This is a genomic window from Clostridium cellulovorans 743B, from assembly GCF_000145275.1.
GTDB classification, from domain to species: Bacteria; Bacillota; Clostridia; order Clostridiales; family Clostridiaceae; genus Clostridium_K; species Clostridium_K cellulovorans.
On record NC_014393.1, the window covers coordinates 1,211,103 to 1,268,773 of the forward strand.

A 57,671-nucleotide genomic window follows, 5' to 3' on the forward strand; every position below is an offset into this window, starting at 1 on the left:
AAAGATGATTCATCTGAAAATAATGAATATATAAGTAATGAAGATACAAATAGTAATCACACTAACCAAGAATTTTCAGTTGATGAAACAAAGAAAATCTCAAGAAATGCAAATGACATGTTTCAATATTGCGTGGATAATAAATATGGGACAGGAATGACAAAATCTTCTTCAATAAAGAACTTTGAATTAATAGAAAACTCTCTGAATCCAGATGAAGAAGTATTATTGTGTTTTTGCGGACTTAATAATTTCGTAAGTATGACTAAACATGATGGTCATTTTGCTTATGTTGTTACTGATAAAAGATTTATTATGGCACAAAAGAAAATGATCGGACAAGTTGTTCAGGCTATTCCATTAAAAAATATAAGCGATTGCTTTTTATCTGCAGGAGCAGTAATGGCTACTATAGAGATACATACTTCAAAGAAAACTTTTAAAATTGAAATAGGTAGAAGTGTAGCTACAATTATTAATAATAAAATAAATGAAGCGATTAGCGGTGGACAAGTATCAAGTAATGCAACAACTTATCAAGGTTCTCCAGGAACAATTAATGATTCAGCAACTGAGATTTTAAAGCTTAAAGAATTATTAGACATGGGTGCAATTACCGAAGAAGAATTTGCTGCTAAGAAAAAGATAATTCTTGGTATTTAATTGATAAAAAATTAGATAAGCCTTAAAGGTAATTAAAAATATTAAGGAAGATAGAGTACTAAATCTAAAGAGATTGGGTGCTCTTTTTTTATTGCAAGTAATCATAATAGTGTATATAAGCCCTAATAATGTAAGAATAATAAATGCATATAATGGGTTTACATTAAATTCATATAACCTTTATGAGAGCAATGTAGGTTTTTAAGCGGAACTTATATATAGGAAAATGTTTATGCTTAGGTTAGCCTTTAGACACTTTGGGATAAATGTATAAATTTTTTACATTTTCATTGAAATGAATGTATAAAAGTTGGGTTAATTGGATTATTATAGTGAAGAAGATGGGGAACACAATAGCATAAAATGAATTAATGTAATTGAGGAAAGACGTTTTTTATTAGATATATTAGGGAGGTGAACTTTAGTGGGAGTTTGATATTTATATTTCTTTCTCTCATTGAAGGCAGTATATGAAAGATTTTAAAGGTAAAGTAGCGGTTATTACAGGAGGAGCAAATGGCATTGGCTTTGCAATAGCTGAGGAATGTGCAAAGAGAGAAATTAAGATAGTAATAGCCGATATCAATGAATTGGATTTAAAGAAAGCAGAAGAAAAGCTTAAAGCGCAAGGTGCTGAGGTATTAGCTTTGCAGACAGATGTGATAAAGTATGAGGATATGGAGAGGCTTGCGGATAAAACACTTGAAAGATTTGGACATGTAGATTTATTATTTAATAATGCTGGAGTTGTAGTTGCAGGACCAGCTTGGTCATTATCCTTAAGAGATTGGGAATGGATTATGAAAGTTAACGTATGGGGAATTATTCATGGGGAAAAAGCTTTTATTCCAATAATGTTGAAGCAAGATACAGAATGCCATATTATAAATACAGCTTCTGCAGCTGGACTTTTGAGCTTAGATGGGATGTCGGCATACCATACCTCAAAATTTGCAGCAGTTGCTCTTTCTGAATCTACTTATCTAGATCTTCAATGTGTAACAGATAAAATAAAAATGTCGGTATTTTGTCCAGGCTTTATACAAACAGATTTAAATAATTGTGAAAGGCATAGACCAAAGGATTATGATAATGATATGGAGGATGAATATTATCACAGTGATTCCTATAAGGCAAAAGAGGAACAGAAACATAAGGTTATCCAAAATGGTATTCCAGTAGATATGGTTGGAGCAACTATATTTGAAGCCATTGAGGAAGAGAAGTTTTATATTTTGACTCATCCAGAAATTAATCCATTAATCGGATTAAGAACAAGAAATATCCTTGAGGGTGGAAATCCATCTATAAAGGACATAGTAGGAGTCAAGTAGTTAATGTAAGGAATGAAAATTTTTTTACAAAGTTTTTATACAGTATAACTTGAAGAATGTTTAAATTATTACTGAAAAGGGATGTCTTAAAATGATTAAAAAATCATTTTAAGACATCCCTTTTTCTTTAGGTAACACTGAAAAATATCTATAATACCAATAAATACTGTTTCAGAATAGAAGTTATTTTCTACTCCTAGACAGCCTTTTGGTCAATTAAAGAATTATATTGGAATAGAAACTATATCGATAATATATATCAGTGAATAAAGGTGATACAATGATAGAGAAGTAATTATTTATTTAATAGGAAGTGATTGGTATGATTAAAGCAATTTTGTTTGATTTTGATGGTGTACTAACTACCGATGCAACTGGATCCCAATCCATATGAAATTATATTTGTAAAAAAACTGGGGTGGATTTAGAACTATTTAAAAAAGAATATTATAGATACAATAAAGATCTTCAGAAGGGAAAGATTAGGCATAAAGAGATTTGGGGCAAGCTATGTGAAGAGCTAGGTATGGAAATTGATATAGATATTTTGTATGAATCTTTTATAAATACTCCTATAGATAATCAGATGATGGAGATTGTAAATAAATTCAAAGAAGAAGGTTATAAGGTAGGAATAGTCACTGACAATAAAAAAGATCGTATGGATAGTATTATTAGATACTATGGTTGGAATAATATTTTTGATGCTATTACTGTCTCAGCTGAGGTTGGTTCTGGAAAAAGTCATAATGAAATTTTCTTAAAAACCATAGAGTCTTTGAAGATGGAGGCTGATCAATGTGTATTTATTGATAACCAAGAAAAAAATCTTATTGTCCCTGAAAGTATGGGAATGAAGGTTATATATTTTGACCATATAGAAAGAGAGCATGAGAAACTTTTAAATACACTTAGAAATTATATATAAACTTGCTACTATAAAGTTACAAGCAAACAAATATATAAGTTCCATTACTGAAACTTCATAAAATTTTATGGATATATTGAAAAATTAATATAACCTATAAATAGTATTTATCCAAACTTATATACATAGGAAATTATGATATAATTATAGAAGCCTACTGGTTTAGAACCGTTTTCAAATTATCTAAACTCTAGGAGGATTAACAAATGAACGCATATTTATTTGTGCATTTTAAGGAAAAGAGTACCCCTGATGGAGAGCAAGTATATTTTGCTGTTAGTACTGACGGATTTAATTGGGAACAAGTAAATGGTGGAGAGCCTGTTCTATGGAGTGTAAAAGGGGATAAGGGAGTACGTGATCATACTATTGTAAGAACAAAGAATGGTAAGTTCTATATTCTCGCTACAGATCTAAGCCTTGCTAATGGTTTTGATACTAAGTATAAGGGCAGTTGGATAAATGTTGGCACAGAGGGAAGTAAGCATCTTTCAATGTGGGAATCCGACGACCTTGTGAATTGGTCAGAGCAGAAGATGATAGAATTAGGTGATGAAGATTTTGGCTGTATTTGGGCACCAGATGTTATATATGAAAGCAAAAATGATGATTATGTAATTCATTGGTCTTCAAGTCATGCCTCTAATAATTATGGAAATAAGGCAATTTTTTATACTCGTACAAAGGATTTTCAGAGTTTTACTAAACCACAGATTCTTTGCAGAAAAGATGATAGTGGAATAATAGATTCTGCAATCTATGAGGAAGATGGTATGTTTTATCGTTTCTTAAAGAGTGAGGCAAATCCTACAGGTATCATATTAGAAAAGGGAAAAACTCTTACTGGAGCATATTCAAGAATCGAAGCTTTTGATGAGGAAATGGCTAAATTAGGTCATCCAGCCTATGAAGCGCCTACAGCCTTTAAGCTAGCTGATGGAAGATGGTGTTTGATGATAGACTTTTTCGGTGTACAAGGTGAAGGTCAAGGTTATGTTCCATTTATAGCGAATAGTATTGATAGTGGTAAGTTTATTCGCTCAGATGAGAGCTTTAGCTTTCCTTATCGTTTTAAACATGGCACTGTGCTTTCCATTACTATGGAGGAATATAGTAGAATTAAGCAAAAATAAAACAATTAAAACTAAGCAAGTAGACCATTTATTTTGTGGGAGTCTACTTGCTTTTTGATCTTATTTTCATTTTTAGAATATTTATGTACATAAGTAACTTAATTATCAAGACATATCATTAATTTATAGGACACTATAAAATCATAAAACAGAGAACTCTTGAAGATAATCTGCATAGATGTGTGGTTAAATTTGAATTTTAATCCAACATCCTATATAATTAATAAAAAATTCAATTAGAAAGCTTGGGAGGTTGTGAGATAAAGTGGAAGAACTTTGTTTAGTGATGCCTTCAACAAAATTAAAGAAATGGATGTAAAACTACTTGGACACCCAAAGTTGGTATAGTAATGGATAAGCATGTAAGAAGAACGATAAGTACAACTAAATAATATAATAATGGAATCCTTGAAGAGGCATTCCATTATTATATACTATATTATCAACAGCATTCATTAATATAGCCTAAAGTTTAAATTGAGAAACTTCAGCAGTTAACTTATCAGAGCTATCTTTTGACTTTATAACTTGGTCTAATACATAGTTAGTTTTAGTGCTTATGTCTGAAACTTTGTTTGTTATATCTATAGTTCCTATAGAACCTTCATTAGCTAAAGCTGCTACTAATTCTATGGTTTTTATTACATCCTGCACAGCTGCTAAAAGTTCTTCAGAGGTTGAACTTAAGTCCATAGAAAAATCTTTATAATATAAAGCATCGTTATTATATTCTTTGCTTGTTTGAACTAAGGTATCATAATCCTTTAACACCTTCGTCTCTATAAAGTTAAGCATTTTGCTAGAGTTATTTGTTAAATCTTCAACAGAATCTAGAATTATTGCTGTTGTATTTTGTATTTTAGTTATTGTTTCATTTGATTGTTCTGCTAGTTTTCTTATTTCATCTGCAACTACGCTAAAGCCTTTCCCAGCTTCTCCAGCTCTTGCTGCTTCAATGGCAGCGTTAAGTGCAAGAAGGTTTGTCTGTGAGGTAATCTGAAGTATAGATTCAGCTAAAATATTTATCTCCCTTACAGCCCCTGCTTTTTCAATTGATTGCTTTAAGTTAGTTTCTGTTTCTTTAAACATGTTTATTGTATCTCTTTGGTTGTCTTCTGAGATCTTCATTATATTTCTAGCTTTTTCACTTATATCTACAGACTTGCCTTCGCCTTCTTGAGATTTTTCTGCTATAGAATGAACAGCTTTTTCAATTTCATGAGAAGTTTCAGACATTTCATGTGCTGAAGCCACCGTTTCTTCCATCTTTCCAGATAATTGTTCTGTAGTTGCTTGTACTTCTTCTATATATTCAGTGAGGTTGGAAATGTTTACATTAATGCCTTCGACATTTGTTTCTATTACGTGTGCTTCATCTCTTGTAGAAGTAACAAGAAATTTTAATTGTTCAATTGAAGAATTTAAGTTATCTATGATTTCTTTTTGGCCTCTAGCTTTTGAAAAGTCTACACTGTAAGATAAATTTTTATTTTTAACATTATAAGATAGTTTGGAAATTATTGCCAAGGGTGCAATGAATTTCTTGTAATTTTTAAATGCGGCTAAAATTCCAAGAGCTAGTCCCGAGGCAATATATCCTAATGAACAAATTAATAATTGTTTTCCAGTGAGGTGCAGCGTAAAATATCCAAATAAAAGGCCTACTAATATACTGAGCGGAACAACTGTTACTAGAGTTTGTGCTACATATTTTGATTTTGAAATAACTTTTGGTTTATCATTAAAACTATTATCCATAGTGTTTTCCCCCTATAAGAACTTGTTAGCTAATTCTATCTTAATTACTTTCCTGTTACAATATCAAACCCTATATTGACATCTAGGGAATGTGAGGGAAAGAAAATATATATGTTATAGTGAAGGCTTCGAGTTTAAAAAGTTTTAATTACAGTTAAATATCACTAATTTCAGTGTGGCATTTAAAGGAGCATGAATATATAGATAAAGGCTTTAATGTAATTTTGATGTCGATTTTAAAATTACTCTTAATGTATTATTTCGACATTAATGGGATGTTTAAAATGATACAATATTCTTATGAAGTAAGGACTAGTTTAATAAATGTATCGAGATTAAAAGGATAGAAGAGATTTTGAAGTCCTAAAAAAGAAAATAGACAAGTTGCTTAGGAATTAAACTAGGAAACTAAATGTAATGTATTTAAAAAACTAGGGGGAACAATAATGAAAAGAAAATTGATAATAGCATTGCTTACTATATCCTTAGCAAGTGTTTTTGTTGGATGCAAAAACAATGAGAATACTCAAAAAACTACTTCTGATGAAAAGAGTCAAGTGGTGCTTGAGAAGCTTAATGCTGGTTATGATGATAGTGAGGGATATATTGAAAATCATGAAGAAGATAACTCATTAACATTATGGAACGCATTTAATCATTCATATAGAGTGTTAGCTGATGACGGAAAGGAACTTCCACACCGAGATGTTAAAACTGTTAAAGACAGTGAAGACTTTAAGTTTTCTATAGAATACTCATATAACACAGATCCTAAATCAGAAGAAGCATTGTCTTTTACTGCTACGGCTTATGTAAATTATAAACAAGTAGAATTTTTTTCAGGAGATACCACAAAGAAAATAAAAAAGTTAGATTTTAAAGCTAAAAAGGATGAGAAGGTAAATCTTCCGATAGTGTTACCAACAGAGGGGCTTCACGGAAGTAATAAGGTGATGATTGTAATCCAATGTAACGATTCTGCAGGTAGATTTGGCAGAAGTTTTGGAAATGGTAATGTTGCTTACATGGTTGATTTAAATGTTGGGCATAAAACTGGTTATGAGAAAAATGATGAAAAAGCTACCTATAAAACTATAACTTATCCTATTAATAATGATAATAGCCATTTTATTGTTAATCAAAATTTCAGAGTTGAAAATGAAGAAAGTAGAGGAATAGAATGGACAAAGCCAGTGATTAAAGTTAAAAGCGGTGAAGAATTTCCTTTAGCTTTTAGGTTTGGGCGAATTAAGGAAGATAGTTTGATTTTTCTTACACTTGATAATGAGCAGTATCAATTAGACGGAAAGGATTATCTTTATTTTGAACCATCAGAAAATATGCTTTACAAGAAGTGTATGATAAAAGCACCAAAAAAACCAGGTACATATTTACTTTCTGGCTATTATAAAAATAGTCCTTGGGAATATGGTGCAACAGCACAGTATGAATTTAGTGGTGTAATAAAACTTATAGTTGAATAATTAATAATTAAGGGGTTGCCTGAAAATGCAAAGGATTATGTTTTCATGTAGCCCCTTATTGCTATAATAATGATTTAATAATTATACCTGATAATAATTTTATGATTATATTTATATGTTGCAATAAGGTTGCTTCACAACTTATCAAGCTTTGAGGCTATAGCTAAGAATTAAAAATGTAGTTTTAGGAAACTTATATTTAAGATAAAAGTGTAATAAAACTATTGGAAGCCTTTATAACAATTAAAGGTTGAGAAGATTAGCTAAACATAGTACAATGTGGATACATATATAAATTAATCAAGCATAAAATTTTATATAAGTTTCATTATTAAAACCACAGGAAAAGTTTATAGATATATTTAGAAATTAATATACCTAATAAAGATTTTTTATTGAAATATATACATGTAAGACTTAAAGTGTGGAAATCTATACAAGTATTGATATAGATAGAGAAAGTGCATAATAAAATAAGGGTTTATAAGATAAAGGAGGAACGAAAATGAGTTTTTTTAAAAAGGTATTATCAAGCGTAGGTATTGGTGGAGCAAAGGTAGATACAGTACTTTCCCAGAAAAGTGTGAGAATTGGTGAAGATTTAGAAGGTGTTGTAAATATTGTAGGCGGAAATGTAGAACAAACTATTAGTAGAATAGAAGTAGAGCTTAAAACAGAATACTTAAAGGAAATTGATGATAGCAAAGTAAGATGTACAGCAAATCTTTTAAGGTTAGTAGTAGCTAGAGATTTGGTTATTGCACCTAATGAAAGAAAACAAATTCCTTTTGGGTTTACGGTACCAAAGCATACTCCAGTTAGTATGAGTAGAAGAAATGTTTGGGTAGAAACAGAATTAGAAATTCCGTTAGCACTTGATCCAGAAGATAGAGATTATATAGACGTGAGACCAAGCCGTGTAATGGATGTTGTTTTAGATGCAGTAATAAATGTGTTAGGCTTTAGATTAAGAGAAGTTGAGTGTGAAGCTGGACATCTTAGAGGTGGGCATGGTGAATTCACTCAAGAATTTGAATTTGTACCTCAATCAGCTTTTAGAGGAAAACTAGATGAATTAGAAATTACATTCCTACCAAGTGATGATGGAATTATGATTTATATGCAGGTTGATAGAAGAGTAAGAGGCTTAAAATCATTTTTGCAAGAAGCTGCAGGTCTAGATGAATCTTATTTAAGAGTTGGAATTAGTGAATATGATGCATCACAAGGAAGCAATCATGTAGCTAGAATGTTAGAAGATGTAATCAGTAGATATTGCTAAGAATCATATAGGTTCCGATTAGAAATCTACATTGCTTTCATAAACGGTATATGTATTTAATGTAGAAATATTATTGGAACTTATATATATCATTTTTAAAATAGAAAAGATCTCTAAATAGCAGTTGGAGCTGTTATTTAGAGGTCTTTATTTTAGTTAGTTACACATTTAATATAGCGAAATAATTATTCTGCATGGACTATGATGTTATCTTCTTCTATAAAGCCAATGTTGCTACCAGTAACATCTTTTATATTTATAAAGGAACAAGGCAACCCTTTACTTGATAAGAAATCTGGGCCGTCCATTAGTTGAAAGTGTAAGTGTGGACAGTTGGACAATCCTGTGTGACCAACTTTGCCAATAACTTCACCTTGCTTTACTTTATCACCTTTTTTTACAGTTAAACTATCTTTGATTAGATGACCATAAAAAGAATACTCGTCATTAGCATGTTTTATAACTACATAATTTCCACACTGTGCGGCAAGACCGTATTTCTCCATATAAGGTCTTCTTTCTTCCCAATCCCATGAAGAAGTCATGAAAAAGCTATGGTAGCAGTCTACTATTTCTCCATCAGCTATGGCAAGTATGTCCTTACCATATACTATATAATCTTCTTCCTTCATGTCCTCCTTGAAAGCGAGTTTTTGTTCAGAATTATATTGAGCCATATCAATAGCAAATTCCATAGAATAGTGCTGACGATGGTCTAATAAGCTATTGAAATTACCACAGGTACATATAGTACCTTTAAGTGGGAAAATGTATTGATTTTTGTTGTGGTATTCAGTTATTTCAAGTTGCCACTCTTGTGTAAATATTTCATCAGCCGTGGTGTAAGATATATTTACTAATAGCTTATCTATGGCAGTGTCATATACAATCGTGAAATATTCATTAAATATACCAGTTTCCTCATTAGGAGCAAGGGTTACAGTCTTTGCAAAGTGGGAAGGGGTAAAAAAGCCTTCTTTACCTAAAAAAAGCTTAGCTCCAAAGCCTTCACCAAGCCAAGTACACTTTTCTGCAAAATCTTTCAGGGCATTTTCAAGAGCTTTACCTTGATAACCTATTTGTTTCACTAACACATCAGCAGTGTATAAACCAAAGGTTATGTTCTTTATTACAATAGTTTCATCAGTATCATTTTTGATGCTTAAACCATGTAAGAGAAAGTTTGATATTACGTTTCCTCTTATTTCAACTGGTGCATTAATTATGAAGTCTTTTGGAACTGTACTTATATTCATTAAAATCATCCTCACCTTAAAAATTTGATTTGTTATTGCTTAGTTAGATTCAATGGCGATTTTTATGTTATTTCATGCTTTGATTTCCATGTTATACCAAGGAGCTGATTAAAGAATATCATTTAGTACAAGCCACCTCAACCTAAAATACTTTTATGAATCAAAAATGCTCTGAATAGAGCGTTATGTAATATTTTTATTATTAGGTTCTGTTTTAAATGAATGCTAATTCTATGATACTTTTACAAAAAAAATTGTACTCCATTGAAATTTAGGAGTACAATTCGAAAGCTCATATTTATTTTATTTTGTGTTTTAATTTATACTTTATACGTGATTTATCTTTCGGATTACTGGCTAAGGATTTTCTTTGTCATTAGTGCCAGGTCCAGTGCATTGGCTTTTCCATCATTATTCATGTCTGCTGATTTTAACTGTTCAGCTGTAAGGGTTGTTCCGCCTAAGATATATTTTTTTAGCCAAGCAAGGTCTAGAGCAGATAATTTTCCATCCTTATTAACATCACCTAATACAGTGACTTTAGTTGTTGGTGATAGTGTTACTACGCCTTTAGGAAAAGCGTTAATAGTAAGGTCATTAATATAATATTCTATGTTAGCGTATCCTTGTCCACAATAATCGCCGTTGGCTTCAGGTTTACCGTCAGCAGTAGTTTTGCTATTTGGGTTTAAACCTCTTGCAACTTCCCATTCATCGGCCATACCGTCTTTGTCTGTATCAACTTTTGCACCAGTTAAAACAGCTTTAGGATATTGATAAACAACTCCACATTGCATTTTGTATTTATCAATTGTTGCCTTCTGTTCAGCTGTAGCTTCAGCATATGGTCTTGCGCCTGTAAGGGTTCCAGTACCTGTTTTTGTTTCCGTTGCAACTTGTTGGTCGATTGCTGGCCTTTGTGTTGAAGTTATTCCTGCACCAGCGAATTCAAGTACATGATCATAAGATGCTTCTGAACTTTCTACCTTTGGAACTGTAGAAGCATCAAATCCATTTACAAGAAGTTTAAAAGGAGTATTTGATTTTGTGTTTGATTCATCCTTACCAGTACCATAACTAATACCGCTCCAATTGTTTTGAGTAAAGGTGCTGTAATTTGAGTTGTCAGAATTTAAAAATCTATTTCCAGTAAGATAAATAGAATAATTTTCAGGGGCTGTGCCACTGTCCGCTACACTTACATAATTATGCCCACCTACAGTAGAAACACCTTTCTTCAAAGTATTATTTACGTAATTAAGATGACCTAAAGTTCCATAGGCAGTTTGGGAAGCCCAGTTATAAATAATATTGTTTGTGAATTCAGCAGAGCTAGTTCCAACAACTTTACCTCTGAAGTTTCTTGAAACATTGTGAACTATAAGGTTATGATGCCAAGAAACATTTGAACGACCAAGCATAATCCCAAAGCCGTGAATTCCTTTTGAGTGATAGGAGAAGGAATTTGAAGGACCTACTATAGAATATTGGATTGTTGCATTATCATTAGCAGAGTAAAGTCCCCATTGTTCATCATTTGCCCAGCCCATTGAGCAATGATCTACAATTGAGTTACTTCCATCAGAACCTCCAAAGGCATCATAGTCTGCATTTGTGCCTCTTTCTCCAGGTCTCGAACTGATGAAACGCATTATAATGTTTGAGCCACCCATTCCGATTTTAAAATTTTTAAGTGTTATACCTGCACCACCAGGGGCAGTTTGTCCTGCAATAGTGACATTTGATTTTACAACCACATCACTTTTAAGTTCAATGGTTCCGCCTACTGCAAAGACTACAATTCTGTTTGAAGTCCCTACTGCATCACGGAAGGAACCGACACCGCTGTCGTTGAGATTTGTAACATATACAACTTCTCCGCCACGTCCTCCAGTAGCATATTTTCCACCGCCGTCTGCTCCTTGAAATGCGATAGTGGGTTCGGTTCCAGCATATACAGTACTACTATTATATGCGCAAACGTTCCCTAAGATTAAAGATAGGACACAAGATGTTGAAACAAGGTTTCTTTTGCTTTTAGAGTTAAAAGCATTTTTTTTAGTTTTTTTACGTAACATAATATACCTCCCATATTATATTTTAAATATTATGTCTATGTTACAATTAAACAAACTACTTATATCTTGGCAACCATAGGTGATGTTATGTAGAAATATATGTTATAACTTATATATATAGTAATCTAATATATATTATAGAATGAAATGAAGTAAGTTACTACATATAAATACATCATTATACTATTAGTTGAAATATTTTAATTGAATGTGTAGAGAATAAATGAAGTCAAATATATAGATTGCTACAAGTATATTTGAATAGCTTATAATTAAGGGTGAAAACTAAGAAAAAGTACGGTTATAGGTGGAGGGGATTGTGTAATGCTCAAGGAAGAAGAGTTAGAAATTTTCAAAGCAACTATTCATATAAAGGAAGATACTCTGAATTTGATTAAATCAAAGGGCGAAAAAAAAGCTGTATCCAAAGGGGAAATTGTATTTAATGAAAGGGACGAGGTTAATACTATCTACTTTGTCTTAAGTGGGAAAGTTACCATGTATAGGCTTAGTGAAGACGGGCAAAAAAGAGTTATATACATATTAGGTCCAGGGAAATTTATAAATGAGGTAATCTTTGATGGTTTACCAGCTTCTATAGGTTGTGAGGCTTTTGAGGATTGCCAGCTTGCATACTTTTATAAAGAGGATCTTCTTCAGATAATGTCAACAGATTTCGAACTTACGAAATTTATTATAAGTTCTATGGGTAAGAAGATAAGACGATTATATAGGCAATTAAAGAATACAGTCCCTATAAAAATAGATAAAAAGCTTGCTGCAAAGCTGTGGAAGCTTTCTAAGGACTATGGTATTGAAATTGAAGAAGGAACTTTGATTGATCTTGATATAAGTATTACGTATCTTGCTTCAATGCTTGGAAGTGCTAGAGAAACTATATCAAAATCTATGACACGGCTTGAAAAGGAAGGGTTAATAACATATAAGGGAAAACGGATTGTAGTACCAAAGAGAGAAGCTTTGTCGGTGTACTTTAGAGGTATATAAGTTGTAGAAGTTAAAATGTATCAGTTAAGTCTTTTCAATAGATAAGTGTTAAAGAGTGATTTTTATTGGTAGAAGATGATGAAAAAATAGCTATGACAATTGTACGTGAAATATGATAAGCATCATATTCCTGTGACAATGGTCACAGCTATTTATTTTTTTATATGATATCATTCTAGCATATAAAATTAGGGGGAAAGCATCATGTTTAGTGAAGAAATTAACAAACTTTCTAGTGCTGCTGAAAAAAAGGTAAACCTTTTAAAGGCAGGAAGAGGAAAGTATATTACAGCATCTGCTTTGGCTGGGATATACGTAGGTTTTGGGATTTTACTTATATTCACAATTGGTGGTCTTCTAGCAGCTGCTAATTCACCAGCAACTAAAATAGTTATGGGATTATCTTTTGGAATTGCCTTAAGCCTTGTGCTAATGGCTGGCTCTGAACTGTTTACAGGAAATAATATGATAATGACTGTAGGCGCTTTAGAGAAGAAAACTTCGTGGCTTGATCTAGCTAAAATCTGGATTTATAGTTATGTTGGTAATTTTATAGGCTCTATATTTTTATCATTTTTATTTGTTAAAGCTGGACTTGCTAAAGGTGCAACAGCAGAATTTATTCTTAAGACTGCAGGGGCAAAGATGAATGCTCCTTTTGATGAATTATTTTTCAAAGGAATACTTTGTAACATGTTAGTTTGTTTAGCAATTTGGTGTTTCTTTAAATTAAAAGAAGAAGTTGCAAAACTAATAATGGTATTTTGGTGTTTATTTGCATTCATAACAAGTGGATATGAGCATAGTATTGCTAATATGACTTTATTATCTACAGCACTAATGATTCCTCACGAAGCTACAGTATCCATAGCAGGACTTGTAAATAACTTGGCAGCAGCATCCTTAGGGAATATTGTAGGTGGAGCTTTATTTATTGGAACAGCATATTGGTATATTTCTAAACACAAATAAGGAGGTTAGGCAATGGGTTTCAGCATGGATAATGTAAAGTTTAACAGCATTTTACAAGAATTAAAGAAGGAATATAAGATTTACGCTCCTATACTTATGGAGGGGAAAGGTACTTTCTCTGATACAGACAGTATAAAGTATGGAGAAATCAGTAGCATTGAAGAAGTTGTTTTTGATAAAAAATCTAACTTTTCTCCAAAGGAAGTAATTCTTCCGATAACTCAAACCTTGTTCTATTTTACTGAGGACAAAGTTATTGAACCTGAGATTGATTCAAAGAAGATACTTGTATTTTTAAGAAGCTGTGATATCCACTCTGTAAAAAGATTGGATCAAATATATTTAAAAAATGGTGGGGTTGATCCTTACTATAAAGCTCTAAGAGAGAAAACTAAGTTCGTTTTGATGGAATGTGAAAATAGCTTTGAAAATTGTTTTTGTGTAAGTATGGGTACAAATAAAACTGAAGATTACGCATTTTTCGTAAGACACAAAGAAAATCAAGTATCAATTAAGCTTCAAGATGAAGAATTTGAAAATTTCTTTAAAGCTGAAGAAGTTTTAGAAGTTGAGCCAAGCTATGTTGATTCTAACGATACAGTAGTTAAGATACCAGAAAATTTAGATCAAAGAGTATTTAAAGCTACTATGTGGAAAGAATATTCAGCTAGATGTATTGCTTGTGGAAGATGTAACATGGTTTGTGGCACTTGTGCTTGTTTTACAATGCAGGATATATTCTATAAAGATAATCCAAAGAGTGGTGAGAGAAGAAGGGTTTGGGCTTCCTGTCATGTAGACGGTTTCACATCTATGGCTGGTGGACATTCCTTCAGACTTGATAAAGGTGAAAGAATGAGATTTAAGGTAATGCATAAGGTTTACGACTATAAAAAACGCTTTGGTTACCATATGTGTACAGGTTGTGGAAGATGTGATGATGTCTGTCCAGAATATATATCCTTTGCAAATTCTGTGAATAAACTTAATGATGCAATGAAAGAAATTAAAGCTGAGGAAGAGGTAAAATAGTATGGAAAATATTTATCTGCCTTTTATATCTAAAATAATTAGTATTACTGAGCATACTGATATAGATTACACTTTTAGAATGGAATACCATGGAGAAGACGTTAAGCCAGGTCAATTCTTTGAAGTTTCTGTACCAAAGTACGGTGAAGCTCCAATTTCAGTATGTGGTATTGGCGAAGGTTATGTGGATTTAACTATAAGAAGAGTTGGAGTAGTTACTGATGTTATCCATAGCTTTTTTCCAGGGGACAAATTGTTTATAAGAGGACCTTATGGAAACGGCTTTGACATTGATAAATATAAAAACAAGGAAGTTATAGTTGCAGCTGGTGGTACAGGCCTTGCTCCTGTTAAAGGAATAGTTGATTATTTTGCTGCAAACTCTGGAGATGCTAAAAACTTTACTGTTATGATGGGCTTTAAATCCCCTAAGGATATTTTGTTTAAAGAAGATATCAAGGAATGGTCAAAAACTATAAATGCTTATCTTACAGTTGATAAAGCAGAAGAAGATTATCAAGGAAGAGTTGGGCTTATAACGGGTCTTGTAAACGAAATCGAAATTGATAATTTAGAAGAAGCACAGGTTATTGTAGTTGGACCTCCTATAATGATGAAATTTACTGTAGGAGAGTTTATCAAAAGAGGAATCAAAGAAGAAAATATATGGGTTTCTTATGAAAGAAAAATGTGCTGTGGAGTTGGTAAATGCGGCCATTGCAAGATGGATGACACATACATTTGTCTTGATGGACCAGTATTTAACTTTGTAGAAGCAAAACATCTTGTTGACTAGGGAAAGGAGGAAAAAGCTATGTTAGATATTAATACTAAAGGATTAAAAAAGAATGCTTTCCGTGTTACAAAGGAAAGAGGAAAAACTGCTATCAGAATCCGTGTGCCTGGTGGTCATATGGAAGTAAAATATCTTTCAACACTTCAAGAAGTTGCAGAAAAGTTTGGTAATGGGACTCTACACATAACAATTAGGCAGGGGTTTGAGTTACCAGGAATAGATATGAAGGATATGCCAGAGGTTAATAAAATGCTTCAGCCAGTGATTGAAGGTCTTGAGATAAATCAAGAGGTTCCTGGCAAGGGATATACTGCTGCAGGCACAAGAAATGTATCAGCTTGTATTGGAAATAGAGTCTGTCCTTTCGCTAATTATGATACAACAACCTTTGCAAATAAGATTGAGAAAGCTATATTTCCTAACGACTATCATGTGAAGATTGCTTTAACAGGATGTCCAAATGATTGTATCAAGGCTAGAATGCAGGATTTTGGAATAATCGGAATGACAGAACCACAATACGATCCTTATAGATGTATAGGCTGTCAAGCTTGCGTAACAAACTGTAAAAAGAGAGCAACTGGAGCTCTTAGCTTTGAAAATTTCAAGGTTGTTAGAGATCACAGTAAATGTATTGGTTGTGGCGAATGTGTTGGGAAATGTCCAACAAATGCCTGGACAAGAAGTGCAGAAAAATATTATAAGCTAGCGATCATGGGTAGAACTGGTAAGAAGAATCCAAGACTTGCACAGGATTTCATAACTTGGGTAGATGAAGAAAGTATAATAAAAATTATCCTTAACACCTATGATTATATCCATGAATATATCGATAAGGATGCTCCAGGCGGAAAAGAGCATATCGGTTATATAGTTGATAGAACAGGTTACCAAGAATACAAGAAATGGGCGCTTAAAGATGTAAAACTTGGACCTTTAGCGATAGTGGCTGAAAATATTAATTGGTAGTTTGCAATTTATAGAGGTTGTCTAATATGCTAACCCAGGGAAAATAGTAATTGAAAACCTCAATAATTTGTCCATGTAATTTTCATACAATAATAGCATCAACAAATACCTTGAAGGAATATGTGATAGCTAGTACAATAGGTTCATGAGATTAGAATTTAATTATGTTTAATAAGAAATGTATCAATAATTGATCGTTTCTTTTTTTTATGTAGCTAAAGAATTTAAATGTGAAACTTCTATTGTACTTTTAGAGATTCTTAATATGGATGTTCCAATAAAGGTTCTACATAGAGTTTATTGATATTTGAATAATCATTATAACTTTTCATGTAGCTTCGATAATGGAACGTATATATTGTAATATTAAAAAATATTGTAGCATCCTAAAGGAAATGGTATTCACAGACTATTTTGTAATACATTTTAGAGACTTTATACTAAATTTAACAAGGGGAAAAACTTATGAAGAAAAAATTGTGGAAAAAGTTAATGATGTTTTTCTTAACACTAATTATGTTTATTGGAATAATACCTGTAATGAAATTTGAGAATACTCAAGTTTATGCGTCTGTTTCAAGTATTAACCCAGTAGCAGATACTTTTATAGATGACCTTTCTTTCCCTGCTGGTATAGGGGCTACCGGTGATACAAGCACAGCTCCTTATACAGTAAACTGGGTGGGAACTAAAAGCGGATATGTTGAAAATTCAAAGACTGCGCTTAAGTATGATTTAAGTGGAATCACTGGCACGATAACTGATGCTAAGTTAAGATTATTTGCAGCAGAATTGCCTACAGGTGGTACAACCTTTGATTTGTATAGTGCCACTGATGATAGTTGGACAAACAATACAACAACTATTCCAACTCAAGGAAATTTGCTTAAATATGATATAGCTGTTTCTGCGCAAAATCAATGGGTAGAGGTTGATGTAATTAATTTTATAAATATTGAAAAAGCAGGAGATGGAATTGCATCCTTTATATTAACATCTCCAAATCCAGCAACGGCTATAGCTTTTTCTTCTCTTGAAGATACTGTTTATAAGCCAGAACTTGTATTAACAGTAATAAACAACAGTACGATTACTACAACCACAGGAACTTTTGATAAGATATTTTCAGCTCAAGCAGATGTATTAACCAATGTTACATTCAATGGAAATACTTTAACTAGTATAACAAATGAGGGAGTTTCCTTAGTTGAAAATAGTGATTACACTGTAGTAGGAAATAAAGTAACTATTAAAAAGGAATATCTCGCAACACAACCAGTTGGAACTACTAATCTTGTATTCAATTTTAGTGGAGGAGATCCACAAACCTTAGAAATTACTATAACTGATACAACTCCAGCTATCTCATATACAGTAACCTTTCAAGATTATGATGGAACAATAATAGGAACAGAGCAAACTGTATCATATGGACGAGCAGCGATAGCACCAATTGACCCAATAAGGGAAGGATATAACTTTACAGGCTGGGACAAGGAATTTAAAAATGTTACAAGTGACTTAATAATAACTGCTACCTATGAAATTCCTAATTATACAGTAATCTTTAAAGACTATGATGGAACAGTAATAGGAACACAGGGTGTAACCTATGGGGGCTTCGCTGTAGCACCAACTTCACCGATAAGAGCAGGACATACTTTTGTTGGTTGGGATACAACTTTTGATAACATCACAAGTGATTTAGTAGTAACTGCTATGTATAGTTCTGATAATTATTCTGTAACCTTTAAGGATTATGATGGGACAGTAATAGGAATACCTCAGACAGTAGCTTATGGAGAGGCAGCCATAGCACCAATTGATCCAGTGAGAAATGAATATATTTTTATAGGTTGGGATAAATCTTTTAACAATGTTACTGGTGATTTAATTGTAACAGCGATGTATGCAAGTAATTACTCTACAGTGACCTTTAAGGATTATGATGGAACAGTTATAGGAACACCACAGACTGTGGCTTATGGGTCAGCAGCAGTAGCGCCATCAGAACCAACAAGAGAAGGATATAAATTTATAGGTTGGGATACGACCTTTGATAATGTTACTGGTGATTTAACGGTAACTGCCACCTATGTGATTAGTCAATATACAGTAACCTTTAGAGATTATGATGGGACCGTAATAGGAACACCTCAAACTGTAGACTATGGAGCGGTAGCAACAGCACCAACATCACCATTACGAACAGGCTTTGTTTTTGTAGGTTGGGATAAGAGTTTTGATAATATAATAAGCGATTTAACAGTAACTGCGACTTATGGAATTAGATATTATACAGTTCTCTTCAAGGATTATGATGGAACTGTAATAGGAAATGCTCAAACTGTAGCCTATGGAGAAGCAGCAGTTGCACCAACGGCTCAAAGACAAGGATATACTTTTAAAAATTGGGATAAAACCTTTGATTATATAACAGAAAATCTAGTAATAACAGCCATTTATGAGGCTAACCAATATACAGTAACATTTAAGGATTATGATGGGGTAGTAATCGGAGAAGCACAAGTTGTAAAATTTGGAGATGCTGCAGTAGCCCCAGCAGAACCAGCAAGATTAGGGTATACTTTTATAGGGTGGGATACAGCCTTTGATAAAGTGCAAGGGGATTTAATAGTAACAGCTACCTATGCGATTGATAAATTTACAGTAACCTTCAAAGATTATGATGGAACAGTAATTGGAACACCACAAACCATAGATTATGGTAAGGATGCAGTAACTCCGGAAGATCCAATTAGAGTAGGATATGAATTTACAGGTTGGGATAAAACCTTTGATAATGTTACTGAAGATTTATTTGTAACAGCAACTTATATTACAGGAAAAGCTTATACTATGGACCCAACAGCAGTAGATTCAAATACAAATGAATTTAAAAGTTTAGTTGGTTACTTTGAAAGTGGAAAAAACACTATAGTAATTAATGATGCTGCTGCAAATTTAATTATTCCAGCGAGTGTAGTAGCAGCAACTGATTTAGTAGGTGCAGAATATATCAAGGTTTCACGAAAAATTGTAAGTGGTACTAGCAAAGATACTTTAGTAGGAAAGATGCCTAAAGAGACAAGCCTCGTTGGCAATGTAATTAACTTCAAGCTACAAGTATTTGACAAAGATAATGATCTGATAAAAGATATTCACAACTTTGCTAATGAACAAAAAGTAAAGATAAGTATAAAACTTACAGGTGAAGATATAAAGGATCTATATACAGATAGGCTTTCTATGTATTACTTTGATGAAACTGAAGATACGTGGGTAGAGTTAGGTGGAAGCTTTAATAAAACAACCATGGAATTTGAATATAATACTTCCCACTTTACTAACTTTGCAGTACTGGAAAAACAACAAACTACTGCAACAGATAATTCAGGACAGGATACAACAACAAACAATAATGGACAAAGCACAACTACAAATGGTAATGGTACAACTACAACAAACGGCACAGACCAGAATACTACTAGCACAGGTGAGAACACAGCTTCATCTAATACTACATCAGGGGAAAGTACTTCATCAAATAATACAACAACTTCCTCACAAGCTACAGGAGAACAAATAGATTTACCGAAAACAGGATCAGCTATAGATTTTAGAGTTCTAATTATAATAGGTGGAGCACTTATCTTGGGCGGAGCTTTGATAGTTGGAGGAGTCTTTTTAATAAAAAGAAAATCAAAATAAAATATAAATAGAAGTTTCAATTTTAAAAAGCTACATTGCTTTATCAACTGTATATGGATTTAATGTATAAACATTATTGGAACTCTAGGTTTAAAGGGGATATCTCAATGGCATAGTTATATGCTTGGGATATTCCTTTTTTTTATTAGGGTATGTTAGATAAAATTAATAGATATAGTGCAATAAATTGAGAATGCCTTTACACTACAGTAAAATGTAAAAACCTCTTGACATTTTTCATGATAATTTAGTAATATGAATATATAAAAAATGTAAAGAACTTTTTACATTATTAAAGGAGGTTTTCTTTATGGCTTTTTTTAGAAAAGAAGATGAAATGGATAAATATATTGCTCTAAAAAGTCTAAAAATTGCATACTGGTTTACAGTAGCATTCTTATTGGTGTGGTCTATTATAGGTCTTCTCGAAGGAGATAGACAGAATGTGGCATTAGCATTGCTTTGTAGCCAAAATGTCTTACTGGTATTCTTTGACCGATATTATAGAAGGAAACTAAGTGAAGGAAATGAAGAATAAAGTTAAAGAGTTTAGAAAGCAACTAAAATTAACTCAAGATGAATTAGCACAAGAACTTGGTGTAACACGACAAACGATTAATGCAATTGAAAACAACAAATATAATCCAACCCTTGAATTAGCTCTTAAAATGAGTAGGTTTTTAGGAGTATCTACTGAATCATTATTTATACTTGATTAGCTAAGCAACGGCACTTGTTATGCTGTTGCTTTTGTCTATATTTACAAGGTAAAGCTATATATGTTACGTATTAAAGTATATGAGGGGAATAAAAAGATGATTTATGAAAATTTTTTAGAGGAAAATCAGGAGGAGGAAGAGTTTTTACAAGTTGCATCAAGGTTTAATGATGAAGGACTTTATCAGTATATATATTGGAGAATGAAAAACGATACCTTCACTACAACTATAACTCCCGTAAGTCATAAGGTACATATTATTTATGTTAGATCTGGTTGCTGCATGTATGATAGCACCTTGGTAAAAGCGGGAGATATTTATGTAACGGGGCTTAATAAGCATCCCATAGTTAGTAAGTTTAAGGAAATTGCTATGTTTACTGTAGATATGGATTTTGCTTTTTATTATAGACTTACGGGGATGGTTCCTTCGCTTTTCTGTGACAGAGCTCTTTTAATTGAAGAAGGCAACCCATTTTACCAGTTAGGAACTAAACTTTTTAAACTTCCATTATCTTATTGGGTAAGTATTGCAGAGAACTTTATAGGTAATTTACTTGAGGTTAGTGAATATGCTGTAAATTATCAATTAAAAAGTGTAATTCAAGCATCAAGACAGCTAAAAAATCAGAAGGACTTAGACGTATTTAAGCTAAGTGATAATATTGATGTTTCTTATCGTCAGCTTCAGAGATATTTTACATCTATTCTTGGACTAACTCCAAAAGAATATATAAGTATTTTACGGTTCAATAAGGCCTTTTGGCAGCTTAAGGATAACAACTTTATAGACGCAGCTCTAGGTGCAGGATATTATGATCAATCACATATGATAAGAGAATTTAAAAGAATGGCAGGTTGTACACCAACTAAGTTTAGTAAGCATAAGCAGTTCTTAGCTATGAAGCTAGCAAACCAAGTAGGTAAATAGTATGATTATAAGCGTTTATAAGTCTAAGATAAAATTTTAAATTGATATAACCGATGAAGAAACTTTATAGAAAGTTATAGTATAAGTTCTGTTATTGAAACTATATAAATAAGCACATACGAAAAAAGGCTATTGAAAAGTTTATACTTAATTTTTTCAATAACCCCGTTCCATATAGAGTAGTATTTATTATTAAGATATGGGTGTTTAACTTAATATAATAGAGATTACTATTTAATATCTATTATATATATGATTAAGTAATCTTTGTTATATAGATTATTGTTCAACTTTTGATCCCCAGATAGCTTCGTTGTTTGAACCTATTAAAGAGAAAGTCATAACGCTGTTGTGAGCAGCAGATTCATCGAACTGCTTGAAGAAAATTCCTTTATAGGTAACGTCATTAATTACCATAGTGCAGTAGTATGAGTCAGATTTTGCTTCCCAAGTTCCAGTAAAATCACCAGAAATAGTTCCATTAGAATTTAAGGTGATTTTAGAGGTTTCTAACATATCAGTATAACCAGTAGTTGCATCTAGACCATGCTTAACAAATTCATAATCTCCAACAACAGATTTTTTTGAATAACCTGATTTAGAGATTTCATTTCCCAAGTATTCATACACAGCAGTTACTGGCCAGCCATCTTCATTTAAGAATTGTTGATGCACTCTAACTTGATGAGCTTCAGTTCCACCGTTAAATCTTGTGTGGTAAACAAGATATCTTTGGTCACTATCATCGATAAAGGCTGAATTATGACCACCTGATTTATATCCATCTGCGCTAAGTTCGAAGAATTCTACATCCTTTAATGATGAGAATGCATAGTTACCAAATAATTTTATACCTTTAGTTGTTTTATCATCAGTTTTGCTTAGGCATATTGCAGAATTTCCGCTTGCATCTGTATATGGACCAGTTATATCCTTTGATCTGAATAGACGAATGTGGTATCCATTAAAGTTATCTGTAGCGTTAAGACCGCAATAAGATTCATATAAATAATAGTAATCTGTTGTCTTATCATATACAATATATGAACCTTCTCCAGAAGTTCCATAGCCTCCAGAAATTTTTATACCAAAGTATTTGTCAGAAGCATCTTTTTTTGTTTCATAAGTATGAGAATAATCTCTTAAACCTGTAGAATTATCTAGTCTTAACATGAAAAGTCCACCAAACCATGAACCGTATGCCATCCATAGGTTGCCTTCTTTATCATATACTACGCAAGGATCAATAGCGTTAGGACCATAAAGTGAATTCCAAGCTCCACCTGATACATAGTTACTATCTACAACATCTGTTCCTGTAGCAGTTTTGTAGTCTGTTTCAGCAGCTAAAGTAGAATTAACAAAGCCTGAATATACTATTGTTCCAACATAGCTGTATGGACCTTCTATATTGTCAGCAGTTGCAAGTGCAATAGATGAATAGAATTTATCACCATTAACACTCATATACATACACCATTTTTTCATTTCTGGATTGTATATAACATCAGGAGCCCAAAGGTTTCCACTGATATTATAGTTTTTACTTCCGTGAGCAGCCCATTTGCCCCCAACAGCGAAGATTTTTGAATAGTCAAAGTTGATGTTTGTTTTAACTTCACTCCAAGAAGCTAAATCTGTTGAAACTCCATTAGCTTTGTGTGAACCAAAAACATAATATTTTCCGTTATCTCTTACAATTGATGGGTCATGTACTGTTACTCTTTCTGTACTTAATAGTTCTCCTAGAACAGGTTCTTCTTTATTAAATGCTTTAACTAGAAATACACTTAATGCAATTGCAAGTATTAATGATATGCCTAAAGCAATTGATAGTATTTTTTTTGATTTCCCCTTCATTATTCGTTATCCTCCTTATTTGTTAATAATTATTATTTAAGTAATGATTATGTGATATCGTTTTCTTAGAGTTGTCATAGTCTCCATATACGTGGATAAAATTAATGTAGATGTTTAATCAATATATAATATATAGTTCCAATAATGTTTATAAATTAAATCTATATATAGTGGTAAGACAAGCAAAATTTTAATGGAAACATCAATAAAAAAGAAGTTGATTTCAAAAACTATTGAAATGATATAGGAATATATAAAATAAAATAATTTATAATTATTATACCGTATTAAGTTTGCAAGCGCAAACATATTAATTAAATTTAAAAAATATAAGATGATTTGTCTGTTATTGGAGAAAATCTAAGGGATTGTTTTAGAAATATATGAAATGAAGTTGAGGTTTAATTAGAGGGGGTGATGGAACTTTATAATAGAATAAGTGACAATTAATACAAGGATGGACATTACTTAATTAAATAATATGAATCTAGAGTATAAAAAAGAGCTAAGCAAGCGTTTGAAATATTGAAAATCATGTTTAAAATACGCTTGTAGCTCTGTAACTATTGTTATACTGGGAGTTTAGTTATTGATCCTAACAAATACTTTTTGAGATATGCATAATCAATAGCATTAATCACACCGTCTGAGTTTAAATCTCCAACCTTTTGCCAATTTGGTGAAGGCATAGAGGTAGTTGTCCCTAAAAGATATTTTTTCATAAAAGCATAATCTATGGCATTAACGGCACTATCACCATTCACATCCCCGTATATTAATGATGAAGGAGTATTCTTCACAACGATGGCAGTGTAATTCACTGCACTGCTTGAAGCACTATTAGTTCCAAGAACTACATTGGAGTTTGTGGAGAAATCCTTTTTATAAAGATTAAATGTAACGTCTGAATCATTAGTTAAAGTTTCACCAGTGTTTGTCCAACTACTTAACCACGCTGGTATACTTGAAATTCTTGCATCTATACCTACATAAACGGAAACATCTGATTTTGTAGTAAAGGATGCTAAATCTGATGTATATGTTTTAGAATCACAAGCTGTTCTTATCCATTCTGATCCTAAAAGCTTACTTGGAATAACAGTAAATTTATTTGTGCGGTCTCCATAAACTGGGTCTCCAACCTTTAAATTTGATTGAATTGACCAATCAGAAGCATTGTTCGTATCCTTTACCACTAAAGATTTTATGTATTGTCCATCTAGAATTGTTGTTGGAGCTGTTGGGTTAGTTGGCGTAGTAGCGCCTACTAATTTGATAGCTGGTGTTGGAGGTGTTGACATACCACTTCCAAGGAAGAAACCAGTGTGAGGTGGTTGATTATAAGCTACGTTTTGCCAAGCAACTCCCATACGATATACAGGGTCATGCATTAAAGTGTAAATACGACGGCTTGTAGTAGCTGTAGTTGTATAAATACGTAGATATTTATTGTCAGTTGTTCTCCAGATTACTTCTTCACGCCAATCACCAAGGATATCTGCTTGTAAACATGGAGTAGCTTTTGTAGTATTATTTGAATCACAGTCGCTGACAGAAAGTAAGTTTCCGCCACCATACTTAGAAATAGTAGTATCATCTAGAAGTTCACGAAGTTCGTCTCCATCCCACCAAATAGCGAAGTTAACAGGACCAGGCCTATTACCTATATTTTCTCCTTTGCTACTATAAAGTGATGAACCAGAAGCCCATACTTCTTCTCCAGGATAAGCTGCTGTAACGTCAGCTGAGCAAGCTCTTCCAGTATCATTAGCTGCTTTAAAACTCCATAACACTTGTCCTGTTTTTGCATCACGGAAAGATCCTCCAATACCACCATTACCACTAGTATCTTCGTGACAACTCCAAACTTCAAGACCATGACGACTTGGATCTAAATCACTTACATGTAATGCGTCACCATGTCTTAAACCAGTAGTATATAAACCTTTACCGCTGTCATCTATAGTACAACCACCATAGATTATTTCGTCTTTTCCATCACTATCAACGTCTGCTACACTAAGGTTATGGTTACCTTGTCCAGCATAACCTGAATTTCCACTAGTATTACTATCGAAAGTCCAACGTTTTGTAAGAGTTGAACCATTCCAATCATAAGCAACAAGTACTGCACGTGTATAATATCCACGACACATAACAAGGCTTGGATGTACACCATCTAGATAAGCGATACAGCCTAAGAAACGGTCTACACGGTTACCATAAGAATCTCCCCAACTAGAAACTGTTCCTCTGCCAGGCTCATAATTTATTGTATTAAGAGCTTTACCATTACTTCCTTGGAAAATAGTTAAATATTCTGGTCCAGATAATATGTAACCTGAGGAATTACGATAATCTGCACTGGCATTTCCAATGACAGTTCCAACTCCATCCTTTGTACCATCAGATGTTTTACAAGCTACTTCAGCTTTTCCATCACCATTTAAGTCATATACCATGAATTGAGTATAATGTGCACCGGCACGGATATTTTTACCTAGGTCTATTCTCCATAGGCGAGTTCCATTCATTTCATAAGCGTCAAGGAATACATTACCTGTATAACCTTTTTGAGAGTTATCTTTTGAGTTTGATGGATCCCATTTCAAAACGATTTCATATTGTCCATCACCATCTAAATCACCTACGCTACAATCATTTGCATTGTACGTATAAGCCACTCCATCAGGAGTTTTTCCACCTGCTGGGATTTGTAGTGGAAGTTGCATGTAGTTATTTCCTAAAACACTTACAGCAGTTGATTTTGATTGTTCTACACCATTAACAACGGCACTTACCGAGTATTTTGAAGTTGTTGTACCTGACGCATCAATATAGTTGCTAGCCCCCGTAATATTAGCTACCTTTACTGAATCGCGATAAAGGTTATAAGATACATTTGTTGCTTCAGTACCTAGCACACGCCAGCTTACAAAAACTCCGTTACTTACTTTTACAGCAACTACGCCACGGTCTAAATTTTCCATTTGTCGTGCTGTTGCTGCCGTTGTTGTGATTGTTTGCGGGGCAATAGAGCCTAGTAACACTGCTGCACCCATGAAAACACTTAAAAGCGCTTTTTTTAACATTTTCTCTCCTCCTAAATTGTTATTAAATTATATTGTGATTCTTATGGAATTAACTCTAATTTGGTAAACGTTATCGTGGAAGCGCTGCCATGAAGAATATACTCAACCTCTTCAGTAGTTTCTATTTTGAAACTTGTAGTAAGCTTCCTAAAAATTATTTTACAAATTCAAAAACCCACTTTTGATTTGCACTAGCTGCGTAATTATATTGAATTACACTTGCACCTTCAGCTGTACTTTTTGCATTAACATCAAGACCTTGGGTGCCACCGGAGATCATTGTTAAAATTCCAAAGGTACCATCTCCATTATCTTTCAGTTTAAATTGTTGCCAATCAGCACCAGCAGTACCGCCCCAGATTTGTAGTTGAACACCATTATCCGTTGAAGCTCCAGGGATATCGATTACTTTTGAAGCACTTCCAACTTGTGCTACAAGGTTTACGTAACCAGTATCTCCAGCGACAATTCTCCAAAGTGATGTTGCTTGTGTTTTGTCAGCAGTTTGAACAAGTTTTGTTCCACTAGCATCAGTAGGAGCACTTAGATATTTACCACTGTTAACATTTTTGATTCTATAGTAAGAACCAACATTAACGCTTGATCCAGTAGTTGGTGTTGAAGAAGTTGAGTAAACTGTTTTCAACCAATCTTTAGCACTTAAAGTAACTTTGCTTGCTCCAGAGTATTGTTTTACAGTTTGTACAACATCATTTAAAGGAACTGCATTATATGAATAAGGTAATTTTTCAGTGTAATTATATTGGAAAGTAAATGGTGTAGTTGGTGGTTTTGTTTTGCTCATGTTTGCTGCTCCAACAATGGAGGAAGACCATGCCCACTTATTTAGTGTTGATTTATTGTACCAAACAAAGCCTTTGGTAAATAGATTAACACCATTATTATCCCAGCTACTGCCTGTATATGTTCCATTTGCGTTTGTCACTTGTGAGTTTACAATTAAGTTTCTGTTATAAGCATTCTTAAATAAGTTAGCCCATTGAGGATCCATATTAGAAGTGTCTTGACCTTGAAGTTCGGTTCCTACTATTGGTTCAGTAACACCATTATAAACACAAGTATCTGCTGCAATGGAAGCTCCATTTCTTGCATTCATTCCACGAGCTAGAGAAGTGCTGTTAGCTTTGAAAGAACTAACGCTATTTTCTAAGTTCATATGAGTAGTGTCATCGATATAACAATTGATCATATGGCCAACACCTTGACGTATCATTGGAACACGTTGTCCAACATTACTATATTGATTATACGCAAGGGTTATTCTTAATCTTTGGTTTCCATCCTTATAATCTTTACCGTTACTATCAACATAATTTACATAATCCTTATCACCAGAACCTACTAGATGACACTTACTGTGGTAAGCTGAATAAGCCATGATTTGATTTGGTGTAGCTCCAGCTTTACGCATTTTATAGTAAAGGCTAGTTGAAGCTAGTTGATTTGAAGTGTATTTTTGTTCCATGTAAGTTATTGACTTATAAATTGCACTATCAGAAGCAGGATTTGTATTAGCTTCTAATCCAAATTTACACCAAGAAAAGGTTAATCCAGAGGAACCGTTTTCAATATCAACCATACCATCGGCTCCTATAGCAAACTTACAGTGGTCTATCCATACATTATTGGCGCCATTAACCTTGATAAATGTCCAGCCTACTTCTTTGTGATTTCCTACATCATCCCATTGCCACATTTCATCAAAGTTAAGATTTCTTATCACAATATCGTTAGCTGATGATTGTAATTTTAATTCTGCATGCTTAATTGTGCTTCCAGAGGTTGAAAAAATAGTTAACCCATTTGTATCAGATACGTTTATTTTAGATACACCGTTTGCTTGTAAGGTTGGATTGGTGTATCCATTGGTTGGGTCTTCATATTTTGCTACAAAATTATATTTTTGAATTTCAGTTGAACTTAAATTTAATTCTTTCCAACCTAAATTCAAGTTTGCTGCAATCTCTATTACCTTTACCGAGCCACTTTTAGCATCTAAAAGAGCTTGTAAAAACTCTCTGCTAGTTTTAACTGTGCGGTAATAGGAAGTTCCAACATAGGAACTTCTATCTTTTACCCCTCCTGATAAGGATGCATAGCCAGTAACTGATAAAAAGCTATTATCATAACTCTTTAAAGTTCTGGTGGTATTAGGGATTGAGCTAATCACTGCTGCATCTGCTACGTTACCTTCACCAAAGAGTGAAGTGGAAGTAAGAAGAAGAGCACCAGCTAAAGCAACGCTAAATATTTTTCTAAATTTCATAAACTGCACCTTCTTAATTAATTTATTTTTATTAGATGTAAAGTTACTTTAGTAATGAACTAAGTAACCTTTGAGGTTGAGTAGAAATATCTTTCAACTCATAAAGGGCAGTTTCAGTTTACTTTGGAATTACATAGAATTAAAGTCATAAGTATCCACAACACTATCTAATATTCTACAAAATCAATAAAATTCCTCCAGTGATTATGTTAACGTTTTATGAAATGATTTAGAGTTATTTAAACTTAAAGGTAAATGTATAATATTTTATAAATGTATAAAATTATTTCGAAAAAGATTATTGGTTAATGAAATTTTTTCGAAGGATTAATCAAGTTAAAATTGAAACTTGCAAAACTTACTTTAATTTAATTATATAAATTATCCTGTTATTATTTGATGAATGGTTTTTATTGAGTTTAATGTATTAATGTGACAGAATAAAGTTGTTATTATAATAACCAATTTGAAATGATTATCGGAATTTGATGAGGGGGAAAATTAAGAATGAAGAATAAAAGATTTAAAAAGCTTAGAAATAGTTTAATAGCTGTAATGAGTATAGCTGTTTTGGTTTTAGCTAGTTCAAATATTTTTGCAACGAGTACAGTGGGTGCAACTACATGGGATCCTGCTAATAAGGCAAGTAATGTAACATTATCAAATGATAATTTGACGACAGCATTTGGTGGTAATGTTGGTAACGTTAAAGCAACTAACTACAAAATATCTGGCAAGTGGTATTGGGAGTTAAAGATCATTAGCAGTTCCTGCGAACTGGTTGGAGTAGCTAATGAATTATTTAATGTTACTAAAGATAATGGTACGTCAAATAATCAGTTAAGTTATTATGGATATGGTAGTACTATTTATCCAGGAATAAAAGGTTATGGGGAGTCTTTCGCGGGTGGAGATATTATAAGTATAGCATTAGATATAGATAATAAGAAAATTAGATTTGCAAAAAATGGAAAATGGTTTTCAGATATAAATTTACCTGCATGGAATCAATATTATCCTTTCGTGACCTTTGGATCTAGTAGTGGTGGAGGAGTTCAAACTACTAACTTTGGTGCATCACCTTTCGCATATCAAGCACCTGTAGGATTTTCGCCATTTGACAATACACCTATTGAAACTGCTTCTACAAGCATATCACTAAATAAATCTACAACTAACCTAAATGTGGAAGAAACAGAAAGCTTAGTAGCAACAATAACACCTTCAGAGGCAACAAACAAAAATATCATTTGGACATCAAGTGATACAGCAATAGCAACAGTTGATACAGCAGGAAAAATAACAGCAATAAAGGAAGGACAAGCAACTATTATAGCTAAAATAGAGAATACAGATATTACAGCAACTTGTATTGTCGACGTAACAGCAACAAAAGAAACTGTAACCGTAGAATCAGAAAAAACCAAAATACCGGCAAATCAAGAATTTACAACAGATATAGTCTTACATAATGCTAAAGATACCTTTGCGGAAGACGTAAAAATCAACTACGACAAAGATTTATTTGAATATGTAGGTTACGAAGATATAGAAGGTTTAAAAGTTTATAAAGAAATAAAGAATCCTGAAACTGGTGATTTAAGATTTATCATTGCTAGCCAAGGAGAAACCAATGGAATAAATGCAGACAAGACCTTAGTAAAACTAAAATTCAAAACTAAAGGCAGTGGAAAAGGAAAAGTTGATGTTATTGCTACTCGTATAGCTGATAACGCAGGAACTGAAAATGATTTATTAACAGAAAACTGTGGAGAAAAGGAATTTGAGGTTTTTACAGATGTTAATAATACTGGGGATTTTACTTTAGGAGACTTAGCTATTGATGGTTACTACTATGGAAAGAATGTGTCTGATACAGATAAAGTAAAATACAACGCAGACGTTGTCGTTAATGAGAAAATAGATGATGAGGATTTAACTGAAATTACAAGTCAAATCATAGGAAATAGCAAGTATACTCCTAATAATTAAGTATCAAAGTAGGATAAATTATAACCGAATTATCGTTAAAATTAGACAAAAATAGAGTGAGTTACACTTGAGTACTGAATCTTTAATTCATCAGGATTCAGTACTTTTAATTTTCTCCCAATAGTGTTGGTTTAACAATATGGGGGTATAGTATGGAACTTACAACATTGAAATGTTGTTTTGTGGAATTAAAAGTATCCATTAAAAGATTTACAAAAAATACATTAAGTTAATAATATGTTGATAATTGACTAATGGAAAAGATTGAATTATATAGATTTATATGGAACAATGTTAATATATTCAAGTTCATTGAATAAAAAAACATTAAATTAATGGATGGAGGTATAAGATGGAGAAGAAGTCTTATAAGAGAATCAGAACGTCGATAATAACTATGTTAATTTTTATTTTAGCTAGTTCAAATGTTTTTGCAGCAACTGCAACTACATGGAATCCCGTAAATAAAAGTGTCGGTGCAACATTGTCAAATGGTAATTTGACTGTAACTGGTGGACTCGGTGGTAGTGTTAAAGCAACTAATTATAAAACTACTGGTAAGTGGTATTGGGAAGTTACTAATGTATCATCTGCCTTTAATCTTGCTGGAGTAGCTAATGAATTATTTATTGCTAGAACTGAAAATTTTGAATCAAAAAATCAAAAAAGCTATAACGGATATAATGGCAACATGTATCCATTAACATCAGATCCATTAATAAATAAATATGGCGAGGCACTTAAAGCAGGAGATATCCTAGGTATAGCATTAGATATAGATAATAAAACTATTAACTTTTCCAAGAATGGAAATTGGTTTGGCGATAGACCTTTGCCAACATGGAATCAATATTATCCAATGGTCACATTTGGAAGTAGTAGTTATGGTGGAACGACAACTACTAATTTTGGCGCTACGCCTTTTAAATACCAACCACCAACAGGATTTTATCCATATGATGGTGTTCCATCAACAGGGTTATATTTGAATAAATCTATAACTGATCTAAATATAGGACAGGAAGAAACTTTAATAGCAACAGTAACACCACCAGAAGCATCAAATAAATATATTGAATGGGTTTCACAGGACCCAACAATAGCTACTGTTGATGCAACAGGAAAAGTAACAGCTATAAAAGAGGGACAAACTAGAATCGTGGCAAGTCACGTGGATAGTAATAGCATCTTTACAGCTGGTTGTATTGTTAATGTAACCCCAGCTTCATAGGATGTTACTATATTGAATTAGAATAAAAATATAGGCTATGAAGATAGCAAGGCTTAAAAATACATAGTATAGCTAAGGTTAAAAGCCTGTATAGAAATAACACCTATCAGCGTAATGAACTGATAGGTGTTATTTTTCATATGCTTTAATTTTTGTAAAGAGTGAAGTTAAATTGATGAAATTTTATTGGGTTGTGGAAAGAAAATCTTCATCTAATATCGAATACTGGTATGCATCGTGCCATAGTGGAGTTCCATCATTTGATTTTTTAAAGAAGGCTGTTTTCCTAAAATCTCCTTCTTTTCTCATTGAAAGTCGCTCCATCAGCTTCCAAGATGCACTATTTTCGGGATTACATTTCCCTATAACTCTATGGGCTCCTAGTTGTTCAAAAGCATACTTTAAAATTCTTTTACAGGATTCCGTAGCGTAGCCCTTTCCATAGTATGCTGGATTAAATACATAACCTATTTCCCAAGTTGAAAATTCTTTAGGTCCTTGCTCTTTAAAATAAATATTTCCAATCAACTTATTATTTTCTTTTAAGCACACAGCCCAAAAGGCATCATCCTTTGAACGATAGATGGCTGATTGTTTGCAATCTTCTTCAGTGTGGATATCATAAGGCTCATATTTAACAACTGATTCTTGAGAAAGGTATTCATAGAGATCGCTCCAATCATCAGCACAAAACCTTCTTATTATCAATCTTTCTGTTTCTAAAATCAAAATTATACAACTCCTTTCTAATTGGCATAAGATCTATGTTAATGTCTTATAAATAACAATATCTTAAGTTTATTGTAACATACTTTGGAATATAGCTTGTAGTAAGATTAAAATGTTATAGAGGAATGAAGGTAGCACTCTCTATTTTGATTTGGTTGATAGATGTATTTTTGCAGGAAAGGTTGTTTATATAAATTAAGTATGTAGAATAGGTATATGTTTACTTATGATTAACTTAAAATAACAAATTAAATTTGTATGCATAAAATCAAAGAAAATGTACTATTATCATATATTTAGCAAGTAATATTAAAGTTTACATATATTCAAAACACGGTATATAATAGAAGAATGTTGAGATAAGTGTAGTTTTAATCAACATTTTGAAAAGACAATATTATTAAACAGATAAGAAGCTTAAAAAGTTAAATATTAAAATTATTTATGATTTATAGATATAAAAAATTGTATACAGGGGGATTGAATGGTGAAAAAATGCATGTCATTAATTGCATTTGTTTTTATGTTTATTATAGTAATCAGTACAAAAACATTTGCAGAAACAAATTATAATGAAATAAGCAATAATGGTAGTATGACCGCAATTAGTACACAAACTTCAGATTCTCAACTTACTGAAGCAGAAACTTATAAATTGCTTTACGAGAATCAAAAGGAATTTAATGGGAAGATATTAGACACTATTTACTGGGCATTGGGAGCTATAGGAGCAGCTATTATTGCTTTATTAGGAGGAAATATATTTTTTAATTATCGTGTAAACAAAAATGAAATAGAGAATATTTCGCAAAACTTAAGTAGAGAATTTGAAAAGTTTAAGAATGATAGTGCTGATGGAATTCAGCAAAAAATCAATGAATCTATGATAGTAAATAGAGATGAATTTAAAAATTTATCTCTTAATAATCAAAAGGAAATGCAAAAATATATAGATAATCAAAATGTACAAATAAAATCCATAAAAACATTTTTTGATGAAGCATTAGAGGAAATTGGAGCTTCAGTAGAAAACAATCAAAGAGGGACCCAAAGAATGTGTGAATCACTAGAAAAAAATTTTCAAAGAGAAAATAAAGACTTAAGAGTAGAATTAAATAAATTAGAAGCTGAGAAGTGGAGAAATAAAGGAGTATATCAAAATGTTTTAGCTTGCTATGTGAGAGCAGGAAATTTGGAGATAGAACTAAAGTTAAACATAGAAGATACCATAAAGAATATTTTAGAAGCATTAGAGAATTCCTCCCGATTATCTAATGCGTATAGCACGCTATTATTTCAGTTTATAGAAAAAATTCCAGAAAAATATTCTATTCAAAAAGAAAAGATCAATGAAATAGCTAGGAGCCTTCCAATACAATAATCGATTACTTGAATTACTTGGAGTTTAAATATGGTAAGTTAGCATGTACCATTGATGGTTTATGTAAAACTTACCATTAAAAAAGTTGTTGACATGTGGCGAAAAAACCGTTATCATAGAAATATAGTTAAACGGTTACAATTAAAACAGTTAAATAAGTGGATTGTTACTGATTCGATCAGGCGAGACCTTAATTAATGAGAAGAAAAATTATTTTTTCTTTTGATTAATTGAGGTTTTTTATTCTAAATTATAACTTTAGAAAATAAAATCTTGATTTATTTAAAAATTTCAAACTTTCGATAAGACCAACAGCTGAAGTATTTGAGAATTTGTTTTTACAAAACAATGGAAGGATAAATTTAAAACTAGAAACCTTTATTATAGCTGAGGGAGGTGAGGGTATAGAAATGATAATAAAAAAGATATTCAATAACAACGCAATACTTGCTAAAGATTCAGATAATCATGAGTTTGTTGTTATGGGATGTGGAATTGCATTTAAAAAGAGTGCTGGTGAAAAGGTTGATAAAGCTTTAATTGAAAAAACCTTTATACTCAAGCAAAATGATGCTTCAGAAAAATTTAAGTTATTATTAGAAGATGTTCCTTCAGAGTATGTTTCATTATGCTACGATATTATCCAGTATGCAAAAAATATGCTAAGTACCAAGCTAAATGATTATATATATGTTACTCTCACAGACCATATCTATAATGCAATAAAGCTATATGATGAAGGTTTAAAAAATCTCAATCCATTGATTTGGGAAATAAAGAAGTTTTATGCAAAAGAATTTCAAGTTGGTTTAAAAGCTCTGGAATTTATTGAAGAGGAGCTAGGGAAAAAGCTACCAGAGGATGAAGCTGGAAATATAACTCTTCATCTGATAAATGCTCAACTGAATAGTTCTTATAATAAGATGGAAGATGTAGCGGAGTACACCAAGAAGATACAGGATGTTTTAAGTATTGTTACTTATACTTATGGTATAACTCTTGATGAAAGCTCTATCAGCTATGAAAGATTTGTAACTCACCTGAGGTTTTTCTTCCAAAGGTTAAATAAAAAAGAGTTGATAGAAAGTGATGATGATTTTCTTTTGAAGAAGATTAAGGCAAAGTATAAAAAGGCTTATGATTGTATGCTTAAAATAGAGAAATATCTGGATATAGAACTCACTGATGAGGAAAAGTTATATTTAACTATTCATATTCAGCGGGTAACCCAAAGGACAAATGAATAATAAGGATTGTTACTGGTAATGCAGGCGAGACTAAAGTTGATGGTATAGGACTTATACTATCTATTCTTAGTCTCGCCTTTTTTTATAATAAAAAATTAATTACAAATACTAAATAAAATTATACAAAGGAGAGGTTATTATGAAGTACGAAAAGTTAGCTACCGACATTATAAAAAATGTTGGAGGCAAGGAAAATGTTAATAGTTTAACTCATTGTATCACACGTCTTCGTTTTAAGCTTAAGGATGAAAGTAAAGCAAATACAGAAGTTCTAAAAAAGATGGATGGTGTTGTAACGGTTGTTAAAAGCGGTGGACAATATCAAGTAGTTATTGGAAATCATGTGCCAGATGTTTATGCAGATGTAGTTGCCATTGGAGGCTTCCAAACAGAAGGCGGAGATGGACAAGAATCCAATGAAAAGAAAAGTTTATTTAACAGTTTTATAGACGTTATTTCAGGTGTGTTTGCTCCAACATTAGGAGTCTTAGCGGCTACTGGTATGATAAAAGGTTTTAATGCATTATTTGTAGCTTTAAATATAATCACTAATACTTCAGGAACTTATCAAGTTTTAAATGCTATAGGAGATTCGCTATTTTACTTCTTCCCTATTTTCTTAGGATTTACAGCTGCTAAAAAGTTTAATGCTAATCAATTTATAGGTATGGCTTTAGGTGCAGTACTTGTTTATCCAGCACTTAATAAGCTAACAGCAGCACCGCCACTATATACGTTATTTGGTGGAACGGTAATTGAATCCTCTGTACAATTAACTTTCTTAGGAATTCCAGTTATATTGATGGATTATTCATCAAGCGTTATTCCAATTGTGTTATCAGTATATATAGCAGCTAAAGTAGAAAAGTTCTTTAAAAAAGTAATACCAGATGTAGTTAAAACTTTCTTAGTTCCATTTTGTACTCTTTTAATAGTTGCACCTTTAGCATTAATAGTTATTGGACCAGTAGCAACTTGGGCAGGTAAATTACTTGGAACAGCAACTCTTGCTATATATAATTTAAGTCCAGTTATTGCAGGAATATTCTTAGGTGGTTTCTGGCAGGTGTTTGTAATATTTGGTCTTCACTGGGGACTTATTCCTATTGCAATCAATAATTTAACATTACTTCATTATGATACAATCCTTGCTGTAGTACTTGGAGCTTCTTTTGCTCAAACAGGTGTAGTATTAGCTATATTATGTAAAACAAAAAATACTAAGCTTAAATCCTTAGCTATACCAGCATTTATATCAGGAATTTTTGGAGTAACAGAACCAGCTATTTACGGTATTACATTACCACGTAAAAGACCATTTACCTTAAGTTGTATAGCTGCTGGAATTGGTGGTGGTATGATAGGCTTAATGGGTACCAAAGGATATATGATTGGAGGATTAGGGATCTTCGCTTTTCCAAGTTACATTAGTCCAGAAGGAATGGATAAAGGATTCTATGGTGCAATTATCGGTGTTATAGTTTCATTTGTTCTAGGTTTCTTATTTATGTTTTTCAGTGGCTTCAAGGATGAAGAAGAAGGCGAAAAAAAAAATGAGAAATCAGTAGAAAAATTGATAAAACAAGAAGTAATTGTTAGTCCATTAAAAGGAGAAGTAAAAGAATTATCTCAAGTAAAAGATGAAGCTTTCTCCAGTGGAGCATTAGGTAAAGGCATTGCTATTGAACCAGCAGAAGGTAAAATAATTGCTCCAGTGGATGGTGTTTTAACAACCTTTTTCCCAACAGGTCATGCTTTAGGAATTACAAGTAATAGTGGCGCTGAAATCCTTATTCATATAGGTATGGATACTGTTCAGCTAAACGGTAAGTATTTCTCCCCAAAAGCAAAGCAAGGAGATGTTATTAAAGCGGGAGATGTACTGTTAGAGTTTGATATAAAGGCAATTAAAGGAGAAGGTTATTCTTTAACAACTCCGATAATAGTTACTAATTCAGATAACTATTTAGATATCGTTGAAACAGATAAAAAAGCTGTTGATTACAAGGATGATTTACTAGTAGTTATGATTTAAAAAATAGAATAACCATAGGATTTTTTAACAAATTAATCCTATGGTTATTAAGTTCATATATGCACAAATTTTTATTTCAAAGATGCCAATTAGTAAGAACAACTCTTACTAAGAAATCCTTGAACTAAGATTTAAGATATCAATTCTATTAATACAAAAGATAAGGTTTTTACAGTTAGAATTTTGCAAAGTATATATAAATTCAATTATATCAATTAATAAGTTAGAGATTTCAATATTAAATTAAGTTTGGAGGAAGATAAATGGGAACAAATAGATTACCAGAAGGATTTTTATGGGGAGGAGCAACTGCTGCTAACCAATGTGAGGGTGCTTACTTAGAAGGAAAAAAAGGCTTATCCACTGTTGATGTAATTCCAGCAGGAAAGGATCGTTTTCCTGTTGGTATGGGAAAAATGAAGATGTTTGAATGTGATAAGGAGCATTATTATCCAAGTCATGAAGCTATTGATTTTTATCATCATTATAAAGAAGATATAGCTTTATTTGCTGAAATGGGCTTTAAATGCTTTAGATTGTCTTTAGCTTGGGCTCGTATTTTCCCTAATGGAGATGATGCTGAGCCAAATGAAGAAGGATTAAAATTCTATGATGCTGTTTTTGATGAATGTTTGAAGCATGGTATCGAGCCATTAGTTACAATAACTCATTTTGATGTACCAATGAATCTTGTAAAGACAATCGGTTCCTGGAGAAGTCGCAAGATGGTGGGCTACTATGAAAGACTTTGCGAGGTTATCTTTAATCGTTATAAAGACAAGGTTAAATATTGGCTTACTTTCAATGAAATAAATATGCTTTTACATCTACCTTTTATAGGTGCGGGTTTAGTTTTTGAAGAAGGTGAAAATCAGGAAGCTGTAAAGTATCAAGCAGCACATCATCAATTAATTGCCAGTGCAAAGGCAACAAAAATAGCTCATGAAATAAATCCAGAATTTAAAATTGGTTGTATGTTGGCTGCTGGTAATACTTATGCTAATACTTGCGCACCAGAAGATGTGTGGAAGTCTATAGAAAAGGATAGAGAAAATTATTTCTTTATAGATGTTCAATCTCGTGGAGAATACCCAAGTTATGCAAAGAGAATGTTAGAAAAACAGGATATAGATATAAAGATGGAAGAAGGCGATGAAGAACTTTTAAAGAATAATACCGTTGATTTTATTTCTTTTAGCTACTATTCATCAAGACTTACTAGTGCAGATCCAGAGATAAGCGCGGAAACAGAAGGCAATGTATTTGCTACTTTAAAAAATCCATATTTAAAAGCTAGTGAATGGGGCTGGCAAATTGATCCACTAGGTCTAAGGATAACTTTAAATGTATTATATGATCGCTACCAAAAACCTTTGTTTATTGTGGAAAATGGATTGGGAGCTGTGGATAATCCAGATAAAGATGGTTATGTAGAAGATGATTATCGTATTGGTTATTTAAGAGAACATATAAAGGCAATGAAGGATGCAGTTAATGAAGATGGAGTAGAGTTAATGGGTTATACGCCTTGGGGTTGCATAGATTTAGTCAGTGCTTCTACAGGAGAGATGAAAAAGCGTTACGGCTTTATATATGTTGATAAAGACAATGAAGGTAATGGAACTTTAAAAAGGTCTAGAAAGAAGAGCTTTTATTGGTATAAGAAAGTTATAGAAACAAATGGTGAAGATCTGGGCTAAACTAACGGTGAAGATTTAGAATAGATTATTTGAATTTAAAAAGTTGATTATATATAATTTTATGCTAACTTGTTGGAGGGATAGGGATGAGAGTTGTAACAAATAAATTTCCAGAGAGATTCTTATGGGGAGGGGCTACTGCTGCCAATCAGTTTGAAGGTGGATGGAACAAAGGTGGCAAGGGCCCAAGTACCGCAGATATGATGACTGGAGGAACACATACAACAGCAAGACGTATTACACCAGTTTTAGAAGAGGAAACATATTATCCAAGTCATGAGGCGGTTGATTTTTATGGTCACTACAAAGAAGACATAAAACTATTAGGAGAAATGGGCTTTAAGGTTTTTCGTATGTCTATTAACTGGAGTAGAATATTCCCTAAAGGTTATGAATTAGAGCCAAATGAAGAAGGGTTAAAATTTTATGATGATGTTTTTGATGAACTAAGAAAATATAATATAGAACCACTAGTAACTATTTCTCATTATGAAACTCCATATGGATTAACTGAGAAGTATAACGGCTGGGCATCGAGAGAGGTCATTGATTGTTATGTAAGATACTGTGAAACAATATTTAAGAGATACAAGGATAAGGTTAAATATTGGCTTACTTTCAATGAAATAAACTGTCTTACAATGGCTTTAGGAGCATTTATGAGTGGAGGAATCCTTGTAAATGGCAAAGAAAATTCTGAACTTTCAATGAATGTAAAAGATAATCCTCAGTTAAGATTCCAAGCTCTGCATCATCAGTTTATAGCAAGTGCAAAGGCTGTGAAACTCGGGCACCAAATTAACAGTGATTTTAAGATTGGTTGTATGATAGCCTATATGACCACTTATCCAAATACATGTAACCCAGATGATATATTATTGGCTCAACAAAAAGACCAGATTAGTAACATGCTTTGTGGCGATGTTCAGGTAAGAGGGTATTATCCAAAATACGCTACTCGCTTCTTTGAAGAAAAAGGAATTAGAATTATAATGAAACAGGGAGATGAAGAAATATTAAAAGAAGGCTGCGTTGATTTTTATTCCTTTAGCTATTATATGTCTGCAGTTGCAAGTGCTGATCCGAATCTAGAACAAGTTGGAGGAAACCTATTAGGAGGAGTAAAGAATCCATATCTTAAGGCTTCTGATTGGGGTTGGCAAATCGATCCTAAAGGTTTAAGATACACCTTGAACCATATTTATGATAGATACCAAATTCCATTAATGGTCGTTGAAAATGGATTAGGTGCAGTGGATGTTGTTGAAGCAGATGGCTCGATAAATGATCAGTACCGTATAGATTACTTAAGAGATCATATACTTCAAATGGAAGAAGCCGTTAAAGATGGTGTTGAACTAATTGGTTATACTATGTGGGGATGTATTGATTTAGTAAGTGCTGGTACTGGAGAAATGAAAAAACGTTACGGATTTATATATGTTGATAAAGACAATGAAGGTAATGGAACTCTAGAAAGAGCAAAGAAGAAAAGCTTCTATTGGTACAAGAAGGTTATAGAAACTAACGGTGAAGATTTAGAATAGATAACTTGGTCTATGTATGAAACTTGATATAATAGTATTAGATGTTATTAGTTATGGTATTTTTAAATTTGCATGGATAAACAAATAGTTTTTAGAATATAGGTAGTTTGAAAACATAGAGATTAGAACAGGAGGAACAACGATGAAAGAAATAAAATTTCCAGAAGGCTTTTTATGGGGAGGAGCAACTGCTGCTAACCAATTTGAAGGAGCATATAATGAAGACGGAAAAGGCTTATCAATACAAGATTTAATGCCAAAGGGTATAATGGGACCAATAACTGATGAGCCAACAGAAGACAATATGAAGCTTATCGGTATTGATTTTTATCATAGATATAAGGAAGATATAAAGTTATTTGCTGAGATGGGCTTTAAGACCTTTAGATTATCAATTGCTTGGTCAAGAATATTCCCAAATGGTGATGATAAAGAGCCAAACGAAAAAGGCTTACAGTTTTATGATAATGTCTTTGATGAATTGGCTAAATACGGAATGGAGCCTTTAGTTACAATTTCACATTATGAAACACCACTGGCTCTTGCTAAAAATTATGATGGCTGGGTAAATAGAAAGCTTATAGGCTTCTTTGAAAACTATGTAAGAACAATATTCACTAGATATAAGGATAAGGTAAAATATTGGCTTACTTTTAATGAAATAAATTCAGCACTTCATGCGCCTTATATGAGTGCTGGAATTTGGACACCAAAAGAAAAATTAAGCAAGCAAGATTTATATCAAGCTATGCATCATGAACTAGTTGCTAGTGCATTGGCAGTAAAAGTTGGCCATGAAATAAACCCAGAATTCAAAATCGGTTGTATGATTCTTGGAGTACCAAACTATCCATTAACGTCGATGCCAAGTGATGTGCTTAAGGCAATGGAGCAAGATAGAGAAAATCTTTTCTTTGCAGATATTCATGCAAGAGGAGAGTATCCAAGATACATGAACAGAGTCTTTAAAGAAAACAGCATAGAAATAAAAATGGAGCCTGGTGATAAAGAAATACTAAAGCATACAGTAGATTTCATTTCCTTTAGTTACTATATGAGTTCCTGTGCAACGGCAGATCCAGAAAAAAATAAAAGAGGCAAAGGTAACATTCTTTCAGGAGTACCAAACCCATATTTACAAGCATCAGAATGGGGCTGGCAAATAGACCCACAAGGTTTAAGATATATCCTTAACCAATTATATGATAGATATCAAAAACCATTATTTATTGTGGAAAATGGTTTAGGTGCTGTGGATCAATTAGTTACTGATGAAAATGGCAATAAAACTGTAAATGACGATTATAGAATTAATTATTTAAACGATCATTTAGTTCAAGTTGCAGAAGCTATTGAGGATGGTGTTGAGCTTTGGGGATACACAACCTGGGGCTGTATAGACTTGGTTAGTGCATCAACAGCAGAGCTTAAAAAGAGATATGGCTTTATCTATGTTGATAGAAATGATGATGGAAGTGGTACTTTAGAAAGATACAAGAAAAAGAGTTTCTATTGGTATAAAGAAGTTATATCTAGTAATGGAGCTAGTTTAAAGGTAAAATAACAGTTATAAAAATTTGCATTATATAATTAGTTATGATATTATATATAGAAAGCTTAAATTAATAGTAAATAATGAAACACAAATATATTTCAAAAGTACTTAACAAAGTAGCAATTTGATATAGAAATTTTATTGGTGGATTATTCACTAAGTTTAAGAAAAATAAAATTTCGGAGGTACAGTTTTATGAACGGTACAGTAAAATGGTTTAACGCACAAAAAGGATTTGGATTTATCACTGGAGAAGATGGAAAAGATGTTTTCGCACATTTTTCTAAAATAAACTCTGATGGTTACAAATCTCTTGAAGAAAACCAAAAAGTTAGCTACGAAGTAGTTGACGGTCAAAAAGGACCACAAGCAGAAAATATCACTATTATCTAATAATGAATATTTTACCCCTGAAGCATCAATAATGCTTCAGGGGTTTTTAGTTATTTGGAGATAAATTTTAATTACTTTCTTCTATCAATAGTTTCAATGATGAAAGCTATATAAATTAGCTACAATTATTCCATGTCATTAAGTCTAGTAGAAGTTCTTTATTTTCTGTGTCATTGCCTGATAACTTATCAAATAAATAGACTAGGTATTTTTCAACTACTAAACCATTAGCTTTTGCTGTCTCAATTATACTTTATATTAAAGCGCTAGCTTTTGTGCCTTTAGAAGTGTTTGAGAATAGCCAATTTTTTCTTTCGATTACAAAAGGGGTTATTGCTCGCTCACAACCATTAGTATTTATTTCTAAGGAACTATCTTCTAAAAGGGTTTTCATATTCTTGGAGTTTGACTCTTTTCCACTATCTTCGATAACTTTAAAAGTAGTTTCATCAGCTAATGATATCCCATTAAATATTGGTTTAGTTGATTGTTCAGATTTTTTCCTATAGTAGTAAAGTTCACTCTTAGTAACGTTATTTTCCTTGCAGAAGTCAGTTATAGTTCCTTCATAAGAATGAAACTTATCTAAAAGTCCTTTCCAGGTTCAGTTGATTAATTCCGTTGATATTACAGACCGACCATTTATCTTACTATCTGTAATTTTAGCAAAAGACCTTTTCACTATCTATTCGGTAATTCTTTGAAGCTTACGCTCATATTCAAGGAATGTGCACTTTTGTGTTGCAAATGCAACAATTTTCAGCTAAAAAATGTGTAGTTTTTTGTGTTTATTTGTGCATTTTTTTAAAATATATATTGCAATTGAACCATTTGGGTGTTAATATTATATTCAATATAGAAGAAATAAAAGTTTAATATAATATTTACTTTAATTATATTTTTGGGAAAAACCATAAAAGGATGTGGTTGATTGGAAGAAGTATATACTTTTATAATGTTAAGTTTCTTATAGGTGGAATGATTTATATATTTCTTATTAACGAAAGCAAAATTCATGGAGGATCAAATAAATGAAAAAGGATTACGGTTATAATAAATTGCAGAATTATATCAAATCAAAAGCATCACAAAGTATTAAAGGAAAATTATTTGTAATGTGTTTAGTTAGTGTTATTTGCATTATGTTACTAGGAATTACTTCATTAGTTATATTGTCAAGGAATGGTAATGATTATATCGTAACTACAAATATGAACAAGATTAATTTAATTCAATATGAAAACAAATCAATAAATACTAATTATCTATACTCTTTTGATAACGCGTTATTGGAACAAATAGAATCTAACTTAGGTGAGATTCTCGAAATTGCTGAAGAAACACAGTCTTTAGCAACTGGTACTAATAAAAGCGATATAAATCAAATAATTGATCTTGCACAAAAGAATATAACTAATCTAAAAGAGATAATAAAATTAAATGATTCCAGGGGATTCACCAATGAAGAGGGGAAATTCAAAGAATTTTTAGCAAATGATGAAGCGATCTCTAAAACATTAGAAAAAACAATTGCTGATAAATCTTGGGTAGATTTAAGTATGGGAGATATATCAAGTTTTGCTAATGGAACGGTAGTAATAGATAATAAACAATATAATAAAGTGACCTATGTATCTAATATACCCAACTCAGGAAAGAGACTTGAGATTATACCTCGTATAGGAGGTAATGGTGTTGAATATAAGGGTACTGTATATATAAATAACATTGTCCTTGAAAATGGCTCCAAAAAACAACAAATTGATTTAGGAAAGTATAAGGATGACGATTTGAAAAATAGTTATGGGTTTGCACTTTCAAGTTTTACGCTAAGTAAGCTTAATAATAACCCTAGTATTGAAATAAAAAGTAATTTTACTAAAGCTAATAATAAGTGGGAAGAAATTGATATAAAGTTACCTGCAAGTGATATTGACACACAAGATTATTCCAAGATATCATATGATGTTTACTTTGAGGCTGGAAGTATCCAAGGCTTATCGGCTGGGATGGCCATGAACAATTTATATGACTTCGTTGAAAGTTTTAATTCTATAGTTTCCAACATAGACATGTATAATAAGTTAGTTGCTGAAGGTAGTGATGTTCAGGCTAGTCTTGATGAAATTGCCAAACTATTTGAAGAAATTAAAACAAACTTTCCAATATATTTGCATGACGATACTATTATTCAGAATAACTTGGGTAAGATTATTAATAAACAAAATACCTTTAATGAAATTACTGAATCTGACAAAGAACTTTTAGAGTTTAAAAGTATTAATAATACACTAGAGGAGGACTCAACAACATTAATTTCTACAGTTAAAGAAAATATTGAAACAAAAATGAATACAAGAAAAACATTTATGCTTATACTTGTTACTACATTATTAATCATATCTACATTGGTTATTGGTTTTATAACCTTTGCTATAAAAAATAGTATATATGATAATATGAAGCAATTTTCAAAGATTTTAGATGAGGTTGCAGACGGTAACTTACTTTCACGTTCAAAAACAAAATCTATGGACGAGTTCTCTATCTTTTCAAAAAAACTCAACGAATTTTTAGATAAGCTATCAAGTATATTGGGTTCAGTTCAAAGATTGTCTGATGAAGTAGAAAGCAAAAACAATATAATAGCAAATATAATTAGACAAGTTGTAAAAGGGAATGAAGCTGGTGATGATATAGTTGTAAAGAAAGGGATCTTACAACTAGAAAAATTATTCGGAGAAATTTCTGAGAGTGTTGCAACACAGAGTGCAAATACAGAAGAATCACTTGCTGGTATTAATGAAATTTTAGATTTAAATGAAAAGGTATTGGCAGATATTACAAATACAAAAGAAGTTTCTCAAGAGACATTATTAAAAGTAAAAGATGGACATAATGGGATTACTAGTCTAAATGAAAAAATTGAATATATTAATACTAGTGTTTTTAATACCAATGAAGAAATAAAAGAACTAATTAATAATGCTAAGAGTATCGAGGAGATTTTGGTCTCAATAAAAAGTTTTTCAGGACAAACTGATTTACTTGCACTAAATGCTACCATCGAGGCTGCTAGAGCAGGTATGGAAGGCAGAGGCTTTGCGGTAGTAGCAAATGAAATTAAAAATTTATCACAACAAACAAGTAATGAAACACAAAAGATTAATGCTATAATTGAAAGTATTAATAATAGAATTTACAAGGTTCAAATTGCAAATAATGAGGTTGTAAATAGTATAAAGTATGCATTAGAAACTACTAATTATTTTAAAGATATTATGAATGAAGTTACAACTTCAACAGAATTTAATTTTGATAGTATCAATAAGTTATTTCAAACTATTAAGGAACAAAATAACTGCATGAATCAAATCTCAAATGCAGTTGAACAAATTAGTGAAGAAGCACTTAGCATCCAAGAAAAAACAGCTAATACCACAGCTATAACAACAGAACTTTCTTCAACTTTGGTTAATAACTTAGAAGAAGTAGAAGGTGCAATTAGAAATTCAAAACAACTAAAAGATGATATGAATTTTTTCAAAATATAATATAATAAATAGATGATCAAAATTCATAAGTATAATTTTGGTCATCTATTATTTTGGCTATCTTTTTATACTAGATTATCAAGGGTGGAACAACGTTAGTCCTTTTTAAAACTATCATCCACTTGTCTTCTTGGTATCTGAAACTTAAGCGCTTCCTCGATTTCTTCTAACATATCATTATTCTTTGGATCGATAAACAAGCAAGTATAACCCTCTTCGCCAGCCCTTCCAGTTCTACCTATACGATGAATATAGCTTTCCACACTTTCAGGGATATCATAATTATATATATGAGTTACTCCACTTATATCAAGACCTCTAGCAGCTACATCAGTAGCTATCAAGTATTGAAAATCAGCATTTCTAAAAGCTTTCATTATTCGTTCACGCTTTGATTGTGGTATATCACTGTGAAGTTTTGCACAATTATAGCCACGTTGATAAAGACCTACTTCAAGGTCATCGGCTCTTCTTTTTGTTCTGCAAAATATAATAGCCATAAAAGGATTATCTTCATCAAGGACAGCACACAAAGCATTTTGCTTTCTTCTATCAGTAGTTTCCACCACATGTTGCTTAATAGTGCTAAGAGTAACTTCTTCCTTTTTTATCGTAACTGTTATCGGGTCATTCATATATCTATAAGCTAATTTTTTTACGTCAGAATTTAGCGTTGCAGAAAAGCAAAGGGTTTGACGCTTTTTAGAGGTTACTTTAATGATTGACTCCACCTCATTCTTAAAGCCCATCAAAAGCATTTGGTCTGCTTCATCTAAAACAAAGGTTTTCAGCTTGCTTAAATCTACAGTTTTTCTTTCAATGTGGTCTAAAAGTCTGCCAGGTGTAGCGATGATAAGGTGGATATTGTTCTTAAGCTTTTTAAGCTGAGAGCCTATATCTTTACCACCATAGGCTGCTAATATATTTATATCTTTACCTTCTTTAAGCTTTAGAGCTTGATTTGTTATCTGAATAGCAAGTTCTCTTGTAGGAGTTAATATTAAAGCTTGAACGTTATTTACAGTAGGGGAGATATTTTCGAAAATCGGAAGCAAAAATGCAAGAGTTTTTCCAGTACCTGTTTGCGCTTCGCCTATAAGATCTCCGCCAGCTTTTATATGTGGGATGCTCTCACTTTGAACCGGAGTTGGTTCAGTGATACCAGTATCCTTTAGTATTTTTACTAAGGCTTCATTAATGCCTAATTCTTTAAAGTTCATGATTTTCTACCTTTCGTTAATATCTAGTGGCAAGAGCATCTCAGCTCTTACACTGACTTATTTTTCACTTTGACTACATATATTTATGGAAGGAAAACTTCCACTATATTTTTTATTTCTTTGCGTTAGTTAATAATATCATACTGTTAGAAGAATTACTAATTAATATAGAGTTCCTAAGTTGAATCTTTACTATTTTAAGAAGTTCTATTTTATATTGTGAATATCCAGAATAATTTTAGATATATAATTCTAATTGGGACATAGGTATATCATTATTAAAAGCTTTATCAAGGTACTATAGAGAAAAACATAGGCTCTGTCAAAGAGTAATGTTTTTTGGAGATGATGTTAATGACATTGAACTGATAAAAGAATGTGGTATAGGTGTAGCAATGGGAAATGCAATAGAAAAGGTGAAAAATGTTGCAAATTATAAGTAAGCTCAATATGTCTGAATAAAAAGAATATTAAAGTATCGAAAGGTTTAAAATAGTACATATTAAAAGAAACATATAAGTTTGAATTTTTATTAACATAACTATATAGTTTTAAGGGATTTACATAAGAATCTTAAAACAGATATAAAACGAGGTGATTTATATGAGTTTTCAAGGATTTTATCTTCTTCCTCATCCTCCAATTGTTGTTCCTGAAGTAGGAAAAGGAGAGGAAAAAAAGATTTCGGCTACCAGTGCAAGTCTTCACGCTATTGGAAAGGAAATTGCCGTAAGAGCACCAGATACAATTGTACTTATAACGCCACATGGCACTATGTTTCAAGATGCCATAGCTCTTAGCTATGAGGACGAAATTGAAGGAGACTTAAAACATTTTAGAGTTCCTGAGGTTACCATGAAGTTCAAGATCAATAAAACTCTTACAAGCAAGATTTTTGAGATGGCTTATGAAGAAGGAATAGCTTCGGTACTAGCAACGGACTCGATTTTAAGTAAATATAATATTTCTGTTTCTTTAGATCATGGGGCAATAGTGCCTTTATATTTTGTAAATAAGTATTTTAACGGCTACAAGCTTGTGCATATTACTTATACGGAATTAAGTGATATTGATTTATATAAGTTTGGACGGTTCATAAGTAAAGCTGTTGAAGAGTTGAATGAAAAAGCTGTATTCATAGCCAGTGGAGATTTGTCTCATAGGTTGAAAGATGATGGACCTTATGGTTTTGATCCTGCTGGTGAGAAGTTTGATAGAGAATTTCTTGATTATCTGCAAAATGGTGATGTAAAAGGTGTTTTTGGTATAGATAAAAAAGTTATAGATAAGGCTGGTGAATGTGGTAGGCGTTCTACAGCTATTTTATTAGGTGCCTTAGATGGTAAAAAATTTAGCGGTGAACTTCTAAGTTATGAAGGCACTTTTGGAGTGGGGTATGGAGTTATGAGATTTAATGTTATGGATAAGGATTCATCTAAATTAAACGACCTGGAGTCAATACGTAGAGAACTACATAAAAAAAGAGAAATCCTTAAAGATCCTTATGTGAGGCTTGCCATAGATAGTCTTACTACTTACTTAAAGACAGGAGAAGAACTTGCGGAAGCTCCAGACTATGTAACGGAGGAAATGCTTAGCCATAAAAGAGGGGTTTTTGTATCTTTAAAAAAGAACGGAAATTTAAGAGGTTGCATTGGAACTATTTTTCCTGCAACAGATAATGTAGCGGAAGAAATTATGAGAAATGCTATTCAAGCTGGGATATATGACCCAAGATTTAACGAGGTGGAAGAGCATGAACTTGATGACATAGTTTTTTCTGTAGATGTATTAACAGAACCTGAGCCAGCTAAGTTTGTAGAGTTGAATCCAAAGGAGTATGGGGTAATCGTAAGTTTTGGAGAAAGAAGAGGACTTTTGCTTCCAGACCTTGAAGGGGTAGACACTGTAGAACAGCAGTTGGATATTGCTTTAGATAAAGCTGGAATAGATCCCTATGAACAATATAACATAGAAAAGTTCCAGGTTATAAGGCATAGAGAGGATTAAAAATATGAAAAAGGAAGCTATGTTTTATGAAAAGGTCAAGGATAAAATTCATTGTTTTCTATGTCCTCACAATTGCGTAATAGAAAATGGACATTTTGGTAAGTGTAATGTAAGGACCCATGAAGATGAGATTCTTTACACCATAAACTATGGAGAAGTTACTTCCGCAGCTTTGGACCCTATTGAGAAAAAGCCTCTTTATTATTTCAAACCTCATAGCAACATTTTTTCTGTAGGAAGCTTTGGCTGTAATTTTAGATGTTCCTTTTGTCAAAACTATAGCATTTCTCAATACAAGGCTAAGAGTGAGTATGTTACCAGTGAAAAATTGGTTGAAACTATATTAACTATGGAGGACAACATTGGCGTAGCATTTACCTACAATGACCCAAGTATTTGGTATGAATATGTTTATGAGACTGCAAAGCTATTAAAGGAAACCAATCCTAATGCTTCAGTAGTTCTTGTTACCAATGGATATTTTAGCGAGGAACCATTAAAGAAGCTTCTTCCCTTTGTGGACGCTATGAATATCGATTTAAAAAGCTTTAATAATGAGTATTATAAAAATCTTTGTGGTGGAAGAATAGAGCCTGTGTTAAAAGCCATTGAAATAGCAGCAAAAGCTTGCCATGTGGAGGTAACCACTTTGCTAGTAAGTGGTGAGAATGACAACCTAGAAGAAGTAGAGGAAATTGCAAAATTTCTAAGTTCCATAGATAAGGATATACCACTGCACCTTTCAAGATATTTCCCCAGGTATAATCTTGAGAATCCACCGACGGATATTGATTTTATGAGAGAGGCGGAAAATGTGGCACAGAAATATTTAAATAGAGTTCAGCTTGGCAATGTGTAAGAAAAAATATTTAAATAGAGTCAGCTTGGTAATGTATAAGAAAGTTAATTTATCACATTAAACCTATATTTCTATAATGCTGTAAGCGTCATTAAAACCGTTGCTTACAGCTTTTAATGACGCTCACAATTTCTTTATAAGGTATTTTAAATATTATCTAACATCGCTATTTTTATAGTATGAGAAATACTTTTTACCCCAATACAATGCAACATTTACTAAGGCTATCATCACAGGAACTTCAATTAATGGTCCTATTACAGCTGCAAAAGCTACTTTCGATTCGATGCCAAAGACTGCAACTGCAACTGCTATTGCTAGTTCAAAATTATTACTTGCGGCTGTAAAGGATAATGTAGTGGTTTTATTGTAATCAATTCCTGATTTATAGCTAATATAGAAGGAAACAGAAAACATTGCTATAAAATAAATTATAAGAGGTATTCCTACTTTAATAACATCTAGAGGTAAGTCTACAATATATTTTCCCTTAAACATAAACATTACTATGATTGTGAACAATAATGCTATTAATGCTAAAGGACTTATTTTAGGAATAAATTTTTTAGTATACCACTCTGTTCCCATTTTAGGTTCTAATATAAGTCTAGTAGCCATTCCTAATAAAAATGGTATTCCAAGATAAATCGCAACAGAGGTGGCTACTTCTCCCATTGAAACATGAATTTCAAATCCTGTAAGTCCAAAAATAGGTGGTAACACTGTAATAAAGAAGTAAGCAAATATAGAATAAAATACCACCTGAAATATAGAATTAAAAGCAACTAGTGCTGCGGCATATTCGTTATCTCCATCGGCTAAGCTATTCCAAAGAATTACCATAGCTATACACCTAGCAAGACCTATAAGAATAAGTCCAGTCATTAATTCAGAATCAGATTTTAAAAATACAAAGGCTAATATAAACATTAAAATTGGTCCAATAAACCAGTTTTGTACTAAGGATAATACTAGAACCTTAGGATTTTTAAATACTTTTCCCAGTTGTTTATAATTTACTTTAGCTAAAGGCGGGTACATCATCACAATAAGTCCAATTGCTATAGGTATTGATGTTGTTCCAACAGATAGTTTTGCTAATGCTGTTGACAGTGACGGCACTGCCCATCCAAGTAATATTCCTAGTGCCATTGCAGCAAATATCCAAATAGTCAGATATCTATCTAAGAATGATAATTTCGATGTTTTATTACTCAATCTAATCTCCTCTTTTCTCTTTACATTGATATTTTGATTTATTCTTGCAGACACATTCCTCTGTATCTGTCACAAGGTTCATAAGAAATAATATAAGCTTGTTACAATTGGAATTATTTAAAGAATAATAATTCCACAGTCCCTCTTTTCTGCTTTCAACAAGTCCACAGTCACTTAAAACCTTCATATGGTGTGAAAGAGTTGGCTGAGTAAACTCAAATTGTTCTAGTATTTCACATGCACATTTTTCACCACAGGACAATATATCAATAATTTTAAGCCTTCCTGGATCTGAAAGTGCTTTAATAATTTTTGCATTTTCCTCATATTGTGGTTTCACAAAATCACCTCACGCATAGATGGATATCTATATACTCTATAAATACAATATATATAACTATCTATAAACTGTCAACATATCTGAGGATAATCAACATAAACTCAACTATTATATTTATAATTCTCTATATTTAACATTGTATGTTCTTTAGCTTTAAGTGTTACTTTTACTATTTACAAATGAGCTGTCTTAATTTAGTTTATCCAAAAAAATACTCTCTAGAGAATAAAAAATGGTCAAGGTGATAAACACCTGAACCATCACAGTTTCTATACTATTAAATTTTAATTTATGAAATAAGGCTTTCTATATAAGCTATATCAAAGGTATCTGTAATTTTATAGGTTCTAGTTTTACCTTGATCAGATAGTCTCATTTCAATGTATCCATTATCATATAAAAACATTAAAACAGGTGTATTTACCTTAGCATCAAAAACAATCATATATTGATTTTTATAGCTGATAGGCACTGCTTTTCTATATTCTGATACATTTAAATTAGAGAATCTAGATATTATATCGTTAATTTTTTCTGTATCTTTGATACTTGTTTCGTTACGCATATTCCCAGTTTTAAAAATAACAACTTCATTTATAGATTCTTTTGAAATGTTTTTAAAGGCTAAATCATCAAGTGTACCACTTTTAGGGGATATAAGATATGTAAGTATAAGTACGATTGATATTACAACTCCAAGGATAATAAAAGATTTTTTCGGTTTTTTCATAATTTCACCCGTCAAAGATTAAATTTTTCATTGTATTACATTACATGTATTTAAAATTATACCATTATATCAAGGAAATGCATTTTATTTATGGAAAAATTCATTATTTTATTGACATAAATAATAGAGATGCATATAATGAATACATGAACAGTTATTCAGATGTTTATATATTATAGTGATAATGAGGTAACTTTTTATGGAAGAAAGAAATAATATTGAAAGTTGTAATTGTAGCATCATACATGAGGATGTAGTTAATAAAGTAAAAGCAAATATGCCACAAGAGGAAAAGCTTTATGACTTAGCAGATTTGTTTAAAGTGCTTGGAGATAGTACAAGAGTTAGGATAATATGTGCATTATTTCAAGCTGAGATGTGTGTTTGTGATATAGCAGCATTGCTTAGTATGAATCAATCAGCAATTTCACATCAGTTAAGAGTTCTAAAACAAGCAAGACTTGTAAAGTATAGAAAAGATGGTAAAGTAGTTTATTATTCTTTAGAAGATGAACATGTTAAGCGTATATTTGATCAAGGATTAATTCACATAGATGAAAAAAACTAATTGGAGTTAGGGGATGAAAGGTATGGGGAAGGTAGTTAATAATCCTAGTAAAAGTAATATAAAGTTAGTACCAAAGAATATTACACCTTCACAGAGCAATATAAAAGCTACTGTTAAAAGGGAATTTATTTTAGAAGGACTTGGCTGTGCAAATTGTGCAGCAAAAATGGAACACAAACTTAGTACCTTAGAGAGGATTAGCTCAGCAAGTGTTAATTTTGTTACAAAAACATTAACAGTAGAGCTGGATGGAACAAATAAAACAGATGGATTAGTAGATACAATTACTGAAGTTGTCCAAAGTATAGAGGGACACGTTAAAGTAATAGAAAAACAATCAAATAAAGTGTTGAAAAAAGAAATTAAACTTCAGGGACTTTGTTGTGGTAACTGTGCAGCTAAGATAGAAAGAGAATCAAACAATATAAAGGGCGTAAAGTCTGCTGTAGTTGACTTTGTTAATACAAAGCTTATTTTAGAAATAGACAACCTATCTAAACAAAATGTAATTATTGAGAAAGTTAAGGAAATTGTAAAAAGAATTGAGCCAGATGTGAAAGTAATTGAACTTGAAAATAATAATAGGGGAGCGAAAGACAAAACTCATGAGCATAATCATGATGAATCTAATAAGTCAGATATGATTAAGTTTGGTGCTAGTGCATTGATTTTTGTAGTAGCATCTGTTTTGAATCTTTCAAGTTATATTGAACTAACTCTATTTTTAATAAGTTATATACTTGTAGGTGGAGAAGTAGTTTTAAGGGCGATAAAGAATATTAGAAGAGGTCAAGTGTTTGACGAAAACTTCCTTATGAGTATAGCAACTATTGGAGCTTTTGCAATTGGACAGTATCCAGAGGGTGTTGCAGTTATGCTTTTCTATCAGTTGGGAGAGATGTTTCAAGGTTTTGCTGTTAATCGTTCAAGAAAATCTATTACAGCGCTTATGGATATAAGACCTGATTTTGCTAATCTAAAAATTGGTGATGAACTTAAAAAAGTATCTCCAGAAGAGGTTGGGGTAGGCGATATTATAGTTGTAAAGCCAGGAGAAAAGGTACCACTAGATGGTAAAGTAATTGAAGGCAATTCTATGGTGGACACTTCTGCTTTAACTGGGGAATCAGTTCCTAGAGAGGTAGGCGCAGGGGATAGTATATTAGGTGGAGTTATCAATAGAAATGGGCTTTTAACAATTGAAGTAGAAAAAGAATTTGGGGACTCCACCATCGCGAAGATATTAGATTTAGTTCAAAATGCAAGCAGTAAAAAAGCTCCAACAGAGAACTTCATAACAAAGTTTGCTAGATACTACACACCTATTGTAGTTTTCTCAGCGGTAGCATTAGCTATAATACCACCACTTGTTATAGATGGGGCAACATTTTCACAATGGTTATATAGAGCATTGGCTTTCTTAGTAGTATCATGTCCTTGTGCTTTAGTTGTATCTATACCTCTTGGTTTCTTTGGTGGTATAGGTGGTGCTTCAAGAAACGGAATTCTTATTAAGGGTGGAAACTACTTAGAAGCATTAAACAATGTTGAAATAATTGTATTTGATAAAACAGGAACACTTACAAAAGGTGTATTTAAAGTAACAGAAGTAAAGGCACAAAATAATTTTACAAGTGATGAACTTATAAATTATGCCGCTTATGCTGAAAGTTATTCTAACCATCCAATAGCTACTTCTATATTGAAGGCTTATGGCACGGAAATAGCTAAGGATTCAATAGAAAACTACGAAGAAATTTCAGGCTATGGTGTTAAGGCTATGGTATCAGGCAGAGAAGTATTAGCTGGTAACTTTAAGCTAATGAATAATGAAAAAATTATTTATCAGCAGATTGAAACTATAGGTACAGTAGTTCATGTAGCTGTAGATAAAAGATATGCAGGCTATATTGTAATATCTGACGAGATTAAAGAAGATTCTGCAAAAGCAATTAAGGATTTAAAAGCTATAGGTGTTAAGAAAACAGTAATGCTTACAGGTGATAATAAAATCGTTGGAAACAAAGTTGCTAAACAACTAGGGTTAGATAAAGTTTATGCTGAACTTCTTCCAGATCAAAAGGTTGAAAAGGTAGAATTATTAGATAAAGAAAAGTCACCAAAGGGAAAACTAATATTTGTAGGTGATGGAATAAATGATGCACCTGTTTTAGCAAGAGCTGATATAGGAATAGCAATGGGTGGTGTTGGTTCTGATGCAGCAATAGAAGCTGCTGACGTGGTTATTATGACTGACGAACCTTCAAAAATTACTGCAGCTATAAAAATAGCGAAAAAGACTAGACGTATTGTAATGCAAAATATAATCTTTGCATTAGGAATTAAGATTATTTTATTAGTTCTTGTAGCCATGGGACTTGGTACTATGTGGGAAGCAGTGTTTGGGGATGTTGGAGTAACATTACTTGCTGTATTAAATTCAATGAGAGCTATGAAAGTAGAGAAGATGTAAAAATTAGAAGTGCAGTCATAATTGTTATGGCTGCACTTTAAAAATTATGAAGCTCTGTTGAGAAATACAAGGCTACAGTTAAAATATATTATAAGATTTCAGGTTCATCTTAAAATCTAAAAGGCGTAGCTATATTTTCTTTATGCTTTCTCTAAAAGAATCATGTTTGTCCTTGATGAAGATATTTATATTAAAAAGAATAAAAGTAAAAGCACATTCTCAAATTTATTGAGGTGTGCTTTTTATATGCAAATAAATATAAAAAAATTCATCAAAGCTAGACAAATTGTGAATTAGTGCATAAATACTTAATGAAAAATTCTAATGGATGACTTGGGATGAATTATCATGGAAGCATAAATTATAGTCTTGCTAATAATCATCTAACCCTGAGTGCTTAACGGTCCATTGATAAGAAGAGGAGAATATTTATGGCTATTTTTAGAGTGAATAAGGATGATAAAAATCCATTTATGATGATCAATAAAGAATTCGTTAACGACAATAGATTAAGTCTTAAAGCAAAAGGGCTTATGTGCTATTTTCTTAGTAAACCAGATTCTTGGGAATTTTATATAGAGGAAATAAAGAAGCACACAAAGGACAAAGAAGCAGCTATTTCTTCTGCAATAAAGGAATTGATAGAAGGTGGATACATAAAAAGATCGCGAAAAAGAGAAAATGGTAAGTTTCTTGGTGGCTATGCTTATGATATCTTTGAAGCTGCAAAAGGAGATATATCTAAGGTTGATGTATCTATAGGAGCTATGACAATTGGTCAACAAAGCTACGGCAAGTTAATTGTAAACGATAATGTGGGACAAGCACCTTGTAACGATTTTACTATATATGAAGAAATTCAATTAAGGAGTTGTATAGCTGCTGCAGTGGAAGAAGAAATTAAAGTTACCGATAAAAAAGAGAACAAAGTTGAAGAAGATTATAATAGTAGAAAAACCTATAGCAGTGAAAAAGAGTATATCAGTACAAATGAGTATGCTAGCGAAAGAGAGTATAATGTTGCAAAGAAGTATACAGATGAGGAACAGTATACCAGTGAAAATGCTGATATACTAGGAACTCTCCATAAAGTTAAAAACATCAAAATGGGAAAATCCCATACTGGGGAAAATACCGAAATGGGAAAAAACCATACTGGTGAAAATACCGAAATGGAGTTTTACCAAAATGGAGAATTACCGAACTGGAAAAATCCTGTGCTATTAAATAATGACTTTAATAATAATAATGACTTTAAAAGTAATAATGATATATATACCTCCGATTTTAAAGAATCAGAGGAACTTACTTTAGCCAAGTATCTTTTTAAGCATATAAAAAACAATAATCCAAAAGCAAAGGAGCCAAACTTAGAGAAATGGGCTAAGACCTTTAAGCTTATCCTAAAAAAAGATCAACGAAACTTTGAAGAAGTAAAAATCATAATCGATCTTTCCCAGAAACATCATTTTTGGTACAAGAATATATTGTCTCCTGAGGCATTGAGAAAGCAATATGATAGGCTGATTCTTGAGATGGAGGAAAAGAAGAAACCTAAGAAAAATCAAGAAAGTTATGCAGGAACCTTTGGTGATTA

The 57,671-nt window shown here is 32.2% G+C and carries 44 protein-coding genes (2 of these 44 cut by a window edge); 31 read left to right on the forward strand and 13 right to left on the reverse strand.

Annotation, left to right across the window (positions count from 1 at the left end; genetic code table 11):
- From CLOCEL_RS04980 to CLOCEL_RS04995, 4 genes are all read left to right on the forward strand, one after another.
- Positions 1-663, forward strand: partial view of a PH domain-containing protein gene (locus CLOCEL_RS04980; protein WP_010076398.1) — the 3' portion only. 255 nt of this gene lie to the left of the window's left edge; the window shows 663 of its 918 coding nt (coding positions 256-918); its start codon lies beyond the left edge, outside the window; it ends in the stop codon at positions 661-663.
- A 470-nt stretch (positions 664-1,133) separates the two neighbouring features.
- A complete protein-coding gene (locus tag CLOCEL_RS04985; RefSeq protein WP_010076397.1) occupies positions 1,134-1,997 on the forward strand; it encodes an SDR family NAD(P)-dependent oxidoreductase in 864 nt (287 codons plus the stop codon).
- 418 nt (positions 1,998-2,415) lie between these two features.
- On the forward strand, positions 2,416-2,925 hold the full coding sequence (locus tag CLOCEL_RS04990) for an HAD family hydrolase (RefSeq protein ID WP_010076396.1): 510 nt from the start codon (positions 2,416-2,418) through the stop codon (positions 2,923-2,925).
- 206 nt (positions 2,926-3,131) lie between these two features.
- Positions 3,132-4,058 carry a glycoside hydrolase family 43 protein gene (locus CLOCEL_RS04995; protein ID WP_010076395.1) on the forward strand — a complete coding sequence of 309 codons (927 nt, stop codon included), beginning with the start codon at positions 3,132-3,134 and terminating at the stop codon, positions 4,056-4,058.
- A gap of 465 nt (positions 4,059-4,523) precedes the next feature.
- Here the strand turns inward: CLOCEL_RS04995 and CLOCEL_RS05000 are convergent, their stop codons facing one another.
- A complete protein-coding gene (locus tag CLOCEL_RS05000; RefSeq protein ID WP_010076394.1) occupies positions 4,524-5,816 on the reverse strand; it encodes a methyl-accepting chemotaxis protein in 1,293 nt (430 codons plus the stop codon).
- Positions 5,817-6,262: 446 nt separating this feature from the next.
- On the opposite strand from CLOCEL_RS05000, the gene CLOCEL_RS05005 reads away from it, so the two are divergent.
- A complete protein-coding gene (locus CLOCEL_RS05005; RefSeq protein ID WP_010076393.1) occupies positions 6,263-7,300 on the forward strand; it encodes a hypothetical protein in 1,038 nt (345 codons plus the stop codon).
- A gap of 505 nt (positions 7,301-7,805) precedes the next feature.
- Positions 7,806-8,582 carry a sporulation protein gene (locus tag CLOCEL_RS05010; protein ID WP_010076392.1) on the forward strand — a complete coding sequence of 259 codons (777 nt, stop codon included), beginning with the start codon at positions 7,806-7,808 and terminating at the stop codon, positions 8,580-8,582.
- Between the two features lie 185 nt (positions 8,583-8,767).
- Here the strand turns inward: CLOCEL_RS05010 and CLOCEL_RS05015 are convergent, their stop codons facing one another.
- Both CLOCEL_RS05015 and CLOCEL_RS05020 read right to left on the reverse strand, forming a co-directional pair.
- Positions 8,768-9,838, reverse strand: coding sequence for a M23 family metallopeptidase (locus CLOCEL_RS05015; protein WP_010076391.1), 1,071 nt, complete (start codon positions 9,836-9,838; stop codon positions 8,768-8,770).
- Between the two features lie 350 nt (positions 9,839-10,188).
- The gene (locus CLOCEL_RS05020; protein WP_010076390.1) at positions 10,189-11,916 is read right to left on the reverse strand and encodes a dockerin type I domain-containing protein; all 1,728 of its coding nucleotides are present in this window, start codon (positions 11,914-11,916) and stop codon (positions 10,189-10,191) included.
- 324 nt (positions 11,917-12,240) lie between these two features.
- On the opposite strand from CLOCEL_RS05020, the gene CLOCEL_RS05025 reads away from it, so the two are divergent.
- The 9 genes from CLOCEL_RS05025 (at position 12,241) to CLOCEL_RS05065 (ending at position 22,053) form a co-directional block, all read left to right on the forward strand.
- Complete coding sequence (locus CLOCEL_RS05025; RefSeq protein WP_010076389.1) at positions 12,241-12,924, forward strand: Crp/Fnr family transcriptional regulator; 684 nt, start codon at positions 12,241-12,243, stop codon at positions 12,922-12,924.
- Between the two features lie 204 nt (positions 12,925-13,128).
- On the forward strand, positions 13,129-13,896 hold the full coding sequence (locus tag CLOCEL_RS05030; RefSeq protein WP_010076388.1) for a formate/nitrite transporter family protein: 768 nt from the start codon (positions 13,129-13,131) through the stop codon (positions 13,894-13,896).
- A 12-nt stretch (positions 13,897-13,908) separates the two neighbouring features.
- A complete protein-coding gene (asrA, locus tag CLOCEL_RS05035) occupies positions 13,909-14,928 on the forward strand; it encodes an anaerobic sulfite reductase subunit AsrA (RefSeq protein WP_010076387.1) in 1,020 nt (339 codons plus the stop codon).
- Position 14,929: 1 nt separating this feature from the next.
- Positions 14,930-15,724, forward strand: a complete 795-nt coding sequence (gene asrB, locus CLOCEL_RS05040) for an anaerobic sulfite reductase subunit AsrB (RefSeq protein WP_010076386.1) — start codon at positions 14,930-14,932, stop codon at positions 15,722-15,724.
- Between the two features lie 18 nt (positions 15,725-15,742).
- Positions 15,743-16,693: a sulfite reductase subunit C gene (asrC, locus tag CLOCEL_RS05045; protein WP_010076385.1), complete on the forward strand. Its 951-nt coding sequence runs from the start codon at positions 15,743-15,745 to the stop codon at positions 16,691-16,693.
- A 465-nt stretch (positions 16,694-17,158) separates the two neighbouring features.
- Positions 17,159-20,404 carry an InlB B-repeat-containing protein gene (locus tag CLOCEL_RS05050; RefSeq protein WP_010076384.1) on the forward strand — a complete coding sequence of 1,082 codons (3,246 nt, stop codon included), beginning with the start codon at positions 17,159-17,161 and terminating at the stop codon, positions 20,402-20,404.
- Positions 20,405-20,714: 310 nt separating this feature from the next.
- The gene (locus CLOCEL_RS05055; protein WP_010076383.1) at positions 20,715-20,942 is read left to right on the forward strand and encodes a hypothetical protein; all 228 of its coding nucleotides are present in this window, start codon (positions 20,715-20,717) and stop codon (positions 20,940-20,942) included.
- Entirely contained in the window at positions 20,932-21,123 is a 192-nt protein-coding gene (locus CLOCEL_RS05060) for a helix-turn-helix transcriptional regulator (protein ID WP_010076382.1), read from the forward strand. Before CLOCEL_RS05055 ends, CLOCEL_RS05060 begins: the two co-directional genes overlap by 11 nt.
- A gap of 60 nt (positions 21,124-21,183) precedes the next feature.
- Positions 21,184-22,053, forward strand: coding sequence for a helix-turn-helix domain-containing protein (locus CLOCEL_RS05065; RefSeq protein WP_013291637.1), 870 nt, complete (start codon positions 21,184-21,186; stop codon positions 22,051-22,053).
- Positions 22,054-22,332: 279 nt separating this feature from the next.
- Here CLOCEL_RS05065 and CLOCEL_RS05070 read toward each other — a convergent pair whose 3' ends face one another.
- From CLOCEL_RS05070 to CLOCEL_RS05080, 3 genes are all read right to left on the reverse strand, one after another.
- Complete coding sequence (locus CLOCEL_RS05070; RefSeq protein ID WP_010076380.1) at positions 22,333-23,913, reverse strand: glycoside hydrolase family 43 protein; 1,581 nt, start codon at positions 23,911-23,913, stop codon at positions 22,333-22,335.
- A gap of 569 nt (positions 23,914-24,482) precedes the next feature.
- Positions 24,483-27,005: a rhamnogalacturonan lyase family protein gene (locus CLOCEL_RS05075; RefSeq protein WP_013291638.1), complete on the reverse strand. Its 2,523-nt coding sequence runs from the start codon at positions 27,003-27,005 to the stop codon at positions 24,483-24,485.
- Positions 27,006-27,159: 154 nt separating this feature from the next.
- Positions 27,160-29,292 carry an RICIN domain-containing protein gene (locus CLOCEL_RS05080; RefSeq protein ID WP_010076378.1) on the reverse strand — a complete coding sequence of 711 codons (2,133 nt, stop codon included), beginning with the start codon at positions 29,290-29,292 and terminating at the stop codon, positions 27,160-27,162.
- 507 nt (positions 29,293-29,799) lie between these two features.
- Between CLOCEL_RS05080 and CLOCEL_RS05085 the strand changes: the two genes are divergently transcribed.
- Positions 29,800-31,284: an Ig-like domain-containing protein gene (locus CLOCEL_RS05085; protein WP_010076377.1), complete on the forward strand. Its 1,485-nt coding sequence runs from the start codon at positions 29,800-29,802 to the stop codon at positions 31,282-31,284.
- A gap of 352 nt (positions 31,285-31,636) precedes the next feature.
- Positions 31,637-32,515, forward strand: a complete 879-nt coding sequence (locus tag CLOCEL_RS05090; protein WP_010076376.1) for an Ig-like domain-containing protein — start codon at positions 31,637-31,639, stop codon at positions 32,513-32,515.
- 183 nt (positions 32,516-32,698) lie between these two features.
- Here CLOCEL_RS05090 and CLOCEL_RS05095 read toward each other — a convergent pair whose 3' ends face one another.
- The gene (locus CLOCEL_RS05095; protein ID WP_010076375.1) at positions 32,699-33,244 is read right to left on the reverse strand and encodes a GNAT family N-acetyltransferase; all 546 of its coding nucleotides are present in this window, start codon (positions 33,242-33,244) and stop codon (positions 32,699-32,701) included.
- Between the two features lie 484 nt (positions 33,245-33,728).
- On the opposite strand from CLOCEL_RS05095, the gene CLOCEL_RS05100 reads away from it, so the two are divergent.
- From CLOCEL_RS05100 to CLOCEL_RS05130, 7 genes are all read left to right on the forward strand, one after another.
- Positions 33,729-34,625, forward strand: a complete 897-nt coding sequence (locus CLOCEL_RS05100) for a hypothetical protein (protein ID WP_010076374.1) — start codon at positions 33,729-33,731, stop codon at positions 34,623-34,625.
- Positions 34,626-35,035: 410 nt separating this feature from the next.
- Positions 35,036-35,872 (forward strand): BglG family transcription antiterminator LicT, encoded by an 837-nt coding sequence (gene licT / locus CLOCEL_RS05105; protein WP_013291639.1) that lies wholly within the window; start codon positions 35,036-35,038, stop codon positions 35,870-35,872.
- A gap of 139 nt (positions 35,873-36,011) precedes the next feature.
- On the forward strand, positions 36,012-37,907 hold the full coding sequence (locus CLOCEL_RS05110; protein WP_010076372.1) for a beta-glucoside-specific PTS transporter subunit IIABC: 1,896 nt from the start codon (positions 36,012-36,014) through the stop codon (positions 37,905-37,907).
- A 263-nt stretch (positions 37,908-38,170) separates the two neighbouring features.
- Positions 38,171-39,607 carry a 6-phospho-beta-glucosidase gene (locus tag CLOCEL_RS05115; protein WP_010076371.1) on the forward strand — a complete coding sequence of 479 codons (1,437 nt, stop codon included), beginning with the start codon at positions 38,171-38,173 and terminating at the stop codon, positions 39,605-39,607.
- 86 nt (positions 39,608-39,693) lie between these two features.
- A complete protein-coding gene (locus tag CLOCEL_RS05120; RefSeq protein ID WP_010076370.1) occupies positions 39,694-41,154 on the forward strand; it encodes a glycoside hydrolase family 1 protein in 1,461 nt (486 codons plus the stop codon).
- A 142-nt stretch (positions 41,155-41,296) separates the two neighbouring features.
- Positions 41,297-42,718, forward strand: a complete 1,422-nt coding sequence (locus CLOCEL_RS05125; protein ID WP_010076369.1) for a glycoside hydrolase family 1 protein — start codon at positions 41,297-41,299, stop codon at positions 42,716-42,718.
- Positions 42,719-42,904: 186 nt separating this feature from the next.
- Positions 42,905-43,102 (forward strand): cold-shock protein, encoded by a 198-nt coding sequence (locus CLOCEL_RS05130; protein WP_010076368.1) that lies wholly within the window; start codon positions 42,905-42,907, stop codon positions 43,100-43,102.
- 115 nt (positions 43,103-43,217) lie between these two features.
- On the opposite strand, the gene CLOCEL_RS23850 is transcribed toward CLOCEL_RS05130, so the two are convergent.
- Both CLOCEL_RS23850 and CLOCEL_RS23855 read right to left on the reverse strand, forming a co-directional pair.
- The gene (locus CLOCEL_RS23850) at positions 43,218-43,352 is read right to left on the reverse strand and encodes a transposase domain-containing protein (protein WP_081446471.1); all 135 of its coding nucleotides are present in this window, start codon (positions 43,350-43,352) and stop codon (positions 43,218-43,220) included.
- Between the two features lie 3 nt (positions 43,353-43,355).
- Positions 43,356-43,496, reverse strand: a complete 141-nt coding sequence (locus CLOCEL_RS23855) for an IS66 family transposase (RefSeq protein ID WP_010076367.1) — start codon at positions 43,494-43,496, stop codon at positions 43,356-43,358.
- Between the two features lie 637 nt (positions 43,497-44,133).
- Here CLOCEL_RS23855 and CLOCEL_RS05135 point away from each other — a divergent pair.
- A complete protein-coding gene (locus CLOCEL_RS05135) occupies positions 44,134-46,656 on the forward strand; it encodes a methyl-accepting chemotaxis protein (protein WP_010076365.1) in 2,523 nt (840 codons plus the stop codon).
- 95 nt (positions 46,657-46,751) lie between these two features.
- Here CLOCEL_RS05135 and CLOCEL_RS05140 read toward each other — a convergent pair whose 3' ends face one another.
- Entirely contained in the window at positions 46,752-47,876 is a 1,125-nt protein-coding gene (locus CLOCEL_RS05140; protein WP_010076364.1) for a DEAD/DEAH box helicase, read from the reverse strand.
- Positions 47,877-48,145: 269 nt separating this feature from the next.
- Here CLOCEL_RS05140 and CLOCEL_RS23660 point away from each other — a divergent pair, with 269 nt between their 5' ends.
- The 3 genes from CLOCEL_RS23660 to amrS all read left to right on the forward strand — a co-directional run bounded on the left by CLOCEL_RS23660 (position 48,146) and on the right by amrS (position 50,745).
- Positions 48,146-48,319 carry an HAD family hydrolase gene (locus tag CLOCEL_RS23660; RefSeq protein WP_278184409.1) on the forward strand — a complete coding sequence of 58 codons (174 nt, stop codon included), beginning with the start codon at positions 48,146-48,148 and terminating at the stop codon, positions 48,317-48,319.
- A gap of 160 nt (positions 48,320-48,479) precedes the next feature.
- Complete coding sequence (amrA, locus tag CLOCEL_RS05145) at positions 48,480-49,886, forward strand: AmmeMemoRadiSam system protein A (RefSeq protein WP_010076362.1); 1,407 nt, start codon at positions 48,480-48,482, stop codon at positions 49,884-49,886.
- A gap of 4 nt (positions 49,887-49,890) precedes the next feature.
- Entirely contained in the window at positions 49,891-50,745 is an 855-nt protein-coding gene (amrS, locus tag CLOCEL_RS05150) for an AmmeMemoRadiSam system radical SAM enzyme (protein WP_010076361.1), read from the forward strand.
- A gap of 153 nt (positions 50,746-50,898) precedes the next feature.
- On the opposite strand, the gene arsB is transcribed toward amrS, so the two are convergent.
- The 3 genes from arsB to CLOCEL_RS05165 form a co-directional block, all read right to left on the reverse strand.
- A complete protein-coding gene (gene arsB / locus CLOCEL_RS05155; protein ID WP_010076360.1) occupies positions 50,899-51,963 on the reverse strand; it encodes an ACR3 family arsenite efflux transporter in 1,065 nt (354 codons plus the stop codon).
- A gap of 1 nt (position 51,964) precedes the next feature.
- Positions 51,965-52,303, reverse strand: coding sequence for an ArsR/SmtB family transcription factor (locus tag CLOCEL_RS05160; protein ID WP_010076359.1), 339 nt, complete (start codon positions 52,301-52,303; stop codon positions 51,965-51,967).
- A 289-nt stretch (positions 52,304-52,592) separates the two neighbouring features.
- Positions 52,593-53,033 carry a hypothetical protein gene (locus tag CLOCEL_RS05165; RefSeq protein WP_010076358.1) on the reverse strand — a complete coding sequence of 147 codons (441 nt, stop codon included), beginning with the start codon at positions 53,031-53,033 and terminating at the stop codon, positions 52,593-52,595.
- Between the two features lie 199 nt (positions 53,034-53,232).
- Between CLOCEL_RS05165 and CLOCEL_RS05170 the strand changes: the two genes are divergently transcribed.
- From CLOCEL_RS05170 to CLOCEL_RS05180, 3 genes are all read left to right on the forward strand, one after another.
- Positions 53,233-53,601 (forward strand): ArsR/SmtB family transcription factor, encoded by a 369-nt coding sequence (locus CLOCEL_RS05170; protein WP_010076357.1) that lies wholly within the window; start codon positions 53,233-53,235, stop codon positions 53,599-53,601.
- Between the two features lie 22 nt (positions 53,602-53,623).
- Positions 53,624-56,074 carry a heavy metal translocating P-type ATPase gene (locus CLOCEL_RS05175; RefSeq protein WP_010076356.1) on the forward strand — a complete coding sequence of 817 codons (2,451 nt, stop codon included), beginning with the start codon at positions 53,624-53,626 and terminating at the stop codon, positions 56,072-56,074.
- Positions 56,075-56,505: 431 nt separating this feature from the next.
- Positions 56,506-57,671, forward strand: partial view of a helix-turn-helix domain-containing protein gene (locus CLOCEL_RS05180; RefSeq protein ID WP_010076355.1) — the 5' portion only. Its footprint extends 58 nt past the window's final position; only the first 1,166 of its 1,224 coding nucleotides appear in the window; the start codon lies at positions 56,506-56,508; its stop codon lies off the right edge, out of view.

Coding starts and splice junctions, on each gene's coding strand:
- CLOCEL_RS04985 (WP_010076397.1), top strand. CDS start 1,134: ATGAAAGATTTTAAAGGTAAAGTAGCGGTTATTACAGGAGGAGCAAAT.
- CLOCEL_RS04995 (WP_010076395.1), top strand. CDS start 3,132: ATGAACGCATATTTATTTGTGCATTTTAAGGAAAAGAGTACCCCTGAT.
- CLOCEL_RS05000 (WP_010076394.1), bottom strand. CDS start 5,816: ATGGATAATAGTTTTAATGATAAACCAAAAGTTATTTCAAAATCAAAA.
- CLOCEL_RS05005 (WP_010076393.1), top strand. CDS start 6,263: ATGAAAAGAAAATTGATAATAGCATTGCTTACTATATCCTTAGCAAGT.
- CLOCEL_RS05010 (WP_010076392.1), top strand. CDS start 7,806: ATGAGTTTTTTTAAAAAGGTATTATCAAGCGTAGGTATTGGTGGAGCA.
- CLOCEL_RS05015 (WP_010076391.1), bottom strand. CDS start 9,838: ATGAATATAAGTACAGTTCCAAAAGACTTCATAATTAATGCACCAGTT.
- CLOCEL_RS05020 (WP_010076390.1), bottom strand. CDS start 11,916: ATGTTACGTAAAAAAACTAAAAAAAATGCTTTTAACTCTAAAAGCAAA.
- CLOCEL_RS05025 (WP_010076389.1), top strand. CDS start 12,241: ATGCTCAAGGAAGAAGAGTTAGAAATTTTCAAAGCAACTATTCATATA.
- CLOCEL_RS05030 (WP_010076388.1), top strand. CDS start 13,129: ATGTTTAGTGAAGAAATTAACAAACTTTCTAGTGCTGCTGAAAAAAAG.
- asrA (WP_010076387.1), top strand. CDS start 13,909: ATGGGTTTCAGCATGGATAATGTAAAGTTTAACAGCATTTTACAAGAA.
- asrB (WP_010076386.1), top strand. CDS start 14,930: ATGGAAAATATTTATCTGCCTTTTATATCTAAAATAATTAGTATTACT.
- asrC (WP_010076385.1), top strand. CDS start 15,743: ATGTTAGATATTAATACTAAAGGATTAAAAAAGAATGCTTTCCGTGTT.
- CLOCEL_RS05050 (WP_010076384.1), top strand. CDS start 17,159: ATGAAGAAAAAATTGTGGAAAAAGTTAATGATGTTTTTCTTAACACTA.
- CLOCEL_RS05055 (WP_010076383.1), top strand. CDS start 20,715: ATGGCTTTTTTTAGAAAAGAAGATGAAATGGATAAATATATTGCTCTA.
- CLOCEL_RS05060 (WP_010076382.1), top strand. CDS start 20,932: ATGAAGAATAAAGTTAAAGAGTTTAGAAAGCAACTAAAATTAACTCAA.
- CLOCEL_RS05065 (WP_013291637.1), top strand. CDS start 21,184: ATGTTACGTATTAAAGTATATGAGGGGAATAAAAAGATGATTTATGAA.
- CLOCEL_RS05070 (WP_010076380.1), bottom strand. CDS start 23,913: ATGAAGGGGAAATCAAAAAAAATACTATCAATTGCTTTAGGCATATCA.
- CLOCEL_RS05075 (WP_013291638.1), bottom strand. CDS start 27,005: ATGTTAAAAAAAGCGCTTTTAAGTGTTTTCATGGGTGCAGCAGTGTTA.
- CLOCEL_RS05080 (WP_010076378.1), bottom strand. CDS start 29,292: ATGAAATTTAGAAAAATATTTAGCGTTGCTTTAGCTGGTGCTCTTCTT.
- CLOCEL_RS05085 (WP_010076377.1), top strand. CDS start 29,800: ATGAAGAATAAAAGATTTAAAAAGCTTAGAAATAGTTTAATAGCTGTA.
- CLOCEL_RS05090 (WP_010076376.1), top strand. CDS start 31,637: ATGGAGAAGAAGTCTTATAAGAGAATCAGAACGTCGATAATAACTATG.
- CLOCEL_RS05100 (WP_010076374.1), top strand. CDS start 33,729: ATGGTGAAAAAATGCATGTCATTAATTGCATTTGTTTTTATGTTTATT.
- licT (WP_013291639.1), top strand. CDS start 35,036: ATGATAATAAAAAAGATATTCAATAACAACGCAATACTTGCTAAAGAT.
- CLOCEL_RS05110 (WP_010076372.1), top strand. CDS start 36,012: ATGAAGTACGAAAAGTTAGCTACCGACATTATAAAAAATGTTGGAGGC.
- CLOCEL_RS05115 (WP_010076371.1), top strand. CDS start 38,171: ATGGGAACAAATAGATTACCAGAAGGATTTTTATGGGGAGGAGCAACT.
- CLOCEL_RS05120 (WP_010076370.1), top strand. CDS start 39,694: ATGAGAGTTGTAACAAATAAATTTCCAGAGAGATTCTTATGGGGAGGG.
- CLOCEL_RS05125 (WP_010076369.1), top strand. CDS start 41,297: ATGAAAGAAATAAAATTTCCAGAAGGCTTTTTATGGGGAGGAGCAACT.
- CLOCEL_RS05130 (WP_010076368.1), top strand. CDS start 42,905: ATGAACGGTACAGTAAAATGGTTTAACGCACAAAAAGGATTTGGATTT.
- CLOCEL_RS23855 (WP_010076367.1), bottom strand. CDS start 43,496: ATGAAAACCCTTTTAGAAGATAGTTCCTTAGAAATAAATACTAATGGT.
- CLOCEL_RS05135 (WP_010076365.1), top strand. CDS start 44,134: ATGAAAAAGGATTACGGTTATAATAAATTGCAGAATTATATCAAATCA.
- CLOCEL_RS05140 (WP_010076364.1), bottom strand. CDS start 47,876: ATGAACTTTAAAGAATTAGGCATTAATGAAGCCTTAGTAAAAATACTA.
- amrA (WP_010076362.1), top strand. CDS start 48,480: ATGAGTTTTCAAGGATTTTATCTTCTTCCTCATCCTCCAATTGTTGTT.
- amrS (WP_010076361.1), top strand. CDS start 49,891: ATGAAAAAGGAAGCTATGTTTTATGAAAAGGTCAAGGATAAAATTCAT.
- CLOCEL_RS05165 (WP_010076358.1), bottom strand. CDS start 53,033: ATGAAAAAACCGAAAAAATCTTTTATTATCCTTGGAGTTGTAATATCA.
- CLOCEL_RS05170 (WP_010076357.1), top strand. CDS start 53,233: ATGGAAGAAAGAAATAATATTGAAAGTTGTAATTGTAGCATCATACAT.
- CLOCEL_RS05175 (WP_010076356.1), top strand. CDS start 53,624: ATGGGGAAGGTAGTTAATAATCCTAGTAAAAGTAATATAAAGTTAGTA.